The 56,201-nt window shown below is 66.8% G+C and carries 55 protein-coding genes (1 of these 55 running past the window's edge); 24 read left to right on the top strand and 31 right to left on the bottom strand.

The window, feature by feature from the left end:
- The 9 genes from GH664_RS13200 to istB form a co-directional block, all read left to right on the top strand.
- Window positions 1-324, top strand: partial view of an Lrp/AsnC family transcriptional regulator gene (locus GH664_RS13200; protein ID WP_153168541.1) — the final stretch only. 756 nt of this gene lie to the left of the window's left edge; the window shows 324 of its 1,080 coding nt (coding positions 757-1,080); its start codon lies off the left edge, out of view; its stop codon occupies window positions 322-324.
- Window positions 317-796, top strand: coding sequence for an Lrp/AsnC family transcriptional regulator (locus tag GH664_RS13195; RefSeq protein ID WP_153168540.1), 480 nt, complete (start codon window positions 317-319; stop codon window positions 794-796). Before GH664_RS13200 ends, GH664_RS13195 begins: the two co-directional genes overlap by 8 nt.
- Window positions 796-1,311: an AsnC family transcriptional regulator gene (locus tag GH664_RS13190; protein WP_153168539.1), complete on the top strand. Its 516-nt coding sequence runs from the start codon at window positions 796-798 to the stop codon at window positions 1,309-1,311. Before GH664_RS13195 ends, GH664_RS13190 begins: the two co-directional genes overlap by 1 nt.
- Before the next feature lie 82 nt (window positions 1,312-1,393).
- Window positions 1,394-1,663, top strand: coding sequence for a type II toxin-antitoxin system Phd/YefM family antitoxin (locus GH664_RS13185; protein ID WP_153168538.1), 270 nt, complete (start codon window positions 1,394-1,396; stop codon window positions 1,661-1,663).
- Window positions 1,657-2,070, top strand: coding sequence for a type II toxin-antitoxin system VapC family toxin (locus GH664_RS13180; protein WP_153168537.1), 414 nt, complete (start codon window positions 1,657-1,659; stop codon window positions 2,068-2,070). Before GH664_RS13185 ends, GH664_RS13180 begins: the two co-directional genes overlap by 7 nt.
- Complete coding sequence (locus GH664_RS13175; protein ID WP_153168536.1) at window positions 2,067-2,705, top strand: DUF938 domain-containing protein; 639 nt, start codon at window positions 2,067-2,069, stop codon at window positions 2,703-2,705. Before GH664_RS13180 ends, GH664_RS13175 begins: the two co-directional genes overlap by 4 nt.
- Window positions 2,706-3,366: 661 nt before the next feature.
- Window positions 3,367-4,926, top strand: a complete 1,560-nt coding sequence (gene istA, locus GH664_RS13170) for an IS21 family transposase (protein ID WP_153168592.1) — start codon at window positions 3,367-3,369, stop codon at window positions 4,924-4,926.
- 70 nt (window positions 4,927-4,996) lie between these two features.
- On the top strand, window positions 4,997-5,272 hold the full coding sequence (locus GH664_RS13165) for a hypothetical protein (RefSeq protein ID WP_153168535.1): 276 nt from the start codon (window positions 4,997-4,999) through the stop codon (window positions 5,270-5,272).
- 42 nt (window positions 5,273-5,314) lie between these two features.
- Window positions 5,315-6,049: an IS21-like element helper ATPase IstB gene (gene istB / locus GH664_RS13160; RefSeq protein WP_153168534.1), complete on the top strand. Its 735-nt coding sequence runs from the start codon at window positions 5,315-5,317 to the stop codon at window positions 6,047-6,049.
- Window positions 6,050-6,212: 163 nt separating this feature from the next.
- On the opposite strand, the gene GH664_RS13155 is transcribed toward istB, so the two are convergent.
- Complete coding sequence (locus GH664_RS13155; RefSeq protein ID WP_153168533.1) at window positions 6,213-7,217, bottom strand: zinc-binding alcohol dehydrogenase family protein; 1,005 nt, start codon at window positions 7,215-7,217, stop codon at window positions 6,213-6,215.
- On the opposite strand from GH664_RS13155, the gene GH664_RS13150 reads away from it, so the two are divergent.
- The 4 genes from GH664_RS13150 (at window position 7,216) to GH664_RS13135 (ending at window position 12,826) form a co-directional block, all read left to right on the top strand.
- Complete coding sequence (locus GH664_RS13150; RefSeq protein ID WP_228111500.1) at window positions 7,216-8,220, top strand: LysR family transcriptional regulator; 1,005 nt, start codon at window positions 7,216-7,218, stop codon at window positions 8,218-8,220. The genes GH664_RS13155 and GH664_RS13150 overlap by 2 nt on opposite strands.
- Before the next feature lie 550 nt (window positions 8,221-8,770).
- A complete protein-coding gene (gene nirJ, locus GH664_RS13145; RefSeq protein ID WP_153168532.1) occupies window positions 8,771-9,979 on the top strand; it encodes a heme d1 biosynthesis radical SAM protein NirJ in 1,209 nt (402 codons plus the stop codon).
- Between the two features lie 38 nt (window positions 9,980-10,017).
- Window positions 10,018-11,547, top strand: coding sequence for a nitrite reductase (locus GH664_RS13140; protein ID WP_153168590.1), 1,530 nt, complete (start codon window positions 10,018-10,020; stop codon window positions 11,545-11,547).
- A 91-nt stretch (window positions 11,548-11,638) separates the two neighbouring features.
- Window positions 11,639-12,826: an NnrS family protein gene (locus GH664_RS13135; protein ID WP_153168531.1), complete on the top strand. Its 1,188-nt coding sequence runs from the start codon at window positions 11,639-11,641 to the stop codon at window positions 12,824-12,826.
- 74 nt (window positions 12,827-12,900) lie between these two features.
- On the opposite strand, the gene GH664_RS13130 is transcribed toward GH664_RS13135, so the two are convergent.
- The 12 genes from GH664_RS13130 to GH664_RS13075 all read right to left on the bottom strand — a co-directional run bounded on the left by GH664_RS13130 (window position 12,901) and on the right by GH664_RS13075 (window position 24,131).
- Complete coding sequence (locus GH664_RS13130) at window positions 12,901-13,308, bottom strand: hypothetical protein (protein ID WP_153168530.1); 408 nt, start codon at window positions 13,306-13,308, stop codon at window positions 12,901-12,903.
- 6 nt (window positions 13,309-13,314) lie between these two features.
- Complete coding sequence (locus tag GH664_RS13125; protein ID WP_153168529.1) at window positions 13,315-15,024, bottom strand: DUF4157 domain-containing protein; 1,710 nt, start codon at window positions 15,022-15,024, stop codon at window positions 13,315-13,317.
- Between the two features lie 116 nt (window positions 15,025-15,140).
- The gene (locus tag GH664_RS13120) at window positions 15,141-15,866 is read right to left on the bottom strand and encodes a Crp/Fnr family transcriptional regulator (RefSeq protein WP_228111505.1); all 726 of its coding nucleotides are present in this window, start codon (window positions 15,864-15,866) and stop codon (window positions 15,141-15,143) included.
- A gap of 46 nt (window positions 15,867-15,912) precedes the next feature.
- A complete protein-coding gene (locus tag GH664_RS13115; RefSeq protein WP_153168527.1) occupies window positions 15,913-17,832 on the bottom strand; it encodes a nitric oxide reductase activation protein NorD in 1,920 nt (639 codons plus the stop codon).
- 4 nt (window positions 17,833-17,836) lie between these two features.
- Window positions 17,837-18,769, bottom strand: coding sequence for a 4Fe-4S binding protein (locus tag GH664_RS13110; RefSeq protein ID WP_194270405.1), 933 nt, complete (start codon window positions 18,767-18,769; stop codon window positions 17,837-17,839).
- A 79-nt stretch (window positions 18,770-18,848) separates the two neighbouring features.
- Window positions 18,849-19,256 (bottom strand): hypothetical protein, encoded by a 408-nt coding sequence (locus GH664_RS13105; protein WP_153168526.1) that lies wholly within the window; start codon window positions 19,254-19,256, stop codon window positions 18,849-18,851.
- Between the two features lie 36 nt (window positions 19,257-19,292).
- On the bottom strand, window positions 19,293-20,093 hold the full coding sequence (locus GH664_RS13100) for a CbbQ/NirQ/NorQ/GpvN family protein (protein ID WP_153168525.1): 801 nt from the start codon (window positions 20,091-20,093) through the stop codon (window positions 19,293-19,295).
- Complete coding sequence (locus tag GH664_RS13095) at window positions 20,090-20,371, bottom strand: cytochrome C oxidase subunit IV family protein (protein ID WP_153168524.1); 282 nt, start codon at window positions 20,369-20,371, stop codon at window positions 20,090-20,092. The genes GH664_RS13100 and GH664_RS13095 overlap by 4 nt, the downstream gene beginning before the upstream one ends.
- A 13-nt stretch (window positions 20,372-20,384) precedes the next feature.
- A complete protein-coding gene (locus GH664_RS13090; RefSeq protein WP_153168523.1) occupies window positions 20,385-20,981 on the bottom strand; it encodes a cytochrome c oxidase subunit 3 family protein in 597 nt (198 codons plus the stop codon).
- An 88-nt stretch (window positions 20,982-21,069) separates the two neighbouring features.
- On the bottom strand, window positions 21,070-22,116 hold the full coding sequence (locus GH664_RS13085) for a type I glyceraldehyde-3-phosphate dehydrogenase (protein WP_228111499.1): 1,047 nt from the start codon (window positions 22,114-22,116) through the stop codon (window positions 21,070-21,072).
- A 161-nt stretch (window positions 22,117-22,277) separates the two neighbouring features.
- On the bottom strand, window positions 22,278-23,657 hold the full coding sequence (locus tag GH664_RS13080) for a cbb3-type cytochrome c oxidase subunit I (protein WP_153168521.1): 1,380 nt from the start codon (window positions 23,655-23,657) through the stop codon (window positions 22,278-22,280).
- Window positions 23,658-23,705: 48 nt separating this feature from the next.
- Complete coding sequence (locus GH664_RS13075; protein WP_153168520.1) at window positions 23,706-24,131, bottom strand: cytochrome c; 426 nt, start codon at window positions 24,129-24,131, stop codon at window positions 23,706-23,708.
- Window positions 24,132-24,401: 270 nt separating this feature from the next.
- On the opposite strand from GH664_RS13075, the gene GH664_RS13070 reads away from it, so the two are divergent.
- Entirely contained in the window at window positions 24,402-24,635 is a 234-nt protein-coding gene (locus GH664_RS13070; RefSeq protein ID WP_153168519.1) for a hypothetical protein, read from the top strand.
- A 102-nt stretch (window positions 24,636-24,737) separates the two neighbouring features.
- On the opposite strand, the gene GH664_RS13065 is transcribed toward GH664_RS13070, so the two are convergent.
- From GH664_RS13065 to GH664_RS13020, 10 genes are all read right to left on the bottom strand, one after another.
- A complete protein-coding gene (locus tag GH664_RS13065) occupies window positions 24,738-26,303 on the bottom strand; it encodes a glycosyltransferase family 39 protein (protein ID WP_228111498.1) in 1,566 nt (521 codons plus the stop codon).
- Window positions 26,300-27,352 (bottom strand): glycosyltransferase family 2 protein, encoded by a 1,053-nt coding sequence (locus tag GH664_RS13060; protein ID WP_153168518.1) that lies wholly within the window; start codon window positions 27,350-27,352, stop codon window positions 26,300-26,302. Before GH664_RS13060 ends, GH664_RS13065 begins: the two co-directional genes overlap by 4 nt.
- Window positions 27,349-28,293 (bottom strand): lysylphosphatidylglycerol synthase domain-containing protein, encoded by a 945-nt coding sequence (locus GH664_RS13055; RefSeq protein ID WP_153168517.1) that lies wholly within the window; start codon window positions 28,291-28,293, stop codon window positions 27,349-27,351. The genes GH664_RS13060 and GH664_RS13055 overlap by 4 nt, the downstream gene beginning before the upstream one ends.
- Before the next feature lie 232 nt (window positions 28,294-28,525).
- Complete coding sequence (gene guaD, locus GH664_RS13050; protein WP_228111497.1) at window positions 28,526-29,854, bottom strand: guanine deaminase; 1,329 nt, start codon at window positions 29,852-29,854, stop codon at window positions 28,526-28,528.
- Window positions 29,851-30,762: a xanthine dehydrogenase accessory protein XdhC gene (xdhC, locus tag GH664_RS13045; protein WP_153168516.1), complete on the bottom strand. Its 912-nt coding sequence runs from the start codon at window positions 30,760-30,762 to the stop codon at window positions 29,851-29,853. The genes guaD and xdhC overlap by 4 nt, the downstream gene beginning before the upstream one ends.
- Window positions 30,759-34,703: a xanthine dehydrogenase molybdopterin binding subunit gene (gene xdhB / locus GH664_RS13040; protein WP_194270404.1), complete on the bottom strand. Its 3,945-nt coding sequence runs from the start codon at window positions 34,701-34,703 to the stop codon at window positions 30,759-30,761. Before xdhB ends, xdhC begins: the two co-directional genes overlap by 4 nt.
- A 131-nt stretch (window positions 34,704-34,834) precedes the next feature.
- Window positions 34,835-35,845 carry a quinone-dependent dihydroorotate dehydrogenase gene (locus GH664_RS13035; RefSeq protein WP_153168514.1) on the bottom strand — a complete coding sequence of 337 codons (1,011 nt, stop codon included), beginning with the start codon at window positions 35,843-35,845 and terminating at the stop codon, window positions 34,835-34,837.
- A gap of 61 nt (window positions 35,846-35,906) precedes the next feature.
- Window positions 35,907-36,641 (bottom strand): arginyltransferase, encoded by a 735-nt coding sequence (locus tag GH664_RS13030; protein WP_153168513.1) that lies wholly within the window; start codon window positions 36,639-36,641, stop codon window positions 35,907-35,909.
- A 30-nt stretch (window positions 36,642-36,671) separates the two neighbouring features.
- Entirely contained in the window at window positions 36,672-37,379 is a 708-nt protein-coding gene (gene aat / locus GH664_RS13025; protein ID WP_153168512.1) for a leucyl/phenylalanyl-tRNA--protein transferase, read from the bottom strand.
- Window positions 37,376-38,479, bottom strand: a complete 1,104-nt coding sequence (locus tag GH664_RS13020; protein WP_153168511.1) for an ABC transporter ATP-binding protein — start codon at window positions 38,477-38,479, stop codon at window positions 37,376-37,378. The genes aat and GH664_RS13020 overlap by 4 nt, the downstream gene beginning before the upstream one ends.
- A 148-nt stretch (window positions 38,480-38,627) precedes the next feature.
- On the opposite strand from GH664_RS13020, the gene GH664_RS13015 reads away from it, so the two are divergent.
- Window positions 38,628-40,298, top strand: a complete 1,671-nt coding sequence (locus tag GH664_RS13015) for an iron ABC transporter permease (RefSeq protein ID WP_194270403.1) — start codon at window positions 38,628-38,630, stop codon at window positions 40,296-40,298.
- 183 nt (window positions 40,299-40,481) lie between these two features.
- Window positions 40,482-42,584, top strand: coding sequence for an MASE3 domain-containing protein (locus GH664_RS13010; protein WP_228111496.1), 2,103 nt, complete (start codon window positions 40,482-40,484; stop codon window positions 42,582-42,584).
- A gap of 14 nt (window positions 42,585-42,598) precedes the next feature.
- Here the strand turns inward: GH664_RS13010 and GH664_RS13005 are convergent, their stop codons facing one another.
- A complete protein-coding gene (locus GH664_RS13005; protein ID WP_153168585.1) occupies window positions 42,599-43,621 on the bottom strand; it encodes a Fe(3+) ABC transporter substrate-binding protein in 1,023 nt (340 codons plus the stop codon).
- A 123-nt stretch (window positions 43,622-43,744) separates the two neighbouring features.
- Between GH664_RS13005 and GH664_RS13000 the strand changes: the two genes are divergently transcribed.
- Window positions 43,745-44,077, top strand: coding sequence for a DUF2325 domain-containing protein (locus tag GH664_RS13000; RefSeq protein ID WP_153168509.1), 333 nt, complete (start codon window positions 43,745-43,747; stop codon window positions 44,075-44,077).
- Window positions 44,078-44,167: 90 nt separating this feature from the next.
- On the opposite strand, the gene GH664_RS12995 is transcribed toward GH664_RS13000, so the two are convergent.
- The 6 genes from GH664_RS12995 to GH664_RS12970 form a co-directional block, all read right to left on the bottom strand.
- Entirely contained in the window at window positions 44,168-44,704 is a 537-nt protein-coding gene (locus GH664_RS12995; protein WP_153168508.1) for a C40 family peptidase, read from the bottom strand.
- Between the two features lie 132 nt (window positions 44,705-44,836).
- The gene (locus GH664_RS12990; protein ID WP_153168507.1) at window positions 44,837-45,481 is read right to left on the bottom strand and encodes a PolC-type DNA polymerase III; all 645 of its coding nucleotides are present in this window, start codon (window positions 45,479-45,481) and stop codon (window positions 44,837-44,839) included.
- Window positions 45,482-45,488: 7 nt separating this feature from the next.
- Window positions 45,489-47,390, bottom strand: coding sequence for a DUF294 nucleotidyltransferase-like domain-containing protein (locus GH664_RS12985; RefSeq protein WP_153168506.1), 1,902 nt, complete (start codon window positions 47,388-47,390; stop codon window positions 45,489-45,491).
- Between the two features lie 65 nt (window positions 47,391-47,455).
- Window positions 47,456-48,889, bottom strand: a complete 1,434-nt coding sequence (locus GH664_RS12980) for a PhoH family protein (RefSeq protein WP_153168505.1) — start codon at window positions 48,887-48,889, stop codon at window positions 47,456-47,458.
- Between the two features lie 129 nt (window positions 48,890-49,018).
- Window positions 49,019-49,474, bottom strand: a complete 456-nt coding sequence (locus GH664_RS12975; protein ID WP_153168504.1) for a peroxiredoxin — start codon at window positions 49,472-49,474, stop codon at window positions 49,019-49,021.
- 112 nt (window positions 49,475-49,586) lie between these two features.
- A complete protein-coding gene (locus GH664_RS12970) occupies window positions 49,587-49,967 on the bottom strand; it encodes an Mth938-like domain-containing protein (RefSeq protein WP_153168503.1) in 381 nt (126 codons plus the stop codon).
- 180 nt (window positions 49,968-50,147) lie between these two features.
- On the opposite strand from GH664_RS12970, the gene GH664_RS12965 reads away from it, so the two are divergent.
- From GH664_RS12965 to GH664_RS12935, 7 genes are all read left to right on the top strand, one after another.
- On the top strand, window positions 50,148-51,449 hold the full coding sequence (locus GH664_RS12965; RefSeq protein ID WP_153168502.1) for a pyridoxal phosphate-dependent aminotransferase: 1,302 nt from the start codon (window positions 50,148-50,150) through the stop codon (window positions 51,447-51,449).
- 73 nt (window positions 51,450-51,522) lie between these two features.
- Complete coding sequence (locus GH664_RS12960) at window positions 51,523-52,830, top strand: homoserine dehydrogenase (protein WP_153168501.1); 1,308 nt, start codon at window positions 51,523-51,525, stop codon at window positions 52,828-52,830.
- Window positions 52,831-52,951: 121 nt separating this feature from the next.
- Window positions 52,952-54,091, top strand: coding sequence for a polysaccharide pyruvyl transferase family protein (locus GH664_RS12955; protein ID WP_194270402.1), 1,140 nt, complete (start codon window positions 52,952-52,954; stop codon window positions 54,089-54,091).
- Window positions 54,088-54,771, top strand: coding sequence for an MOSC domain-containing protein (locus tag GH664_RS12950; RefSeq protein WP_153168499.1), 684 nt, complete (start codon window positions 54,088-54,090; stop codon window positions 54,769-54,771). The genes GH664_RS12955 and GH664_RS12950 overlap by 4 nt, the downstream gene beginning before the upstream one ends.
- Window positions 54,772-54,861: 90 nt before the next feature.
- Window positions 54,862-55,377, top strand: coding sequence for a DUF3617 domain-containing protein (locus tag GH664_RS12945; RefSeq protein ID WP_153168584.1), 516 nt, complete (start codon window positions 54,862-54,864; stop codon window positions 55,375-55,377).
- Window positions 55,378-55,494: 117 nt separating this feature from the next.
- A complete protein-coding gene (locus GH664_RS12940; RefSeq protein WP_153168498.1) occupies window positions 55,495-55,740 on the top strand; it encodes a CDGSH iron-sulfur domain-containing protein in 246 nt (81 codons plus the stop codon).
- 25 nt (window positions 55,741-55,765) lie between these two features.
- Window positions 55,766-55,978 carry a dodecin gene (locus tag GH664_RS12935; protein ID WP_153168497.1) on the top strand — a complete coding sequence of 71 codons (213 nt, stop codon included), beginning with the start codon at window positions 55,766-55,768 and terminating at the stop codon, window positions 55,976-55,978.
- 67 nt (window positions 55,979-56,045) lie between these two features.
- Here the strand turns inward: GH664_RS12935 and GH664_RS12930 are convergent.
- Window positions 56,046-56,201 (bottom strand): LUD domain-containing protein (locus tag GH664_RS12930; RefSeq protein WP_194270401.1); only part of this gene is annotated, 156 nt, incomplete at its 5' end.

Genomic DNA, 56,201 nt, shown 5'->3' with positions numbered 1-56,201 from the left:
CGTCATCACGAACTGGGCCTCGAGGCCAACGCGATGTGCGTGTGGGACGTGCCCGATGACATCGTGTCCGCGCTCGGTCGGCGGCTGGCTGCCGAGCCGGCGGTGACGCTGTGCTACCGGCGCCGACGCGCGCTGCCGGGCTGGCGCTACAACCTGTTCTGCATGATCCACGGCAGCGCGCGCGATACGGTGCTGGCTGCGCGCGACGACCTGGCGGCGCGGCTGGGGCTCGATGCCTATGCGCACGACGTCCTGTTCAGTTGCCGCCGTTTCAAGCAGACCGGCGCCTGCTACCTGCCGCCCAAGGAGGGCGCTCATGTCTGAGCGACGCGGAGTGGCGGCAAGACGCGAGCCGGACGAGGTGGACCGCAAGCTCATCAATGCGCTGCAGGGGGATTTCCCGCTGGTGGAGTCGCCCTACGCGGAAGTCGGCAAGCGGCTCGGCCTCAGCGAGACCGACGTGCTGGCGCGCCTGCAGAGCCTCCTCGACGATCGCGTGCTGACCCGCTTCGGCCCCATGTTCCAGATCGAACGCATGGGCGGCGCCTTCTGCCTGGCGGCGATCGCCGTGCCGGAGGATCGATGGGCGCGTACCGTCGAGGCGGTGAATGCCTTTCCCGAAGTGGCGCACAACTACCGCCGCGACCATGCGCTCAACATGTGGTTCGTGCTCGCGACCGAGGCGCCGCAGGGCATTACCGAGGTGGCGCAGCGCATCGAGGCGGCGACCGGGCTGCCGGTTCACCTGTTTCCCAAGGAACGTGAGTACTTCGTCGAAATGAAGCTGGAGGCCTGATGAACGCGCCCGTGACCGCCGTAACGCAGCAGGACGACCTCGACCGGCGCATCGTGCTCGCCACCCAGGCCGGTCTGCCGCTCGTGCCCCGGCCTTACGCCGCGGTGGCGGAGCAGGTCGGCGCCAGCGAGGCGGAGGTGCGCCGCCGCCTCGCGGCGATGCTCGAATCGGGCCGCATCCGCCGCATCGGCGCGGTGCCGAACCACTACGCGATCGGTTACACCGCGAACGGCATGAGCGTGTGGGACATCGCCGACGGGGTCATCGACGCGGTGGGCGAGCGCGTCGGTGCGCTCGACTTCGTCACCCATTGCTACCGCCGGCCGCGCCACCTGCCGGACTGGCCCTACAACCTGTTCGCAATGGTCCACGCGGCGAGCCGCGAGGCGGCGCTTGCCCGCGTGGCGGAGATCGCGGCCCTGATCGAAGGCGAATTTCGCGGCGCATGCCGCCGGCGCGACGTGCTGTTCTCCAGCGGCATCCTGAAAAAGACCGGTTTGCGCATCGGTAGATGAGTAATGCGTGATTCTTGCCTTTCCGTACCGTTATCGGTACGCTAGGGTTGAAATTCAGTACTGCTCCGAGGAGGCTGCAATCGTGGACAACACCCTTACCGTCGGCGAGATCAAACGGCGCGGCATGGCCGCCATCGAGGAGGGCTTGCGCCGTGGGCCCGTCCACATCGTCAAGCGCAACAAGCCGGCCGCCGTGGTGCTCACCGAGGAGGCGTATCAACGCCTCCTCGGCGGAACGGTGGCCTTGCCGCAAGGCATGACGGCGGTGCAGTGGCTGCTGTCCCAGCCACCCGCCGGTCAGCGCAGCAAGGAACAGATCGACGCCGAACTCCAGGCCGAGCGTTCGTGGTGATCGCTTTCTTCGACGCGAGTGCGCTGATCTATCTGATGGAGGGCAGGGAGCCGTTTGCGAGCACTGTGCGCAAGGAACTGGCGGCCCTTGCCGGCGCCTTTCCCAACCTGGGGGCGGCCGTCAGTCGATTGACCTGGCTGGAGTGCCGCGTGGGCCCGATGAAGTCCAACGACGGTGCTGCGCTTGCGGCTTTCGATGCCTTTTTCACGCGACCCGACCTGATCTGGCTGGAATTGACCAGGCAAGTCGTGGAACTGGCCACGGCGATCCGGGTCCGCCATGGCTTGCGGACGCCCGATGCCTTGCAGGCGGCGAGTTGCCTGCAACTGGGTGATGAGCATGTATTCCTGACCGGCGATAGCGCCTTCCGGCGGGTCATGGGATTGAACGTGGTGGTGCTGACATGACCGACCGCCGCAAGTTCGCTCCCGCCACCGCACGCAACCGCGACTTCATCCTGCCCGTCCTGCAGCGCGTGCTGCCGGCCGCCGGCACCGTGCTGGAAGTCGGCAGCGGCACTGGCGAGCACGCGGTGCATTTCGCCCGCCATCTGCCGGCGCTGCGCTGGCAACCCAGCGACGGCGACCCCGCTGCGCTTCAATCCATCGCCGCCTGGGCCGCCGAGGCGGCGCTGCCCAACCTGAACGAGCCCTTGCTGCTCGACCTTGCGACCGAGACCTGGCCGATGATCTGCGCCGATGCCGTGGTGGCGATCAACGTGCTGCACTACTCGCCGTGGCCCACGACGGCCGCGTTGTTCCGCGGCGCGGCTGCGGCGCTGCCGGCTGGTGGGGTAGTCTATTGCTATGGACCGTACCGTCGGCACGGCTCGCATACCGCGCCGAGCAACGCCGACTTCGACGACTGGCTGCGCGGCGTCGATCCGCGCTTCGCGGTGCGCGACCTCGAGGCGGTCGAAGCCGAAGCGGCGCAGCAAGGCTTCCGGCTCGAGGAGATCATCGACATGCCGGCCAACAACTTCAGCCTAGTGTTTCGCCGCAACCGAGCCCGCATAAATTTTCCTGCAGGGGATTCGGGATAGTCGCTGCGTCACCCTGGGGCCTAACCTGTGCGGAACGTTACAGGGCCTCGAGTGTCGGTCACTGCCATCGTGACGTCATGACTGCTGCAACAGCGAGTGGCGGCTATGCGCAGCCGTCTCCCGATGCCGGCAGCTGGCCAACTGCGGACAGTGGCCTATTTGCCTGGGCGGTCATTCAGAGGACCGCTTCACGCCGGAAGTGGTCGGAGTACCCAAGGAAGCGACAAGGCCGGAAGAGCCATTCGGGCCGAGGCCACCGAACAACTGCAATCGGATGAAAAAGCAGGCGTTCAGCGGAATCCGACCTCTAACAATGCGGCCTGATCTCAGGAGCGCGTAAGGGGTCGGAATCGATGGCCGTGTGGCATGCTCAGCGGAAGCCCTCGAGGACGATCTTGCCGCGCGACTTTCCGCTTTCGAGCAATGCGTGGGTGCGTATTCCGACCCATCGTGACCGCCCATTCCGAGAAGGGTGTGACCGGTGATTCCGAGGTCGTGACCGGCGATTCCGATTTGATCGTGACCGATTTGGGCCGCCGTCGGAATCACCGGTCACGTTGTCGGAATCGTCGGTCACGATCAAATCGGAACGGCCTGTGCGGCCAGCGTGGCAACCATCTTTGTCACGGCTACCCTCGCGCGCTTTGCGTGGAGCGAGGGGATGCCGGCGGAGCGGATTGCCATGCACAACATCAAGGAGCTGTTACGGCTCAAGTACGACTGCGCGCTCTCGCATGAGCGCATCGCGCGCGCGCTGTCGATCTCCAAGGGCGTCGTCGCCAAGTATGTGAAGGCGGCCGAGGCCAGCGGCGTGAGCTGGGCCGAAGTGGCGGCGGCCGACGAGGCGCGCCTGCGCGCACTGCTGGGCGGGACGCCGCGTCCGCGCGGGACGGCGGTGGGCTACCGGATGCCCGATCTCGCCGGCGTCCATCAAGGGCTCAAGCGCAAGAACGTGACTCTGGCACTGCTGTGGGAGGAGTACGTCCAGGCGACGGCCGGGCCGACCTACCAGTATTCGCGCTTCTGCGACCTCTACCGGGACTTCGCCAAGGGCCTCAAGCGCTCGATGCGCCAGGTGCACCGCGCCGGCGAGAAGCTCTTCATCGACTACGCGGGCGACACGGTGCCGATCGTCGATGCCGAGACCGGCGAGATTTCTCGGGCGCAGATCTTCGTGGCCGTGCTCGGGGCCTCGAACTACACGTTTGCCTGCGCCACGGCCACGCAGTCGCAAGCCGACTGGCTGGGGGCGCTGGGGCGGGCGCTGCGTTTCATCGGCGGCGTGCCCGAGCTGATCGTCCCCGACAACACCCGCTCCATGGTCGGCGAACCGGACCGATACGCGCCGCAATTGCAGCGCACCACTGCCGAGTTCGCCCAGCACTACGGCGTGGCGATCCTGCCCGCACGCCCCTACAAGCCGCAGGACAAGAGCAAGGTGGAGGTGGGCGTGCAGATCGTGCAGCGCTGGATCCTGGCGCGGCTGCGGCACCGGCGCTTCTTCTCGCTGGCCGAGCTCGACGTGGCCATCGCCGAGCTGCTCGAGGATCTCAACGCACGCCCCTTCCAGCGCCTGCCCGGCAATCGTCGCAGCGCCTTCGAGACGCTCGAGCAGCCGGCGCTGCGTGCGCTGCCCGCCACGCCGTTCCAGTTCGCCCAGTGGAAGAAGGCCAAGCCCAACATCGACTATCACGTCGAGTTCGACGGCCACTACTACAGCGTGCCCCACGCGCTGGTCGGGCAGGTGCTGGAGCTTCGCGTCACGCTCTCGAGCATCGAGTGCTTCGCCGGCGGACGCCGCGTGGCGGTGCATGCCCGCAGCCACCGGCGCGGCGCCTTCAGCACGCTCACCGAGCACATGCCCGCCTCGCACCAGGCCCACCGCCAGTGGTCGCCCAGCAAGCTCATCGCCTGGGGCGCCACGGTGGGGCCGCACACCGAGCGCGTGGTCGCCTTCCAGCTCGAACGCATGCCGCACCCCGAACAGGGCTACCGCGCCTGCCTGGGGCTGATGCGCCTGGCCCGCCAGTACGGCAACACACGGCTGGAGGCCGCCGCCACCCGCGCCGTCGCGCTCGGGGCGATGCGCTACAAGAACCTCGCCTCGATGCTCAAGACCGGGCTCGATCGCGCACCGCTGCCGGCGAGTGCGCCGCAACAGGCCGAACTCGCCCTGCCCGATGCGCACGCCAACCTGCGCGGTGCGCACTACTACCACTGATCCACTGCGCTGTTACGCCGTAACGGCTCGACCGCCCCTCAAGGGCCTCCATCCCCGTTCAGGAGCCTTCATGCCCACCTCCAACGCACAACGCCAAGCCGCCTACCGCGCCCGTCACCTGCAATCGGACGACGGAGAAGGCGTGCGACTCAACCTGATCATCGGCACGCACGCCAAGTGCGCCCTCGAACGCCTGGCCAGCGCCCACGGCCTCACCCAGCGCGCAATGCTCGAGCGCCTGCTCGTGCGGGCCGAGCAGGGCACGGTCGCGGCGCTGCCGGCGCCGCTGCGCACCGACTACTACGAGCGGCGGCTGCGTTTGCCTGCCGACGCCGTTACGCCGTAACGCACGATCCCCCTCTCAACCCCCCCCACCGGAGAAACCACGATGCTCACCCACCCCACGCTCGAGCAACTGCGCGCCCTGCGCCTGGAGGGCATGGCACGCGCCCTCGAAGAACAGCACGCCCACCCCGCGATCGAGGCGCTCACCTTCGACGAGCGCCTGGCCCAGCTCATCGACCGCGAGCTGCTGCTGCGCGACGGCAAGCGCATCGAGCGCCTGCTCAAGGCCGCCCGCATCAAGGTCGGCGGCGCCTGCCTGGAGGATGTCGACTACCGCGCCGGGCGCGGCCTGGAGCGCAGCCAGTTCGCCGCGCTGGGCACCTGCCACTGGATCCGCCAGGCACAGAACTGCCTGATCACCGGCCCCACCGGCAGCGGCAAGACCTGGCTCGCCTGCGCACTCGCCAACGCCGCCTGCCGCCAGGGGCTGTCGGCCTACTACGTGCGCCTGCCGCGCCTGTTCGAGGAGCTGCGCCTCGCCCACGCCGACGGCAGCTTCAGCCGACGGCTCATGCAGTTGGCCCGGCTCGACCTGATCGTGATCGACGACTGGGGCCTGGCGGCGCCTTCGGCGCAGGAGCGCAGCGATCTGCTCGAGCTCCTCGACGACCGTGTCGGCAGCCGCTCGACGGTGATCACCAGCCAGCTGCCGATCGAGCACTGGCACGCCTACCTCGGCGACCCGACCTTCGCCGACGCGATCCTCGACCGCATCGTGCATGCCGCGCACAAGCTCGCCCTGAAGGGCGAATCGATGCGAAAGAAGGCAACGGCATGAGGCCGCACGTGCTCCACGGCTTACCCACAGCCGGCCGCCCGCCAGCGTATGAGGCGCGCTGGCGGCCGCCTGTGGATAAGCCTATGCCATGCCCTGAAATGACCGTGATCGTGACCGACGCGGTTAAACTCTGAACACCACGCTGGCGCGCACAGAACACCGGTCACGTTCGTCGGAATGAGCGGTCACGATCGTCGGAATGCGCAGCGTGGGCGCGTTTAAGGTTGGCCGCATTGATGACGCCGTAGTGCTCTCCGAGGGTGCTTCGTAACAGGCCCTTGTCGACCATCGCCGCCACCTCGTTGAGGATGTAGCCCTGCTGCTCCATGTCCTCCGTTTCAAACATCGAGCGCGTGAACATCAGTTCCCAGTGCAGCGACACGCTCTTGCGCTTGAGTAATCGAACGTCGATCGGCTCTGGGTCGTCAATCAGGCCGAACTTGCCCTGCGGCGCGATTGCATCGACGATGGCCGGAAAGTGCTGGTCGGTGTGGGTCAGGCTCACCACATAGCCAACCTCGCCAACGCCCACCCGAGTCAGTTCTTCCAGCAACACCTTGCGATGGTCGATCACCAGATGCGAACCTAGTTCGGTAAGCCAGTCTTGAGTCTCCGGCCGCGAGGCGGTGCCCACGACGGTCACCGCCGTGAGCTGGCGCGCGAGCTGGGTCATGATCGAACCCACCCCGCCACCGGCGCCGATGATAAGCAGGATTTGCCCGCCGGCCGTGTCGCCGCGCCCTAGGCGCAACCGGTCGAAGAGCATCTCCCAAGCGGTAATGCTGGTCAGCGGCAGCGCCGCCGCAGCGGCGAAATCGAGCGATTCCGGCATCTTCCCGACAATTCGCTCGTCGACGAGTTGCAACTCGGCGTTGCTGCCTGCCCGCGCTATGGAGCCGGCGTACCACACTCGATCACCCGGCCGGAAGCGGGTCACCTTGGGCCCCACCTCGCGCACCACGCCGGTCGCATCCCACCCCAGCACCTGCCATTCGCCAGCGGCGGGCTGGGCGCGCATCCGCATTTTGGCGTCCACGGGATTGACCGACACCGCCCGGACTTCCACCAGCAGGTCTCGGCCCGCTGCGGTGGGCTCGGGAAGCTCAACGTCGAGCAGCGATTCCGAATGCTCGATCGGGTACGAATGTTGGTAGGCGACGGCTTTCATGACTCGCTCCCTGCAAATGAAGATGTGGAGAGAGCATCACATCTGCTGCACAATTGATAAACAGCTTCTCAACGATCACTGTTTCAATCATCATTTGAAAATGAAGGCGCTTCGTGACCTTGATATCTTTGTTCGTGCTGCAGAACAATCCAGCCTGACGGCCGCTGCCCACCAACTCGATCTCACCCCCGCTGCAGCCAGCGCAGCGGTCAAGCGACTCGAACGTGAGCTAGGCTGTGCGCTGATGTTGCGCTCGACGCGTAGCCTGCGCCTTACCGCGGAGGGCGAACTCCTGCTTAACCGTGGCCGCCAAGCGCTCGAACTTCTCGACGAGGCACATGAGGCGATCGCCTCCGGTCGCAGCACGATTCGCGGTCCGCTGCAGCTCTCGCTACCGTCGGACCTTGGGCGCAATTGTGTCCTCGCTTGGCTCGACGCTTTCACGCAGCGGCACCCAAAAGTTCAGCTCCGCATTCAGCTCTCGGATCGGGTCTCGGACCTCTACCGCCACCCAATCGACCTCGCGCTGCGATACGGCGCGCCGCCGGACTCCAGTCTCGTGGCGCTCCCGATCGCTCCGACTAACCGCCGCATGCTGTGTGCCGCGCCAGCCTACCTCCAGCGCCATGGCGAACCCGCTAACCCGGCCGAACTCGCTGCCCACAACTGCCTGTGCTTCGCGCTCGGCGACCAGATGCACGACCGCTGGCGATTTTGGCGCAATGGGCAGGAGAGCTCGATCGCGGTCAGCGGTGACCGCAGCGCCGACGACGGCGACGCCGTGCGGCGTTGGGCGGTCGCCGGCCACGGCATCGCCTATAAGTCGGAGCTCGACATTCGTCCCGATCTCGATGCCGGTCGCCTGGTCGAGCTGTGTACCGACTGGGTGGGCGAACTCGCGCCGCTCAACCTGATGTGCGCCGACCGCCGCCAGCTATCCGCTTCGGTTCAAGCCTTGCGCGCGTTCTTGCAGGATTGCATCCAAGGCTCATCCAGCGCTTGATGGGCTCCGGCAGGGCGAGCGCAACCGCTGTCGCTCGCGGACGGCGCGAAAAGCGACCTTCGAGACGGGGGCGAGCCCAGTCTGCCAGAGGCGAAGAGAGCTGCCATCGGAGGCCGAAAATCCCGGGTCAGTTCTGCGTGAAAATCAACATTCAGCCTCAGAAGTTTCTTCAATGGAACCGGCCGGCTTTCCTCGACACTGGTGTCGTCCATTTATTGGCGGCGGGTAGAGCTTGGAAGCGTGATTTTGTTAAGTGATCACGGACCGACTGTTCGACGGCGCTGAGGTCCGTGCGACTGTTTCGCTCAAAAACCTGTCCGTGGGCTACCAAGATCGCGACAGTCTCATAGGGGTCGACAGGGTGAGTTGGAGCAGTGGGTATGCAGTCATCCCCTCTGGATAGAGAGGCGGCGAGCAGGTGGATCGATCGGCTGTCGGGGCTTCTTTGCGCGCGGACGGCTGGCCGCAGCCCGAACACGGGTCCCTTGACCGGCGTCATTTCCTTATCGGTGGCGCTCGGCTGTAATCGCCGCATACAGGAGAGCCCGCCATGTTCCGCATCTCGCATTTCATCCGCGAACTCGACCATCCCACGCCGGTCGGGCCGCATCGCAACCCGCCCGGCCCCGTCGTGATCTGGAATCTGATCCGGCGCTGCAACCTGACCTGCGAGCACTGCTACTCGATCTCCGCCGACAAGGATTTTCCGGGGGAGCTCGATACCGCCGAAGTCTTCAAGGTGATGGACGACCTGAAGGCAGCGCGCGTGCCGGTGCTGATCCTGTCGGGCGGCGAGCCGCTGCTGCGCCCGGACATCTTCGACATCGCGCGGCGGGCGAAGACGATGGGCTTCTATGTCGCGCTGTCGTCCAACGGCACGCTGATCGACTCCTCGAACATCGACGCGATCGATGACATCGGCTTCGACTACGTCGGCGTCAGCCTCGACGGCATCGGTGCCACGCATGACCATTTCCGCCGCAAGGAGGGCGCGTTCGAAGCCTCGATGGCGGGCATCCGCCTGTGCCTGGAGCGCGGCCTCAAGGTCGGCGTGCGCTACACCATGACCGAAGGCAATGCCCACGACCTGCCGGCCCTGCTCAAATTGGTCGAGGACGAGGGCATCGACAAGTTCTATTTCTCGCACCTGAACTACGCCGGGCGCGGCAACAAGCACCGCGCCGGCGATGCGCGCCATCGCACCACCCGCGAGGCGATGGAGCTGCTGTTCGAAACCTGCCTCGACCTGCACCGCCGCGGCATCGACAAGGACTTCGTCACCGGCAACAACGATGCCGACGGTGTGTTCCTGCTGCACTGGGTGCGTGAGCGCTTTCCCGAGCGCGCGGCGCACATCGAGGCCAAGCTACGGCAGTGGGGCGGCAACGCCAGCGGAGTGAACGTGGCGAACATCGACAACCTCGGCGTCGTGCATCCGGACACCATGTGGTGGCATGTGCCGCTGGGCAACGTGCGGCAGCGGCCTTTCGGCGAGATCTGGAACGACCTCTCCGACCCGCTGCTCGCCGGCCTGAAGCAGCATCCGCGCAAGCTCGAGGGGCGTTGTGGTGCGTGCCGCTACATCGACATCTGCAACGGCAGCTCGCGCGTGCGCGCGGGCCAGGTCACCGGCAACCCGTGGGCGGAAGATCCCGCGTGCTATCTCAGCGACGAGGAAATCGGCGTGACAGCGGCCGATTACGGTAACGAGCGCGTCGTCACCACGCCGTGGATCCGGCTGCAGGAGGAGAGCGCGTGAAGCCCTTCATCCGTGTGATCGTCCTTTGGGTGCTGGCGATGATGGCGTTCTTCGCCGTGCAGGTCTTCGCTGCCGAGGGTGTCGTGGATGCGCGGGCGCTCTTCCGCGAGCATTGCGCGAGCTGCCATTCACCCGATCGCCTCGGCGGCATGGGGCCGGCGCTGCTGCCCGACAACCTCGCACGCCTGCGCAAGGCCGAGGCGGTGCAGGTGATTGGTGCCGGCCGCGCGGCGACGCAGATGCCCGCCTTCGCCGACAAATTGTCGAAGGACGAGATCGCCGCGCTGGCGGATTTCATCTATACGCCGGTGCTGCCCGCGCCCGCATGGAGCGAGGCGGACATCCGCGCTTCGAGCGTCCAGCATGTCGATCCGAAGATGCTGGCCGACAAGCCGGTGTTCGATGCCGATCCGCTGAACCTGTTTCTGGTCGTCGAAGCGGGCGATCACCACGTCAGCGTGCTGGACGGCGACAAGCTCGAACCCATCCATCGCTTCCAGTCGCGCTTTGCGCTGCACGGCGGCCCCAAGTTCACGTCAGACGGCCGCTATGTGTTCTTCGCCTCGCGTGACGGCTGGGTGAGCAAGTTCGACCTGTGGAACCTGAAGACGATCGCCGAAGTGCGCGCCGGCATCAATACGCGCAACGTGGCGGTGTCGAGCGACGGCCGCTTCGTCATCGCGGCCAACTATCTGCCGCAGAACCTGGTGCTGTTCGATGCGGACCTGAACCTGGTGAAGGTCATCGAGGCGGCCACGCTCGACGGCAAGCAGCAATCGCGCGTGTCGGCCGTGTATGACGCGGCGCCGCGCAAGAGCTTCGTCGCCGCGCTCAAGGACGTGCCGGAGATCTGGGAGATCAGCTACGACGAGAAGGCGTCTCCGATCTTCGACGGCTATGTGCACGACTACCGCATGAAGGAAGGCGTCGCCAGGCCGGGGTTCCTGAACCCGCGGCGCACGCCGCTGGAGGACGTGCTCGACGATTTCTACTTCGACCGGGATTATCGCCAGGTGATGGGCGCCAGCCGAGAGGGCAAGGGCCAGGTCATCAACCTCGACGTGCGGCGCAAGGTTGGCGAACTCGCGCTCGACGGCATGCCGCACCTGGGCTCGGGCATCACCTTCACCTGGAATGGGCGTCCGGTGATGGCCAGCACCAACCTGAAGGCAGCGGAAGTCACGGTGATCGACCTCAAGACCTGGCAGGTGGTCAAGCGCATCCCCACGCGTGGCCCAGGCTTCTTCCTGCGCAGCCACGAGAACAGCCGTTACGCCTTCGTCGATTCGATGATGAGCCCGTCGGCCAAGAACATCCTGCAGGTGATCGACAAGCAGACGCTGGAAGTGGTCAAGGAAATCCATGGCGAACCGGGCCGCACGCTCGCCCATGTCGAATTCACCCGCGATGGCCGCTATGCGCTGGCCAGCCTGTGGGAGAACGATGGCGCAGTCATCGTGTACGACGCCCAGACCCTGAAGGAGGTCAAGCGCCTGCCGATGAGCAAGCCGGTCGGCAAGTACAACGTGTGGAACAAGATCACCCGCGACGAAGGCACCAGCCACTGAATCCCCCCGACGCAGGGGCCGAGGCGGCGCGGCCCCTGCGCATATCACGCGCACACGACGCGCGATTCATCCGCCCCCTTAGAGCTCCAACATGGCACTGATACGACTCGACGAACCCACCTCCCACCGGATTCCGCCGGACACCTTTTCGCTGTTCGCCCTCGGCTTCCGACCTTTCTACCTTCTCGCAGCATTCTTTTCCGTGGTGGCGATCCCGATCTGGGCGCTGGTTTATTCAGGCGTGCTGCACACGCAGATCCCCGGCGTCTGGTGGCATGCGCACGAGATGATCTTCGGTTTTGCCGCGGCGGTCATCGTGGGCTTCCTGTTCACCGCCGGCAAGGCCTGGACCGGCCTCGATACCCCCACCGGCAAGCCGCTGGCGGCAATTGCCGCAGTGTGGATTGCCGGCCGGCTGGCAATGGCATTCGGCAGCAGCCTCGTCGCCGCCCTCGTCGACGTGGTGTTCCTGCCGGTATGCGCGGCGATCTTCTTTGCCGTGCTGCTGCGTTCCAAGAGCAAGCGCAACTATTTCATCGGCGGTCTGCTGAGCGTGCTGTCGCTGGCAAACCTGGCCTTCCACCTTGCGCAGCTCGGCATCGTGGCGTTGGACCCGCTCAAGGTGCTGCATCTTGCGCTCAGCCTGATCGTGCTGCTCGAGACCATCATCGCCGGCCGGGTGGTGCCGATGTTCACCGCCAACGCGTTGCGTGGCGTCAAGCAGTGGCGCAACAAGGGTTTCGACTACACCGCCATCGGCTTCACCGCTGCGGCGCTGGTCTTGTGGGTGGCCGACGCCGGCCCGTGGGGGGCGGCCGTCGCAGTGGTTGCCGCCCTGATGCAGTTCGCGCGCACCTGGGGCTGGAATCCGCTGGCGACCCGCGTCAATCCGCTGCTGTGGGTGCTGCATGTGTCGCACCTGTGGATCCCGGTGGGCCTGCTGTTGCTGGCCAGCACGCAATTGGGCATGGTGCCGCGCTCCGCCGGCATCCATGCGTTGGCCATCGGTTCGACCGGCGGCCTCATCATCGGCATGATCACCCGTACCGCGCTGGGCCATACCGGCCGCATGCTGACGGCCGGCCCGGTGGAAACGACGGCCTACGTGCTGGTGCAGATCGCCGCGGTCGCGCGCGTGCTGACCGTGGCGGCGATCCCCGCGGCGGCTACCGGAGGCGTGCATCTGGCGGCGACGCTGTGGGCGATCGCGTTCGCGCTGTACGCCTGGCGCTATTTCCCCTTCCTCACGCGAGCAAGGGTGGATGGCAAGCCCGGCTGATCCTGCGGACGCATTCGGCGCAGGGCGCCATGTTCCGACAGCCATCCGGGCAATCTCGCGTGCTGCAGTGCTGCTCAATCGGCCAGGCTGGGCACCGAAGGTGACTGCAGCATCGCTTGTGGCGCGAGGTGCGCCGCCAGCGGTGCGTCACTGATGTTCGCGGCGGGCCGCAGCACGAGGCGGCCTTCGACCTCCACCCGCCTGCCGTCGAACGCCGCGATTTCCGCCGCCGGACGCGGACCGTCACCGAGGGCCACCCGCGCCGGGACATCGTCGACCGCGAGCGAATCGTACGCGGCGGCGCTTCCCTCCAGTGCGATGACGACTTCCCCTAGCTTCGCTTCCTCGCGCGGCTGGCCGGGGCGGGGCATCTTCTTCAGCGTGGGCACCGCGACATAGGTGCCGCACAACTGCACGACGCATCCGTCGGCATCGCGCAGGTGGTCGGCGTGGGTGCAACGGCGGGGTACGTTCGGGTCCATGCGGTTTCAGATGTCGGTGCGCACCGCGATCGAGGTGGCATGGCTGCCGTGCGTCTTGCTCGCGAGGTGTTCCTGATGGAAGGTCTGGCTCTTGTCGGTGGTGCCGTACATCGAGAAATTCCACGCGCGGTCGATGAAATTCCATGAACTCACGCCCTTGCTCGCGGCATAGGCGGCGGTCACCGCGAAGTTCTCGAGCGTGATGTTGTCGCTGCCGTCCTTCATGATCACGCCGGCCCAGTGGTAGTTCCAGGTGCTCTCCCCCGGATAGCTCTTGAAGCCGGGCATGTCGCCCTCGGTGGCCATCGAATACGACTCGCCGATCTCGGGATTGGCGTAGAAGTTGATGCCGGCTTCCTTGTCGAACTTGTCCATGCCGGCATTGCCGAGCGCGAGATACATCGTCTTCGCTTCGGCGATCGTGGCCGGTTTGCGGAAAACCTTGGTCTGGGTCTGCGAGCCGGCGATGGCGCCGCCGATCGCGCCGATGATGCCGCCGACCACCGCACCCGGTCCGGCGCCGACGCCGCCGATGAAGCTGCCCAGCAGGGCGCCCAGGCCGGCACCCACCGCCGCACCGCCAAGCGCACCGGCAGCGGTGTTGCTCTTCATGTCGTAATGCACGCCCTCGACGACGAAGGCGGCGTTGTCGGCGCGCGCGATGAAGCCGGGCAGCAGGTCCATGTAGACCTGGTTGGCCATCGCGTTCGGCCCCCCCTTGATCCAGTCGGACACGGTCGCATCGTCGATGCCCTTGCCCAGCTTGACGACGCCGTTGTCGCGATACACCACGCTGCGGTCGTCGCCACCGGTGGAGCCGGTCACCGCCGCCGACGAGCGGCCGCAATCGGTCCACAGCGCCATCGGGCCGTTGGCGGTGCCCTCGGTGTCCGTGCCGCCGGGCGCATTGGCCTTCTCCGCTCCGGCATGGGCACCGCCCGGCTTGGTCAGGAAGCGAGGCTCGACCTTGCTCAGTGCGTTGCCGTCGACGCTGACCGAACCGCCACCCGTGCCCAGTTCGATGGACGAACCCTGCTTGCCGACTTTCTGCAGCTTCGCATTGGCGCCGCTGATCAGCCCCGGTGCCGCATACAGGCTCTGCGCACCGAACAGCGCGCTCTGCCGGCCTTCCCCGACCTGGGCGTTGCCGGCCGGCAGCGCTTCGACCGTGTAGCGCTGCACGTCGCTGCCGGGCGCACGCGGCTCGCCCCTCGGCAACAGATCCTTGGCCGAGCGGCCGGCGACGACCCGGTCGGCGATCGCGCTTGCCTGCCGTTCGAGCGGGGCGTCGGCAGCGTCGAAGGCATCGGCAGGGCCCAGTCCGTGGCGGTGCTGCATCACGTGCGCGGCTTCGTGCGCAGTGAGCCACAGGCTGGGGGCGGAACGGAAGGCGATCGATGAACCGGTGGCGTAAGCCTCGGCGCCCAGGGTGTCGCAGGCGTCGGCGGGCGCATTGCCCTGATGGGCACGCACCGAGGACAGATCGTGCCGGTTGCCGAACGCTTCCTCCAGGCGTGCGAGGTGGGGCAGGCGCTCGCCGCCGCCCGGGACGCCGGACGTCGCGACATCGTCGACTGCCTGCCGCGGCGGGGTCGCGCTCAGGAAGCGCGGCATGCCGCCAGCGGCGTGCGGCCGCGCGGCGGCAGCGTCAGTCCCGTGCGCAGCACGGGGCGATGGTGCCCTTCGTCGCTGCAGGAATGCCGTTGCGCCAGCCATGAGCGCCTCCGCAAGGCGGTAAGCGGGAAGGGGGCTTCCGCTGTGCCCGCGTCCCCGTCTGGAACCAGGCTTTCACTATAGATGGCCGCAGCCGATCGCGCCCGGATCGTGCTGTCCTAGCCCAGGCTGGTGCGCAGGCGGCCGATGTCGGGGATGTGGATCGTGCGTCCTTCCACCTCGATCAGGCCGGCACTGCTGAGCTCGTGCAGGATGCGCGAGAAGTGCTCCTGGGTGAGGTTGAGGCGGGAGGCGATGGTGCCCTTGCTGGTCGGCAGGCGGATGGATACGCGGCCTTCGGGCGGGGCGTCCTGGCGGATTTCTTCCTCGCGCAGCAGGTAGCCGACGACGCGGTCTCGCCCCGAGCGCAGCGAGTAGCTTTCGACGTCGGCCATCAGGTGGTGCAGGCGCTGCGACAGGCCGGCGATGATCTTGCGGCAGAACAGCGGGTCGCCTGCCAGTTCGTCGAAGAAGGTCTGTTTGCCGATGTGCAGCAACTGCGTTTCGGTGAGTGCCTGTGCCATCACGACGTAGGGCTTGTCCATGAACATCACCGCCTCGCCGAAGGTCTGGCCGGGGCGCAGGATCTCGACCACCTTCTCGTTGCCGTCGGCCGAGGTGAAGGCCAGCTTGATCTGGCCGGACAGGATCAGGTGGAAGCCGGTGCAACTGTCGCCGCGGTGGAACAGGATCTCGCCCTTCGGCACCTTCACCTCGCGCACGCCCCTCGCGATGCGTGCCACTTCGTTGCTCGACAGGCCGTTGAACAGCGGCGCCTGCGTCAGCAGTTTGCTGAGGCGTTCGATATCCGGCGTCCTGGCCACTGGAGCGGCCGAGATCTCCATCGCGTCAAGGCTTTCCCTGCAGGGAAGGTCGCTGTGGCTCATCGCGTCATCTCGTCAGTTGGGCATAGAACATGGGGAGCCTGGCAGGCAGTTCGTCCGGTTTGCGGATCACCGCGAAGCCGGACGGACCGAACAGATGCGGCAGGTAGCTGGCGCCCTCGCGGTCTATGGTCACGCAGAAGGGAACGATGTCGCGGCGGCGCGCCTCGACGATGGCGACGCGGGTGTCCTCGATGCCGTAGCGACCGTCGTAGAGGTCGAGATCGTTCGGCTTGCCGTCCGACAGGATGAGAAGAATGCGTCGCGCGGCCGCCTGCGCGTCCAGCAGGCTGGTGGCGTGGCGGATCGCCGCGCCCAGCCGTGTGTAGTAGCCCGGCTTGATCGCCATGACGCGGCCGCGCACGCGGTCGTCGAAGCGCTGGTCGAAATCCTTCAGGCGGTGGAAGCGCACGTTTCCGCGCCTGACAGACGAGAAGCCGCACAGCGCGAAGCGGTCGCCGGTGGCACTGAGTGCCTCGCCGAACAGCAGCAGCGAGTCGCGGATCACGTCGATCACCCGTGCCTCGGAGGAAATCCAGGCATCCGTGGAGAGCGACAGGTCGGCCAGCGCCAGGCAGGCGAGGTCCCGCTCGCGATTTTCGAGCGACAGGTAGAGCTGGTCGGACGGGTGATGGCCGGTGGCGCGGTCGGTGGCGGCGCGCACCACGGCGTCGAGGTCCAGTTCGCTGCCATCGGTCTGCGCCTTGAGCCAGCGACGGCCGGGCTGCAGGGCGGCGAACTGCCGGTGCAGGTGACGGGCGGTGCGACGCAGACGCTCCGGCAGCGGCGCCGGTGCGGCGCGTGGATCTTCTGGCGAGGGCTGCAACTCGTTCAGCCGCACGTAGTCCTCGCGCAGCAGCCCCTTGCGGTAGTCCCATTCGGGCAGCGGGATGCCGGCGCCGAGCACGGCGTCGTCCTCGGCGGCAGAGGGCAGATCGAGGTCGAAGCGGATCTTGGAGGCGATCCGTTCCTCGTCCCGCGACAGCGCCAGGCGGTCGAGGTTGGCTGCGGCATCTGCAGCGTTGTCGTCCGGATCGTCGTCCGTGCTGCGCTTGACCTTGATGAACTCGGCGACCGACAGCAGGCTCTCCGCACGGAAGATCATCAGCAGGCCGTGCTTGTCCTTGGGGGTGTCGACCCGTTCCACGCGGTGCGCCTCGCGCGCGGTGTCGCGGTCGCCGGGTTTGCTGTTGCCGCCTTCGGCCGCGCCTGCTCCGGAAGAGCTCGCAGCGTCGCTGCCCTGTGCGCCGGCGAAGGCACTCAGCCACAGCAACACCGGCATCGCCGGCGGCGTGCCGGCGGGCACCGGCGGGAGCTGTGCAACGCTGCCGGGCTCGTGCAGCGCCTGGCGCAGGCTGCGCTCACGGGCGGCTTCCGGCGCCGGCAGCCGCTCGGGTGAGGGGCGCTGGGCGATCGTGGCTTCGACCAGGCGGCGGTAACGCGGCGTCAGCCCGGGCCAGCGGTGCAGCGCACGCATTGCTGCCTGCTGGTTGAGGCGACACTCGATGTCCGCGGGGTCGGTGGGAACCTGCGAAAGCATGCCTGCGTTGGCCGATGCCTCTGTGTCTTCGTCCTCACCCGATGCATGACTGGCTGCCAGCGCGGCAAGCCAGAGGTAGAGGTCGCGATTGAGTGCGGGCTCGGGAAAAGCGTCGATTTCGGGCGGAAGGCGCAGCGTGGCGATGTCCATGCGGCCGCGTGCGATGCGCTCGTCGCTGCCGGCGATGCGCTGTAGCAGCTTGCGGCGTGCGCCGTGGGTGTCGGCCGTTGCGGCGGCGATACGCAGGCCGGGATCGCCACCGAGGGCGCGGAAGAACACGCTGGTGGCGCGCTCGACATCCTTCAGTCGCACTGCTGCCTTGGGATGGTGACCACCCGCGGCGCGGGTGATCAGGCGGTGCCAGAGTTTACCGACGACTTCTTCCATGGCTTCAGCGCTCCCGTCCGGCGCGGAAGCCGGCCTCGTTCTGGCGCGCCGCCTCGCCTGCAACCCAACTCAGCAGCGGACCGTCCGGATTGTCGCGCTGGGTCTCGCCGCAGGCGTCGATGCATTGTGCGCACTGGGTGCAGGTGAACATGTGGCGCTTGATGTTGCGGGGTGTGAGGCGCATCGGACAGACGGCATCGCATGCCGACTGCTTGTCGGGCAGGCAGGTCGCGCAATCGGGCGCACGGCTGCGGCGGAAGCCGACGACCATGGCCGACTTGTTGCCCATCCAGGCAAGGCTCTGGAACAGGCCGACGGCACAGACGTAACGGCAGAACAGATGCCGCGCGAAGAGGAATTCGAGCGACAGCACGGTGGTTGCCGCAGTGAGGAAGATCGCCTGGTTGCGGCTCAGCGCACCGTTGACGAGGTTGGCATAGACTTCGAAGGGCGGCAGCAGGTAGGTCAGGAATACGACCGCCCAAAGGAAGGCGAAGCCCACGGCGGCCGGCACCACCACGAGCCACCAGCGCGTGTCGGAGCGTCGCGGGCTGCCATCCGGCTGCCACGGCGGAAGGGCGGATTTCTCCCACACGCTGGGCTTGCCGAAGGCACGCACCATCAGCCGGTTGATGGTCTCCACGACCGAAAAGTGCGGGCACAGCCAGCCGCAGTAGAGCCGGCCCCACTTCCACGCGACCCACAGGAACACCGCAGCACCCGCCAGCAGCGGCAGGAACAGTCGCAGCATGACGTTGACGCCCGCCTGCAGCGCACCGATGCGTCCGGCGAGGAAGTCGTCCAGCCCCAGCCGCCACTCCATGCCGAGCAGCCAGGCATGGTTGGCCTCCAGGTCGTAGCGGAAGATGTCGAACACCGGTGCCACCACGAACAGCACGAAGAAACCGATCTGGAACAGCAGGCGGCGCGTCTGCATCGACTTGGGCGCCGGGGCGTCGGCACGTGCGATGGGAATCACGCGCCGCTCGGCGGGGCGGTTCAGTACGCCGCTCACCTCACCGATCCTCCCGTGGCCCGAACACCGGGTAGCGCCACGTGCGCCCGTTCATCGCGCGCGACAGGCCGAGCATGCCCAGCAGGATCAGGGTGGAGTGCACGAAGGTGAAGTACATCACGCCGATCACCCACGACCATGGATTGTCGAACCCTCCGAGCACGAAGATGGCAACGCTGAGGCTGACGAGCAGGCTGCCGCCCCAGATGCAGGTCCATCCTGTCTGGCGCAGATGGTTGCGCACCAGCGGATCGGGGTGGTCGCGGTGCATCGCCCACAGCACGAGCAACGCGAGAAAGGCCAGGCCCGGCAACAACATCAGGTTGATCAGGAACAGGGCTTCAGCCGCCACCGCCAGTGGCGGGCCGGCGACAGCGGTCTTGTGCGGGTCTGCGGGCGGATTGCTCATCGCGGCGTGGCTGGCTGGATTGCGCCGGGGAGGCGGTCATCGGCCGAAGGTGGCCGTCGCGACTTCCATCAAGCCTTCGGCGACTTCGGGGTCGTCGGTCAGGCTTTCGACGATGGCGACACGGCAGGCCGCCACCGGGTCCATGCCGTCCTTGATCAGCAGTGCGGCGTAGATCAGCAGACGGGTGCTGGCGGCTTCCTCGAGGTCGCGGTCCTTCAGTGCGCGCAGGGCGCCGGCAATGCCGACCAGACGCCGCGCGACGTCGGGTGCGCAGCCGGTCTCGCCGCACAGGATGGTCTCCTCGCGGGCAGCGGCCGGGAAGTCGAAGCGCAGACTGACGAAGCGCTGCCGGGTCGACGGCTTCATGCCCTTGAGCAGGTTCTGGTAGCCGGGGTTGTAGGACACCACCAGCATGAAGCTGGGCGGTGCCTCGAGCAGCTCACCGGTGCGGTCGATCGGCAGGATGCGGCGGTCGTCCGCGAGCGGGTGCAGCACGACGGTGGTGTCCTTGCGCGCCTCGACCACTTCGTCCAGGTAGCAGATGCCGCCCTCGCGCACCGCACGGGTGAGCGGGCCGTCGCACCACACGGTGCGCCCCTCTCCGATAAGGTGGCGGCCGACGAGGTCGGCCGCGGTCAGGTCGTCGTGACACGCCACGGTGTAGAGCGGCAGGCCGAGGCGCGCCGCCATGTGCGCGACGAAGCGGGTCTTGCCGCAACCGGTCGGCCCCTTGATGAGCAAGGGCAGGCGGTTGCGCCACGCATGCTCGAAGACGTCCACCTCGTCGCCGGCGGGCTGGTAGAAGGGGGTCCCGAGGTTGGGGGTGTCGAGCTTCATCGTGAAATTCCTTTCCAGTACGCGATCGCGATCACTGCCCACACCAGGATCATCCAGCCGAGCGTCAGCGCCCGCCACAGCACCGGTGCATGGCGCAGCGCCATGAAGTCGAGGATGATGACGCTGCCTTTCCAGAAGGACAGCACCGCCAGAATCAGGATGGTGAGCCGGCCGGCAACGTCGGCAGCTCCCAGGCCCCAGGTCAGCAGGGTGGCGGCGATCAGCAGCAGCCACAGGATGGTGGCCCGCCGCGGCGTGCCATGGACTTCGACGCTCATCGATGCGGCCCTCTCAATTGATGACATAGACCAGCGGAAACAGGATCAGCCAGACAAGATCCACCATGTGCCAGTAGGCTGCCCCGGTCTCCATGCCATTCATGTCACCCGCGTGGTAGCGACCCTTGCGCGCGCCGTTCCATAGCGCGAGCAGGATGACCAGGCCGAGGATGACGTGCATGAAGTGGAAGAAGGTGAGCGACAGGTAGAACATGTGGAACGGGCTGCTCGACAGGCTGACGCCATGCGCGAAGGCGGCCGAATATTCCGTCAGTTTCACCCCGATGAAGCCGAGGCCGCAGCAGATCGCGGCCAGCAGCCAGCGTGCGCTTTGCGCGGAGGCGGCGCGCTCCGCCGCCTGCACCGCGCGCACCACGAAATAACTCGCGGTGAGCAGCAGCATGGTGTTGATCACGCCTGCGCCGCGGTTCAGCGCCTGCTGCTCGACGTTGAACAGCTCCAGGTTTTTTGCGCGGGTGAAGGCGTAAGCGGCGAAGAAGACGCCGAAAGCCAGCAACTCGGCGAGGATGAAGAACCAGATGGCCAGGTCGCCGGCAAGCCGCGGCCCGGGTGCGGCGGCAAGGGTGGCGGTATTGCGTGTGTTTTCCATGGGCCGCAGTGTAGGTGCTTGCGAACCATTTTCACTTGATCGCGGTTAACTGAGGCCGGCGCGGCCTTCGGCTCGCGCCCGGGTGAGTTCAGCGCGTGGCCTGCAGCCAGAAGCGGGCGACGTCGAGCATGCGGTTGGCGAATCCCCACTCGTTGTCGAACCAGATGACGAGGTTCACCAGGCGCGGGCCGATCATGCACGTCTGGCCGCCATCGACGATAGCCGAATGGGCGTCGTGGTTGAAGTCGATGGAGGCATGGGGTTCGTCCGACCAGGCGATCAGGCCGGCATACGGCCCCGAAGCGGCCTCCCGCAGCAACTCGTTGACGCGGGCCGCGCCGACGTCGCTGGCGAGCGACAGGACCATGTCGATGGCCGACACGTTGTGCGTGGGCACACGGATGGCTTTTGCCTGCACGCGGCCGGCCAGCGCCGGAAGCAGACGTTCGACGCCGCGGGCGAGGCCGGTGGAGACGGGGATGATGGATTGCATCGCCGAGCGCGTGCGGCGCAGATCGGTATGGTGGTAGCCGTCGATCAGCGGCTGGTCGTTCATCACCGAGTGCAGGGTAGTGAGCATCGCGTGTTCGATACCGAGCTCGGTGTGGAGCAGCGCGAGAACGGGCACCACGGCATTGGTGGTGCACGATGCGTTCGATACGAGACGCTCCCGCCCGGTGAGCGACAGTTGGTTGATGCCATGGACGATGGTTGCGTCCACGTCGGCTGCACTGTTCGCCGGATGCGACAGCAGCAAGCGCGGGCAGCCCGCGTCGATGAAGCGCATCAGGCTGGCACGTTCGCTGTATTGCCCCGAGCACTCGACGACCAGATCGATGTCGTGGCTGCCCCAGTCCACGGCTTCCGGCTCGCGTGCGTGGGACACCGCGATGGCCTGCTCGTCGATCAGCAGGTGGTCGTCGCCAGCCTCGACGCGGCCCGGGAAGCGACCATGGGTGGAATCGAAGCGTGTCAGGTAGGCAATGCTCGCCAAATCCGCCGGTTCGTTGATCGCGACGATGTGAAAGTCGCGCTGCAGCCCGGCCTCGTGCAGCGCCCGCAAGAAGCAGCGCCCTATACGGCCATAACCATTGATGGCGATGCGGACTGGGGCGGTGGGGCGAAACGAGGACACGGCGGAAGAATCGGAGACCTGCGACACGATGGCGGCGGACGAAGATATGGGAGGCCTTGATTCTAACGGCTGTACGGGCATCGGCAAAAAAAGGGGGCGGCCAGTGGCCGCCCCAACCCCTTCCTCCGGTCGCCCGGGGTACTACGCAGAACCCATGGATATCAGGCGTTGGCGCCTTTGGTTTCGCCCTTGACGAAGAAGCTCACCAGATACAGAACCAGGCCGGTGAAGAACACCACGCCAGCCCATTCGCGCATCCAGAAGAACAGCGAGATCTGATCCTGGGTCGCCATGAAGGACATCGGCGTGTCGGACACGCGCTGCAGCCAGACTTGCAGGATGCCTGCAGCGGTCAGGAACAAGGTGATGAACACCATCGCGATCGTCATCAGCCAGAAGCTCCACATCTCCAGCACTTGCGAACGCTCGGAGTTGGCGGCACGGCCGCGCAGGATGGGCATCGCATAGCTGATGAAGGTCAGCACCACCATCACGTAGGCGCCGTAGAAGGCCATGTGGCCGTGCGCCGCGGTGATCTGGCTGCCGTGCGTGTAGTAGTTCACCGGAGCCAGGGTGTGCAGGAAGCCCCACACGCCTGCGCCGAGGAAGGCCATCACGCCGGTACCGAGGGCCCACAGCACCGCAGCCTTGTTCGGATGCTCGCGACGGCGGCGGTTCACCATGTTGAAGGCGAAGACGGTCATGGCGAAGAAGGGCAGCGGCTCCAGCGCGGAGAAGATGGAACCCCACCACTGCCAGTACTGCGGCGTGCCGATCCAGTAGTAGTGGTGGCCGGTACCGATGAGGCCGGTGACCAGGGCCAGCGTGATGATCACGTACAGCCACTTCTCGATGACTTCACGGTCCACCCCCGTCACCTTGATCAGCACGTAGGCCAGCAGCGCACCGAGGATCAGTTCCCACACGCCTTCCACCCACAGGTGCACCACCCACCACCAGTAGAACTTGTCCTTGACCAGGTTGTGCGGGTTGTAGAAGGAGAACAGGAAGAAGATCGCCAGGCCCCACAGACCGACGATCAGCACCATGCTGATGGAGGTCTTGCGGCCCTTCAGCAGGGTCATCGAGATGTTGAACAGGAAGCCCAGCGCGACGATGACGATGCCGACCTTGGTGATCAAAGGCTGCTCGAGGAACTCCCGTCCCATGGTCTCGAGGATGTCGTTGCCGGTGAGCTTCGCCAGCGTGGCATACGGCAAGGCCAGGTAGCCGACGATGGTGAGCGCGCCCGCGATCAGGAAGATCCAGAACAGCGCCAGCGCCAGCTTGGGGCTATACAGCTCGGTTTCAGTCTCCTCAGGAATCAGGTAGTAGGCCGATCCCATGAAGCCGAACAGCAGCCATACGATGAGCAGGTTGGTATGCACCATCCGCGCAATGTTGAAGGGCAGGGCGGGGAACAGGAAATCCCCGATCACGTACTGCAGACCCATGATCAGCCCGAACAGGATCTGCCCAACGAAAAGTCCGATCGCCGCTATGAAGTAGGGCTTGGCGACCGCTTGTGATTTGTATTGCATGACGTGTTCCTCTTGTCGTCTCACATTTTTGCTAGGTCGACCTTCGACTCAGCCCTCGATGTTGGGCGGCCAGTTGGCGGTGTTGATTTCCGACGAGTACTTCAGGAATTCGACCAGGTTGTCGAGCTCCTCGTTGGTGAGATTGAACTGCGGCATCTGGCGGCGGCCAGGCGCACCCGTCGGTTGCGACTGGATCCAGGCCTTGATGAACTCAGGGCCGCGGCGCTTGTAGACGTTGCCGAGCTCGGGCGCAAAGTAGGCGCCTTCACCCAGCAGGGTATGGCAGCCGATGCAGTTGCGCGTTTCCCAGACCTTCTTGCCCGCGATGACCTGGGGCGTCAGATTGGCTGAGTTGTCCAGCTTCGGAAGTGTCTTGTTGGTGTCGAAGGTCAGCGCGAGCAGTAGCAGGAAGAAGAACACTGTCCCGCCATAGAAGATGTTCCGCGCCATGGATTTGGTAAATATGCCGCTCATGGAGAGATCCTCATCGTTGGTCTGGTTTTGTCCGCAAAGGTGATGGAAGGGGTGCGCGTCCTCTGCAGCGGGTCCTGGACGCAGGGCGATACTAGGTTTCGCCCCTCTGCATGCACCATGATTTGAATCAAGATTCACTGGAGCCAGCAAATACGCGGGTCGCCATGTTGACCGTGATGTTTTTCACGTCATGCAAATGGGTTCTGATGAGAAACTGCGCGAGTACTGACTCTCAAGGGGTCTGACCCCCGACGGAACATGGGACAACGCTTGAAACCTGAAGACGCCTTCCACTTTGGCCGCGAATACCGTGGGGATATCTACGCGCTGTGGGACGATGCGCCCGAATTGCGGCGGCTGGGAATCGAGCTGGGAAGCTTCAATGCGGACTGGGCCTGCTTTGAGGATTGCCGCCTGTCCTTGCTCGCAATGGAGGAACTCACCGCCCTCGGAGGGAAGTACCTGGCCGACCTGAGCCCTGTCGTTCCAGCCCGCTATAACTGAGGCAGCCAATGCGGCAGCAATGCCGCAACGGTGACTGGACGAGGCCCCGCCAGCGACGAGCTGGCGGGGCCTCGTCCGTTCCGGACGGCCGCGGTCGATCCCTCAGGAGGCTTGCGGCGTGGATTCGGCGAGCCGCCTCACCAGCACGACGCCGCCCTTGCGAAAGAGGGTTTCGTAACCTGCCTCCGGAAGCCGATCGATGCGTGTGATGGCGAGTTCTCCCGGCTCAGGCGGGCGTTGCGGCGTGACTGCGCCGCGATAGACGCTGATGCTCGGGGCGTCGAAGCGCCAAGCGACAACGGTGCCACCCAGCGCGCGCGCGGCGAGCGCGGCTTCCTTCACCGGACCCTGCAGCAGCGTGCCCGCCCAGGGCGACACCGTCGAGGTCAGGACGCCCACGCAGATCACTGCGCCGATCGACAGCCGCGACCAGATCGAGGCTTTGGACCTGGTGGCGACAGCAAGCCACAGCAGCAGGGCTCCGACCGTCACGACGTAGTAGATGGGTGTGGTGATCGACCCCGCCTCGGCAAGCTGGGCGCGGTAATACGCATTCCCGGCCGTGCCCTGTGACAGATGCTGGGCAACGAGCGGAAGCGCGGCGAAGGTGGCGAGCAGCAAGGTGGGCGGCACCAGGTGCAGCCAGCGCTGGCGCAGGCTGTCGCGATGCGCCGCCACCAGCAGGAACAGCGGCGTGGAGCCGTACAGCACGTAGTGCGGCAGCTTGGTGCCCGACAGCGAGAAGAACACCACCACGAAGCCCGCCCACAGCCACAGGAAGCGTCGCACAGCAGTCGAGGCATCGGTACGCACATGGCGCAGCGCGGAGAAGAGCGGTGTGGTCCAGGGCAGCAGCAGCAGCGGAACTGCCACCACATAGTAGAAGAGGCTGCCGGAGTGGCCTTCAAGCGAGCCGGTGAAGCGCTTCACGTTGTGCTTGAGGATGAAGCCATCGATGAAGGCCTGGCCGTGGATGCTCAAGGCCGCGGCGTACCACGGCACGACCAGCACGGCGAGGATGAGCCACCCCAGCGGGTCGAACACCGACCGCAGCCAGCGGCGCCATTCCATGCGGCTCGCACAGTACAGGAAGGTGACGGTGCCGGGCACGATGAGGGCGATCGGGCCCTTGGTCAGCACGCCGAGGCCGATCCACACGTAGCTGCGCAGCAGGGGCGTGCGACGGTCGGTCTCGAGGTGCCGCCAGGCGTCGAACAGGGCGAGGGCGAGCAGCATGTTGAGCAGCGCGTCGGCCGTCGCCGCGCGGCCGATGGCGAGCGGGCCGATGGCCGTCGCCGCCACGGTCAGCGCCGCGAGGGCAGCGTCGGGACCAAAGCGCTCACGCGCGAAGTACCAGGTCGCGTAACTCCAGATCGTCGCCGCCAGCGCCGAAGGCAGGCGGAATACCCATTCGGTGGCGCCAAAAGCCATGAAGGGCAGCGCCTGCAGCCAGTAGATCAGGATGGGCTTGTCGAAGCGGTGCTCGCCGTTGAGATAGGTCGATAGGAAGTCGCCGCGCTCGAACATCTCGCGCGTGGCTTCCGAGAACGCACCCTCGTCGACGTCGAACAGCGGCGTCGCCCCCAGCATCAGGAAGAAGCTGGCCAGCGGCAGCAGCAGGAGCAGCAGGGTGAGCGCCGGGTGGCGCTGCGTCTGGCTGCCCATCATGCGCCGGGCCGGTGCCAGCCTGAGTCTTCCGGCAACGCGTCCCGTTCGCGCGCCACATAGGCCCGCGAGCTGCCGGACTCGTAGTAGACGCGCGCCAGCAGCTCTGCCAGCACGCCGGAGGTCACCATCTGCACGCCCGCAATCAGCGTAAAGAAGCCGGCGAACAGCAGCGGACGGGTGCCGATCGATTCGCCGAGGAAGATCTTCACGCCGGCGAGGTAGGCCAGGATCAGCGTGCCGATCGCGCCCAGGCCGATGCCGATGCCGCCGAAGAAATGGCCGGGGCGGGTGCGGAAGCGCATGAAGAAGTACACGAAGATCAGGTCCAGCACGACGCGGAAGGTGCGCGAGATGCCGTATTTCGATTCGCCGAACACGCGTGCGTGGTGGGTGACGACCTCCTGCGCGATGCGTCGTGGCGTGGTCACGGTCGCCAGCCACGCCGGGATGAAGCGGTGCATCTCGCCGTACAGGCGCACGTTCTTGATCGCGCTGGCGCGGAAAACCTTCAGGCTGCAGCCGTAGTCCTTCAGGTGCACGCCGGTCAGGCGAGCGATCAGGCGGTTGGCGATGCGCGACGGGATCTTGCGCAGCAGCAGGCCGTCCTGGCGATCCTTGCGCCAGCCGGCGACCAGGTCCAGGTCTTCGGTCAGCAGACGATAGGCCATGCGCGGGATATCGATCGGATCGTTCTGCAGGTCGCCGTCCATCGTCACGATCACGCTGCCGCGCGCGGCGTCCAGGCCGGCCTGCATCGCAGCCGTCTGCTTGAAGTTGCGCATCAGCTCGACGACGCGCACATGCGGGCCGAAGACCTTTGCGCAGCGCTCCAGCTCCGCGGGCGTCGCGTCCGAGCTGCCGTCATCGACCAGCACCACCTCCCAGGGCCACGGGTAGGGCCCCAGCGCAAGGTGGATGCGGTCGAGCAGCGGTTCGACGTTTTCGGCCTCGTTGTACATCGGCACGACGACCGACAGCGTGTGTTCCGGCAGTCCTTCGGGAATCTGAGGTTCTGCGGGAGGAAGCGGGGATCGGGTTTGCAGGTTCATGAATGCGGTGCAGTGCTCGAGGATTCGTTGGAGGGCGGGGGGGACCCGCTTGCAGTTGTGGCTCTGGGCGCCGCGATCAGCAGCGCCGCCAGCGCGCCAGCCGCCAGCGCGCAGCCGATGACGAAGAGGTGGAGGGCGAGGGCGGCGCGCAGGCCCACCTCGAAGTCGATGCCTGCGGGCAGCAAGGCGGCTGCGGCGCCGGCCTCGTAGGTGCCGAATCCGGCCACGCCCTGGATCGGCAGGATGGCGGCAAGCTCGGCGCCAAGTGCGCCGGCCGCGCCGGTACCCAGTGATGCGCCGAGGACGGCAGCCAGCAGCAGCGACTGCGACGCAAGTTTCACCGACCAGTTCGCGACCGTCCATAGCCAGCCGAAGCGCGCGTGGCGCGTGGATGCGGCGAAGGCGTCACGCAACTTGCCCAGCCTGGCTGCGAATGCACCGCGCTCGGCCCAGTCGTGCCGTGCCCGCGCCCAACGCGGCAGCGCCAGCGCAAACACGATCAGGCCAAGGGCACCCGCGGCGCGCAGCGCAAGTGGCACGCCTGGCCAGACGGCGGCGGCGACGATGCCGACCACCAGCGCGTCCTGCAGGCGGAACCAGAACAGCGAGGCCACGGCGCGCGCCACCGGTGTGCCGAACGTCTGGCGCAGCAGCAGCGGGAAGGCTGCTTCGCCACCGCGAAACGGCACCACGTTAACCATTGCGTTATGGATCAGCACGATGCGCAGGCAAGCGACAAAGCGCCCGCGCGCGTCGCTGCGGAATTCGTCGAACACGCGCAGCGCGCGCAGGAGGTAGCTTGCGGCAAAGCCCAGGCCGGCGAGCGCCAGCACCGAAACCGGCAGGTGCACGAAGCTGTCCGCCAGCGCCCGCCAGTGGCCGTTGCTGGCGAGCCATGCGAGCAGCGCGATGCTCAGGGCGACGGCGAGCAGACGCTTCATTACCGTACGGCACCAGCCAACGAGTGTCGCGCGCTCGCATCGCTCCTCGCCCGCAGAAGCGGGGGGTGCGCTGGGCGCGCGGGCATGCGCGCGGTGCCGCAGGGGGAGAAGGGGCTTGACGCCATCAAAGCGAAAGGGCGAGGAAAAAGTTGCTCATTTTACCCGATCGACCATTCCTGCGCCGGATTTGGGCGAGTCGCCCGGGGCGCGGGCGGCGCGGGGTTTGCCGCGGTCAGCGTCGCCACACCGCTTCCCCGAGGATGTAAGTGGCGTGGATGGCGCGGTCGTCGCCCAGCGTCATGAACACGAACAGGCGCTCGGCCAGCGTCGCACACTGCGCCATGCGGCGGGCGATCAGCGGCGTGGCGGCGGGGTCGAGCACGACGAAATCCGCCTCGCGGCCGGGGGCGAGGCTGCCGATGCACGCGTCCAGGTACAGGCTGCGGGCACCACCCAGGGTGGCAAGATAGAAGGCCTCTTCGGCGCCGAGCTTCTGGCCCTGCAACTGCAGAACCTTGTATGCCTCGCCCAGGGTCTGCAGCATCGACAGGCTCGTTCCCGCACCGACATCGGTGCCCATGCCGACGCGCACGCCGTGCGCGCGAGCGCGCGCGAGGTCGAACAGGCCGGAGCCGAGGAAGAGGTTGGAGGTGGGGCAGAAGCTGATCGCTGCGCCGGCCTCGGCCATGCGGGCGCGATCCTCGTCGTCGATCCAGATGCAGTGTGCCAGCACGCTGCGCGGCCCGAGCTGGCCGAAGCGTGCGAACACGTCCAGGTAGCTGCGCACGCCGGGATGCATGCGTGCGATCCAGGCCACTTCCTCGCGGTTTTCTGCGAGGTGGGACTGCAGGAAGAGGCCGGGGTATTCCGCGAACAGCCTGCCGGCCGCCTCCATCTGCGCTGCCGACGAAGTAGCGGGGAAGCGCGGGGTGACGGCGTAGCCGAGGCGGTCGCGGCCGTGCCAGCGTTCGATCAGGGCACGCGTCTCGGTCTCGCCGGTGCCGCCGAGGTCGCAGAGGTTGTCGGGGCAATGGCGGTCCATCAGTACCTTGCCGGTGATCATGCGCATGCGCCGGCGCCGCGCGGCGGCGAAGAGGGCATCGGCCGATCCGGGATGCACCGTCGCGAAAGCCAGCGCGGTCGTCGTGCCGTTGCGCAGCAGCTCGTCGCAGAAGACGTCCGCCTCGGCCTCCGCATACTCCTGATTGGCAAAGCGCGCTTCGGCAGGGAAGGTGTATTTCTGCAGCCAGCTCAGCAACTGCTCGCCGGGGCTGGCGATGACGTCGAGCTGGGCGTAATGGACATGGGTGTCGATGAAGCCGGGCAGGATCAGCTTGCCGCGATGATCATCCACCGCCACCCCGGCTGGCAGTTGCGGCAGCAGTTCGGCAGATGGTCCGACGGCGTCGACGAGGCCGTTGCGTATCAGCAGCAGGCCATCGGGAAAATGCGCCTGAGCTCCGGCGCCGGCGACAGCCGGATCGTCGGTGAAGTACAGGATCTCGCCGCGTACGGCGCGCAGGGGCGGCCTATCCGGCGGCGCGGAGTTTGCCTTGGTCAAGGCTGACCCTCCGGGAATCGGGTTTGCGCTCGCAGGCGCAGCAATTGCGCCGCAATGGCCACCGCGATCACCTCCGGCTCCTTGCCGCGGATGCCATCGACGCCGATCGGGCAGACAAGCCGCGACAGCGCCGCCTCGCTGTGGCCACGCAGACGCAGTTGATGTTCGAAGCGCCGTCGCTTGGTGCGCGAGCCGATCAGCCCCAGGAAGCGGAAGTCGCCGCGGCGAAGCCAGGCATGGACGATCTCAAGGTCCAGCGCATGGCTGTGCGTCATGACCACCGCAGCGCATTCGGGCGGCAGCGTACCGACCTCCGCTTCCGGTGCGTCGCTGACGATGCAGCGTGCCACTGCCTCCGCTTCGGGTGCGAAAGCGGCGTCGCGGCTGTCGATCCAGGTCAGCGACACGGGGAGGCGGACCAGCAGCGTGGCGAGCGCGCTTCCAACGTGGCCGGCACCGAAGAGCGCCACCGGCAGGCGCTCGGTCACCGCAAAAGCACACGCGGGAAGATGCGCAGCGAGCAGGGCGCGCCAGTCTGCATCGTTAGCCTGTGCAGCACGGGCCTCGGCGACCCAGTCTGCCCGCGACGGCAGCACGACATCGAAAGCGAGCATCATCTCGCCGCCACAGCACTGGCCCAGGCGCGCGCCCAGCGGCATGCGCTCGAGCTGCCGGGAAGGTGCCGCGCAGTCCCTTGCGCCTTGCAGCAGGGCGCGAGCGCGTTCGATCGCACACAGCTCCAGCCGGCCTCCGCCTATGCTGCCCGCGATCGTTCCTGCGTCAACCAGCATGGATGCCCCTGTCTCGCGCGGTGTGGAACCACGTGTTGCCACGACCGTGACCCACACCGCAGGCCGGCCTTCCGCGACGGTGGTGGCGAGCGTGTCGAGCAGGGCGATGCCGTTCATGCGTTCGCGGACGATATTGTTGCGGCCCGCGCGGATGGGGCCGCCCCGGGCGCGGCGCCACCGCGTGCGTCGCGCGCGCGCAGCTCGGTGATGCTGCGCAGGATCTCCTCTGCGGTGGCGGGCGCATCGAGTTGCGGCGCAAGCCGGTGATCGGCCACTGCGGCGATCGCGTCCTTGATCGCGTGCCAGACCGACAGCGCCAGCATCAGCGGCGGTTCGCCCGTTGCCTTGGACCGGAATACCGTGTCGGCGGCGTTCTCGCCATGCGGCCACATCCGCACGCGGAAGTCCGCTGGCAGATCCGATATCGCCGGAATCTTGTAGGTCGAGGGAGCGTGCGTCAGCAGGCGGCCGGCGTCGTCCCAGCGCAGCTCTTCCATCGTCAGCCAGCCCAGGCCCTGCATGAAGCCGCCCTCGATCTGACCCAGGTCGAGCGCCGGGTTGAGCGAGCGCCCGGCATCGTGCAGCAGATCGGCACGCAGCACCCGCACCTCGCCGGTGAGCGAGTCGACCGCCACCTCGGCGCAGGCGGCGCCGTAGGCGAAATAATAGAAAGGATGGCCGGTGAAGCTGGTAGGGTCGAAGTGGATGTCCGGCGTGCGGTAGAAACCGGTTGCCGACAGCGACACGCGCGCCTTCCAGGCAGCCCGGACCAGCTCGGCGAAGGGCACGGTACGCTCGCCGATGACGACATGGTTGCGGCGGAACCGCACCTCGTGCTGCGGGATGCGGTACTGCTGCGCGGCAAAGCGGGCCAGGCGTTCCTTGATCTTTCGTGCCGCCTGCTGCGCCGCCTTGCCGTTGAGGTCAGTTCCGCTGGAGGCTGCGGTGGCCGAGGCGTTGGGCACCTTGGACGTATCGGCGGCGCTGACGCGGATGCGGTCCAGATCGGTCTGCAGCTCGTCGGCGACCACCTGCGCCACCTTGGTGTAGAGACCCTGGCCCATTTCGGTGCCGCCGTGGTTGAGCAGCACGGTGCCGTCCTTGTAGACCTGGAGCAGGGCGCCGGCCTGGTTCAGGTGGGTGGTGGTGAAGGAGATGCCGAACTTCACCGGTGTGAGCGCCAGCCCGCGCTTGATGACCGCGCTGGCGGCATTCCACGCCTCGATTTCGGCGCGGCGCGCGCGGTAATCGCTATCGGCTTCCAGCGTGTCCAGCAACTGCGGGAGGATGTTGTCGGCGATGCGCTGGCCGTAGGGCGTGACATCGCGCTCGCCGACGCCATAGAGGTTGCGCTTGCGCACGTCCAGCGGATCCACGTGCAATGCGCGGGCGATGGTGTCCATCACTTCCTCGATGCCGAACATGCCCTGCGGCCCGCCGAAACCGCGAAACGCGGTGTTGGAGACGGTGTGGGTACGCAGCCGCAATGAGTCGACCGCGACGTCGGGCAGGTAATACGCGTTGTCGGCGTGGAACAGCGCGCGATCGGCGATGGCGCCGCTGAGGTCGGTGGAGTGTCCGGCGCGCATCGCGTGGCGGATGCGCAGGCCGAGGATGTGCCCCTCGGTGTCGAAGCCCGCTTCGTAGTCGATGCGAAAGTCGTGCCGTTTGCCGGTCATGATCATGTCGGTGTCGCGGTCCAGCCGCAGCTTCACCGGCCGGCCCGCATGCCGTGCTGCGATCGCCGCCAGCGTGGCGATCTGGCCGGGCTGGCTCTCCTTGCCACCGAAGCCGCCGCCCATGCGCCGGCACGTCACGACCACATCCTTGGCGTCGACGCCCAGCGCCTTCGCCACCTGCAACTGGACCTCGCCCGGATGCTGGGTGGCCGAGTGCACATGCATGGTGCCGTCGTCGCCGGGAATCGCCAGGGCGATCTGGCCTTCGAGGTAAAAGTGGTCCTGGCCGCCGCAGCGCACCGAACCACTCAGCCGGCACGGTGCGCGGGCGATGGCGGCGTCCGGCTCGCCGCGGTGCATGCGCACGTCGGCCTGCACGCGGCTGCCGGCGGCCAGCGCGTCGTCGATGGTCAACAAGGCCGGCAGGGGGGCGCACTCGGCGCGGGCGAGGCGCGCGGCGCGGCGGGCGGCGTCGACCGAGGTCGCTACCACGAGACAGAAGGGTTGGCCGTGGAAGCGGATCTCGCCTTCGGCGAGGATGGGATCGTCGTCGACCACGGCGCCGAAATCGTTGGCGCCGGGAATGTCTGCTGCTGTCAGCACCGCGACCACGCCAGGAACGGCGCGCGCCGCGTCGATGTCGATTGCCGCCAGGCGCGCGTGGGCGTGCGGTGCGAGTGCCAGCGCCGCGTGCAGCGTGCCGCGCGGCTCGGGCAGGTCGTCGGTGTATTGCGCGGCGCCCGTCACGTGCAGCAGGGCGGATTCATGCGGCAGCGGCAGGCCGCTGGCACCGTGCGCGCCGCCCTCCTGCACTTCCGCGGCTGTGCTGGCGGTTTGCTCTGCGGTGGATGGCCGGGTCAAGGACGGTGCTGAGTCCTCGAGGCCGCACACCGAGCGGTGCAGGCGTGCCAGAAGGTTCTGCGCCACGGCCAGGCGGTATCCGGCGCTGGCACGCAAGTCGCTGATCGGACTGAAATCTTGCGCGATCGCCGCCTGCGTTGCGGCAAGCGCGGCAAGGTCGAACGGACGGCCAAGCAGCACGCTCTCCGCCTGCATGGCGCGCTGCGGCGTGGCCGCCATGCCGCCAAAGGCCAGGCGCGCAGCGCGTACCACGCCATCGGCGATCGTCAGGGCAAAGCCGGCGCAAACGGTGGAGATGTCCTGATCGTGGCGCCGAGAGACTTTCCAGGTGCGGAAATGCAGGCCATCCGGTGCTTGCCCTGCAATGCGGGTGGCGGACACCGCGCCTGCCTGGCGCAGTGGAATGTGCACTGCCTGCACGATCTCGCCGGGGGCGAGGCGCGGGAGGCTACGGTCGGCCGGGTAGAAGTCCTCCAGCGCCAATTCACGGGTGGTGCCGGCATGCCTGAGCAGTAGCCTGGCACCGAGCGCGATCAGTGCCGGCATAGAATCACCGATCGGGCTGCCGTTGGCGATGTTGCCGCACAGCGTGCCGGCGTTGCGGATCGGGCGCGAACCGAAGCGGCGGTGAAGCTCTGCGGCTTCCGGGTAATCGCGGGTCAGCGCCCGGAAAGCGTCATCGAGTGACACGGCGGCGCCGATCTCGAGCGTGCCCTCGTCGATGACGATTCCGGCGAATTCAGTCACGTGCATCAGGTCGAGCACGCGCGGCAGGGCGCGGAACTGCTTGGTGATCCACAGGCCGACATCGGTGCCACCCGCCAGCAGGGTGGCCTCCTGCGTGGCGGCGATGAGCGTGTCGAACTCGGCAAGGCTTCGTGGTGCTGCGTATGCGCCCGATGCGTGCGTCACCTGCAGGCTGCCTTGCGCGGCGATGGCCGTGAGCCGCGCGATCAGCGCCGCTTCGCCGGCCTCGGCTTGCGGATGCCAGGCGGGCGGCGGCGGCAAGCCGGTTGCCGGTGGTGCGTCGAGCCCGTACATGCGCCGGGCCGCGGCGACGATCGGGCGGTAGCCGGTGCAGCGGCACAGGTTGCCGGACAACGCATCGGCGATCGCGCGCTCGTCGGCCGCGGGTTCGGTCTGCAGCAGGGCGGCGAGCGACATGACGAAACCGGGCGTGCAGAAACCGCACTGCGAACCATGGCAGTCGACCATCGCACGCTGCGCCGGGTGGAGCTGTGTTGCTGCCGCCAGCGATTCGATCGTGAACACCGCCTTGCCGTGCAGCGTCGGCAGCAACTGCAGGCAGGCGTTGAGCGATCGCCAGCGCAGTCGGCCAGCGCGCATATCGGCGACGAGGACGGTGCACGCGCCGCAGTCGCCCTCCGCGCAGCCTTCCTTGGTGCCGGTCAGGCTGGCCTCCTCACGCAGCCAGTTCAGCAGCGTGGTGGTGGGGGCGAGGCCGGCGACGACCACGTCGCGGCCGTTGAGGATGAAGTGGATGCGGTCGGTCGTCACGCGCGTCAGCCTCCGATGGCATTCGCCTCGGGCGCGAGCGTGGCTCAATCCATCGGCACGACGCCCCGCCTTTCATGCAGCATAGCGCGTCGGAGCGGCCGCCGCAGCGCGGTGACGTGCCGGGTGACGGGTCAGCCGTGCGTCGTGGCCCGCACACATTCACGCACCAGACCGGGGCCGCGATAGACCAGGCCGCTGTAGAGCTGCACCAGCGCCGCACCCGCCTCGAGCTTGGCGCGCGCGCCGCGACCGTCGAGCACGCCGCCGGCTGCGATGATCGGCAGCTCGCCCGCAAGCGCCGAGGCGAGCTGGCGCACGACCGCGGTCGAGGCCTCGAACACCGGCGCGCCCGACAGGCCGCCGGTCTGTTCGCCGAATCGCACGCCCTGCACCTTGTCGCGCGCGATCGTGGTGTTGGTCGCGATCACCCCGTCGATGCGGTGGCGGCGCAGCGCGTCGGCGATGTTGATGACCTGCGCTGGCTCCAGGTCGGGCGCGATCTTGAGCGTGAGCGGCACGTAGCGGCCATGCACATCGGCCAGCCGCGTCTGTGCCGCCTTCAGCTTGCCGAGCAGTTCGTCCAGTTCGGACTCGCCCTGCAACTGGCGCAGGTTCTTGGTGTTGGGGGAGGAGATGTTGACCGTGACGTAGCTCGCCAGCGGGTAGACCTTGTCCAGGCAGGCGAGGTAATCGTCGGCGGCGCGTTCGATCGGCGTGTCGAAGTTCTTGCCGATGTTGATGCCCAGGATGCCCTTGAAGCGGGCTGCCTTGACATTGGCGACCAGCACATCCACGCCGTGGTTGTTGAAGCCCATGCGGTTGATGATGCCGCGCACTTCCGGCAGGCGGAACATGCGGGGGCGCGGGTTGCCCGGCTGCGGGCGCGGGGTGATGGTGCCGATTTCCAGGAAGCCGAAGCCGAGCCGCGCGAGGCCGTCGATGGCTTCGCCGTTCTTGTCCAGGCCGGCGGCAAGGCCGATCCGGTTGGGGAAGCGCAGGCCCATCACGTCGACCGGTTCACCAGGCGCAGGCTGCGCTGCGGGCAGCACGCGGCCGGCCACGTTCAGCATGCCGATGGTGAAGTTGTGGGCGGTTTCCGGATCGAGCGAAAACAGGAAGGGGCGGACGATGTCGTAGAGCATGGGCCGATTGTAGCGATTCGGCCGCTTTTTGTGCGATGCACTATGAAGTCTTTCCCGGCGGCTACGCCGCCCCGGGCGCTGTCTCCAGCGTGACCCACTCGCCGTTGCGATAGCGCTCGAGCGGACGGAAGCGGATCTTGTAGGCCATCTTGGGGCTCTCCTCAATCCAGTAGCCCAGATAGAGATGGGGGAGCCCCAGGCGGCGGCAGGTCTCGATCTGCCACAGGATGCCGTAGGTGCCGTAGGCCGCGCGCGGCACGTCGGGGTCGTAGAAGGTGTAGACGCTGGACAGCCCGTCGTCGAGGCGGTCGATCACGCTCACCATGCGCAGCGTGTCGCCTTCGCGAAACTCCACCAGCCGGGTTTCGACGTGGCTTTGCAGCAGGAAATGCGTGTACTGCTCGCGATTGTCGAGATCCATGCCGCCACCCGGATGGCGCGCGGCCTGGTAGCGCTGATACAGCGCATAGTGTTCTTCGGAGAAGATGAGCGGGTGCTCGAACGCCAGCAGGCCCTCATGCTGTGCCCAGGCGCGGCGCTGGCTGCGCGCCGGGGTGAAGCGCCCGACGGGAATGCGCACCGGCACGCAGGCATTGCAGTCGTCGCAATGGGGGCGGTAGGTGAAGACACCGCTGCGGCGAAAACCACGGCGCACCAATTCGCTATAGAGGGTGGTGTCGATCAGGTGACCAGGCGTCGCGACCTGCGATCGCGCACTGCGGTCGGGCAGGTAGGAGCAGGCGTACGGAGCCGTCGCGTAGAACTGGATCAGCGCGTAAGGATAGTCCTTCTGCATCGTGCAATCCCTGCGATAAGCGGTCCCGCGTCAGTCCCACGACAATTCCGCCAGCGCGTCGCTCGACCACCTGCGCGGCGATTCGCCTCCCCGCGTCCAGCGGGCGAGGCCCGCGACGAATTGCGCGCGCGAAATCTCCCGCGCGCCCAGCGACTGCAGGTGAGCCGTCGTCATCTGGCAATCGATGACTGCATAGTCGCGCAGCGCCAGCAACTGCGCTAGATGTGCGAGCGCCACCTTGGAGGCATCCGTCACGCGCGCGAACATCGATTCGCCAAAGAAAGCCCGTCCCAGCGCCATGCCGTAGAGCCCGCCCACCAGCTCGCCACCCTGCCAGCATTCGACACTGTGGGCATAGCCCAGTTCATGCATCTCGCCATAGGCCGCCTGCATGTCGGCGGTGATCCAGGTGCCGGTCCCCATGCCGCGCGGGGCGGCGCAGCCGGCGAGCACCTCGGCAAAGGCGGTGTCGAGTCGCACGTCGAACTCGCCGCGGCGCAGGCGCTTGCGCAATGAGCGGCTGATACGGATGTCGCCCGGCACCAGCACCAGGCGCGGGTCCGGGCTCCACCACAGGATGGGCTCGCCCTCGCTGAACCAGGGAAATATGCCATGGCGGTAGGCTTCGAGCAGCCAGCGGGGGCTCAGTTCGCCACCGGCAGCGAGCAGCCCGTTGGGTTGGTCGAGCGCCTGGTCTACGGGCGGAAATGCCGGGCGCCCCACCAGCCAGGGGATCATGCCGCAAACCTGACCGCGACTTCGCGCGCGGGCGGCGCCTCGTTGCGGAAGGTCACGACGTGGTCGACGTCGAGGCGGATGCCGATGCGCTCGCCGATGCAGTGGTTGTGGTGGCTGGGCACCAGCGACAGCACTTTTGCACCACTGGCAAGGCGCAGCGTGTAGAGGATGTCGGCGCCACGGAAGGCCTTGTGCGCCACCTGTGCCTTCAGCGGGCTGCCATCGTCATGGACGATGTCGTCGGGGCGCAGCAGCACGTCGACGCGGCAGATCTTGCCGCACTGGCCGCAGCCCGCACTGCACTCGAGCGGCGTGGTGCTGTTGAGCATGCCCAGCTCGACCTCGACCTGGTGCTCGCTCAACACCACGCCGGGCAGGAACACGCCCTGGCCGATGAAGTCGGCCACGAAGCGGTTGGTCGGGCGGTGATAGAGGTTGTAGGGCGTGTCCCATTGCTGGATGCAGCCCTGGTTCATGATGCCGATCTCGTCGGCCACGGCGAAGGCCTCGTGCTGGTCGTGCGTGACCAGGATGGCGGTGGTGTCGGTCGCCTTGATGATCTCGCGCACTTCATGCGACAGGCGCTCGCGCAGCTCCACGTCGAGATTGGAGAAGGGCTCGTCCAGCAGCAGCAGGCTGGGGCGCGGCGCCAGCGCGCGTGCCAGCGCGACGCGTTGCTGCTGCCCGCCCGACATTTCGTGCGGGTACTTGCGGCCATGTTCGGCCAGGCCGACGAGGGCGAGCAACTCTCCGACACGCGCCTGCCGTGCCGATGCACGCTCGCCGCGCAGGCCGAAGGCGATGTTTTCGGCCACCGTCAGGTGGGGGAACAGCGCGTAGTCCTGGAACACCATGCCGATGCGCCGCCGCTCGGGCGGCAGATCGATGCCGCCGCCACTGACGATGGCGCCGTCGAGCCGGATCCTGCCGGCGGCAAGCGGCTCGAAGCCGGCGATGCAGCGCAGGACCGTCGTCTTGCCGCAGCCCGACGGGCCCAGCAGGCAGCCGATCTGCCCTTTTTCAAGCTGCAGCGAGAGTTGGCGCACGACCTGATGGCTGCCGAAGGCCAGGTCGATGTCGATGAGTTCAAGATGGGACATTGCGTGCAACGGGCGAGGTGTGGAGCCGGCGCCGGAGGTGATGTTTGCTGATTATTGCATCGGGGCAGGCCAAATGCGATCAATTATAATTTGGCTCCACAAGGCGGCGCGGTTGCGTCGCGCAAGAACCAACGACAACGGAATCAGGATGAAATCCATGGGTGGGCCGGGTCTGCTTCGGCGCCTCGGCCAGGGGGGCGTCGCGCTCACGGCGACGGCGACGATCATCGCGCTGCTGATCGCGGCGCCAGTGCTTTCGGTCTTCTCCAACATTTTCGTCGGCGGCACCGGTGCGACCTGGGCGCATCTCGTCGACACCGTCCTCGGCGAATTCGTGCTCAACACCATCGTGCTGTGCATCGGCGTCGGGCTGGGCGTGGGCTCGATCGGCGTGACCTGCGCGTGGCTGACGACGATGCTCGATTTTCCCGGGCGCCGCTTCTTCGAATGGGCGCTGGTGCTGCCGATGGCGGTGCCGGCCTACGTGATGGCGTATGTCTACACGGACTTCCTGCAGTTCGTCGGCCCGGTGCAGACGGCCCTGCGCGAGACCTTCGGCTGGCATGCCGGCCAGTACTGGTTTCCGGACGTGCGCACGGTGGGCGGCGCGGTGGCGATGTTCATGTTCGTCCTTTATCCCTATTGCTACATGCTTGCGCGCGCGGCCTTCCTGGAGCGCGCGGGCGGCATGCTGGAGGCGGGGCGCTCGCTGGGGCTCGGCCCCTGGCGCTGCTTCTTTCGCGTGTCGCTGCCCTTGGCCCGCCCCGCCGTGGTGGCCGGTGTCGCGCTTGCCCTGATGGAAACGCTGGCCGATTTCGGCACGGTGTCGTATTTCGGCGTGCAGACCTTCACCACCGGCATCTACCGCGCCTGGTTTTCCCTCGGCGACCGCATCGCGGCCGCGCAGTTGTCGGCCGTTCTGCTGGGTTGCGTGGTGGTCGTGCTGGCGCTGGAACGTGCCACACGCGGGCGGGCGCGCTTTCACAACACGTCGCGCCAGCAGGTGGCGCGGAGCCGCCTGCGGCTTCCTCTCGGCTGGGGGCTGCTGGCCGCCTTCGCCTGCGCGATGCCGCTGCTGCTCGGCTTCCTGTTGCCTGCCGGCCTGTTGATGAAGATGGCGTTGACCGAGGGCGACGCGCAGTTCGGCGAGCGCTTCCTGCACCTGGCGCGCAACAGCTTCCTGCTGGCGGCGCTGGCCGCGGTGCTGGCGGTGGCGCTGGCGCTGGTGCTGGCCTATGCGGCGCGGCTGGCCCGATCGCGCCTGCCCCACATGCTCAACCGCGTCGTGGCGCTCGGCTATGCGGTGCCCGGCTCGGTGATCGCGGTCGGCGTGCTGATTCCGCTGACCCGCATCGATGCACAGCTGGCGCAGTGGTGGCAGGCGGCGTTCGGGGTCAACCCGGGGCTGCTCATCACCGGCGGCATTGCCGCGCTGGTGTATGCCTATCTCGCACGCTTCCTGACGGTGGCGCTACAGGCGGTGGAAGGCAGCCTGGCCAAGATCACGCCCAGCATGGACGACGCCTCGCGCAGCCTGGGGCTGGGGCGGTGGCAGACGTTGCGGCGGGTCCATGTGCCGCTGTTGCGCGGCACGCTGCTGACCGCAGCGCTGCTCGTGTTCGTGGATGTAATGAAGGAACTGCCCGCGACGCTGGTCATCCGGCCGTTCAATTTCGACACCTTGGCGACGCAGGCGCATACGCTTGCGGCGGATGAGCGGCTCGCCGAGGCTTCGACAGCTGCGCTCACCATCGTCGCGGTGGGTCTGCTGCCCATGTTCGCCATCTCGCGCCAGATTGCTCGCGGTCGCCGGCGCTGAGCGCACGGATCGGCGGTGCGTGGCCCTGTCTGGGCAGCGCGTCGGGGCGCAGGGTGCTGGACGACGATAACCTTGCTGGAATCAGGCTGGTCGGATGCGAACCCGCCGCGAACGGGAGTCTTCTCGATGCTTTGGGCGATGATTGGCGATCGCGGGTGCAGGCGTACGGTGTGGTGCCGGACCGTGATCTGGGTTCTCACCATGACCGTGGGGTGGGTTCTTGGCCTGCTCCTGCAGCCGCTCAGTCTGTTCTCCAGCCCGCATCAGTATCTTCCCGTACACGCCGCACTCGAGTTCATCGGCATTTCGGTTTCCGCCATGGTGTTTGCGCTGGGCTGGAATCTGCGCGACACCGAGCGGGGCAGCCGCCTGGTGTGGCTCGGGGCTGTGTTCCTGGCCGTGGCGATCATCGACTTCCTCCACGTCCTGGTGTTCGAAGGCATGCCCGGCATACTGGGTCCGGGCGATAGCGACAGGGCGATCCATCTCTGGCTTGCGGGCCGGTTCGTCGTCGCGTTCGGCCTGCTTGTCGCCGCCTTTCTGCACCCGGCGCGCTGGTCTGGGCAAGCGGCGGCAGCCGTCAATGGCTGCATGCTGGTGTTCGCAGTCGTTTGCGGCTGGACGCTTCTCGTGCCCGCTGACACTCCGCGCATGATGGTGCCCGGCACCGGGCTCACCGCGCTGAAAGTGGCTATCGAGTACGGCCTGACCGCCCTTTACCTTGCCGTCGCGGTGCTGCTCTACCTGCGCGGCTGGCGCGACCGCGACGAGACCCTGGCCTGGCTGGCTGCGGCCGCCTGGGTGCTGGGCCTGGCGGAACTCTTCCTGACGCTTTACAGGGAAGTGTCCGACACCTTCAACGTGCTTGGCCACGTCTACGAGGTAGCTGCCTTCGTGATGATCTACCGCGCGCTCTTCGTTGCCGGCGTACGCGGGCCGCACGCAGCGCTGGCCAGCGAGCGCGCGCTGTTGCGCGCCCTGATCGATTCGGCGCCGGACCTGATCGCGTTCAAGGATGTTCGCGGCGCCTACCTCGGGTGCAACAGCGCCTTTGCGCGCTGCCACGGGCGGCCGGAGAAGGAGATCCTCGGCCGCACCGACGCCGAGCTGGCCCGGCTCGGACCCTGGCCGCCTGCCGGAGCAAGCGCGCGTTCTCAGCCGCTGTCGGCAGCCGAGCGTGGCGAGGAATGGGTTGTGTGCCGTGAAGGCGGTCGTCGCCTGCTCGACACGATGAACATTCCTTTCCGCGCCGATGGCGGAAGCCTGCTGGGCGAGATCGGCATCAGCCGTGACATCACCGACCGCCGCTGGATCGAGGAACAACTTGCCGCGAGCGAGCGGCGGCTCGCGCTGGCGCTGGAGTCGGCATCCCTCGGGCTGTGGGACTGGCACGTGCCGAGCGGCTGGGTCAGCTTCGACGTGCAGTGGGCAGGCATGTTGGGGCTGACGCCGGACGAGATCGAACCCACGCTGGAAAGCTGGGAGTCACGCATCAACCCGGCCGACTGGCCCATCATCCGCGCCTCACTCGAGCCACACCTTCGCGGCGAGACGCCGCGCTACGTCTGCGAACATCGGCTGCGACACAAGGACGGTCACTGGGTCTGGGTGCTTGCGTCCGGCACGGTCATCGAGCGCGACGAGGAGGGCGCTCCGTTGCGCGTCGTCGGCATCCACCAGGACATCTCCGCACGCAAATCGCTGGAGGAGCGCCTCGTGCAGCAGGCGACGAGCGACCCCCTGACCGGCCTCGCCAACCGCCGCTATTTCGACGCCGCGCTTGGCAACGAGCTTGCCCGCGTGCGGCGCAAGGTGGGGCAGGCGGCGGTCGCGCTGCTCGACCTCGACCATTTCAAGCGCATCAACGACCGCTGGGGGCACGCGGCGGGTGACGAAGTGCTGAAGCATTTCACCCGGCTCGTGGGGGAACGGCTGCGCGACAGCGACATGTTCGCGCGCCTCGGCGGCGAGGAGTTCGCCATCCTCCTGCCGGGCGTCGATCTCATCGGCGCTTTTCGCACCGCCGAACGCTTGCGCCGCGTGGTGGCGGACAGCCCGGCGCGTGGCGACTTCGGTGAGATCCCGATCAGCGTGAGCATCGGCGTTGCGGTGCTGCGCGGGGGCGACACGGGCTCGGCCGAGGCGCTCGCGCGCGCCGACCAGGCCCTCTACCGCGCCAAGGACGGGGGCCGCAATCGTACGATGATGGAACAGGACACGGCGGAGCAGCCGTCCTCCGCCGCGCTGGCGCAAACGACGGCGCAGCGGGAAGACGGCAAGCGCTGATCACATCGCCGGGCTCAGCGGAATCCGGCGCGATCGAAGATGCGCTGCGCTTCAGCCACCGTCCTGGCGAGGTCGCCAATCGGCAAGGTATCCGCCTTGAAGGGGCCGAGGCGCGTCAGGGCCGGGTTGTCGACCTTGACGCCCGACACCACGGGCCATTCGTTGTTGCCGTCGGCGAAATAAGTCTGGGCTTTGTCGGACGCGAGGTATTCCAGGAACTTGACCGCAGCCTCCTTGTGGGGCGCATTCTTCAGCATTCCCGCACCGGAGATGTTGATGTGCGTTCCCCAGCTCTGCTGGTTAGGCCATACCGCCTTGATGCGGGCGCCAATCGCCTGCTCGTCGCGTTTGTCCGAATTCAGCAGGCGGGCGAGGTAGTAGCTGTTGACAATCGCGACACCACATTCGCCTGCGGCGACGGCCTTGATCTGGTCGGTGTCGCCACCCTTGGGCGCGCGCGCGAAGTTGGAGACCAGGCCCCGGGCCCATTCTTCCGTCCTGGCCGCGCCATCGTGCTGGATCAGCGCGGCACCGAGCGACAGGTTGTACGGGTGGCTGCCCGAGCGCACGCAGACCTTGCCTTTCAGCGCCGGATCGGCCAACTGCTCGTACGTCTGGACCTGCTCGGCCTTGACCATGTCGGGGTTGTAGACGATCAGGCGCGCGCGGGTGGAGTAGGAAAACCAGTCCTGCGTGCGCAGGTGAGCCGGGATGCGCTCTTCGAGCACCTTCGATTTCACCGGGGCAAAGATGCCGAGCTCGTCCGCCTTCGCCAGGCGCGACGCATCAACCGTGATGAAGACATCCGCCGGGCTGTTCGCGCCCTCGTTGCGGATGCGTTCGAGCAGTTCGTCCTCCTTGGCCTCGATGCGATTGATCTTGATGCCGGTCTGCTTGGTGAAATCCGCGTACAGCGCCTCGTCGGTCTGGTAGTGGCGGGCGGAATACAGGTTGAGTTCAGTGTCGGCAGCCTGTGCGTGGATCGCGCCTGCAGCAAACGTGGCAAGGAGCGTCGGGAAGAGCATCTGCTTGAGCATCATGCGACAGCCTCGGTGAGTGTGAAAAAGTGATGCGATATTAACGAGACGAATTCGCAATTGCAAATGATTCGTATCTGATTAAAATGCGAACACGAATCATTCGCAAAGGAAGCTGAGTCAATGAACGCACTCATCGTCGGTGCCGATCGCCTGGGGAACATCCCCGATGTACTCGGGAATTTCGGCATCCGGATTGCAGCCCATGTAAGCGGGCGCGACAGCAGCCACCAGCGACGCGGCGCGTCCCTGCCGTCGGGAATCCAGATCGTGATCCTGTTTACCGACTTCCTCGGACACAACGTGATGCAGCGCTTTCGTGATGCGGCAACGCGGGAGAACGTCACCGTGGTGTGCTGCCGGCGTTCGGTGTGCGCGTTGCAGCAGGCGCTCGGTCGTCGTCTGCCGGAGCAATGCGGGGCGTGCGAGGTCGTCTGCGGATCCGGGTGCGCGTGACGCCGCGATAGGGTGAACGGTACGCCCGTCATGGGCGCAGCCCGCGGGCCGGGTCCGGCCCGGAAATCGGGGAGGAGAGGTTGAGGTCGATCAGCGCGCCAGCATCAAGCCGGCAGGGGGCGAATCGTTGTCGTCGACAAGACGGCGCGCACCATTGAAGCGGGCCGCCCAATAGCTGTTGCCCAGGTTTTCGATGCGCACCTTGCCGCCGCTGGACGGTGCGTGCACGAACTGACCGTCACCGAGGTAGATGCCGACGTGGGAGAAGGCACGGCGCATGGTGTTGAAGAACACGAGATCGCCCGGCTTGAGTTCCTGGCGGCTGATGTTCTCGCCCACTCGCGACATTTCGGCCGCGGTTCGTGGCAGGTCGAGACCGATGGCGTTGCGGAACACGTTCAAGACGAGACCGCTGCAGTCCAGCCCGGTTTCGGGCGAGGTGCCGCCGAAGCGGTAGCGGATGCCCAGGTAGCTCATCGCCTGGTCGACCAGTTCTCCTGCAGCTTGCGTGTAGCGCTCGAACGCAGGCGCTTCCCGCGTTGCCACGGGAACCTGGTCGGCAGCAATGACCGCATTGGTTGCGGACAGGCTGAGCAGCAGGGTTAGAAGAACGGGCCGAAAATGCATTCGGCGGAATATACGCAGGTCGCCCCGACTTGTAAACGTTCCAAATTCACGAATCGGCCGCCATCGGCGAAGGCGGGTGTCGGCGGCCTGGCGACGCTCGCGCCGGCCTGACCCGCCACCCCTGGCAAAGCTTCAGGCCTTGCGCCGATACTGGCGGTAGGCACGCTCGAGCTCGAGTAGCGCGCGCGCTGACGTCGCACCTTGCGCAAGGGCGCGTGCCTGCGCGGCGAGGAACAGTTGCGCGATCACCCAGCCGTCTCCCAGGGCATGGTGGCGCTGGAAGGTCTCGATGCCGAAGGACTCCATCCATTCGGCCAGCCGCACCGGGTTGCCGTGGCGCTCCGGGAAAAGTGCCGGCATGAGGAAATACAGGTCGATCACGTTCGCGTCCAGGCCGAGGCCCAGCCTTTGCTCAATCAGCGGCTCCAGCATGCCCAGGTTGAACGCGGCGTTGTAGACCACCAGTGGATCCTTGCGTGCGAATGCCAGCAGCCCGGACAGGGCTCGCGACGGGGAAGTGTCGAGCGTCGCATAGAAGCTGTCGACCGGCGTGATGAGGCCGCCGTCGATGGCGATGGCTCCCACCGCAAGCAACCGGTCACGATCCAGATCCAGGCCGGTGGCCTCGGTGTTCACGACGACATAGCGCGCCTCGAAGTGCGCGCGTGACAGGTCCACATCGGGGAGCGCCTGCCAGTGCGCCAGGGCTTCGGCAATGCCGGGTTCCAGCGCATCGCCTTCGCCGCGGCCGCCGATGAATCGCGAGATCCAGTTCATGGTCGCGTCAGAGCTGATAGTCGAGCTTGAGGCGCAACTGCAGCTTGCGCGCCTGGCGGAAGGCTTCCTTGAGGATGCGGCGGTCGAGTTCGTTCAGCGCGTCGGGGTCGATGCGGTTGTCGCCGTCCGCGTCGTGCTCGGTCTCGAGATGCTGCGAGCGCAGACGCAAGAGCTGGATGAAATGGAAGCCGTCTATGATCGCCGAGACTTCCTCGACCGAGACGCCCATCTTGCCACTGGCCTGGCGCAGCCGCTGCACGGTGCTGCTGGAATCGACGCCGGTGCGCAGGGCGATGATGCGCGCCGCATCGACAAAGAGGCGCGCGCCGCACTTCTTCAGGTCGATCATGCCGTCGTCCTCGACGACGAAGTCACGGATCCGCCCCAGCGGCGGTGCGACCTGCAGCGCGTTGGCGGCCATCATGCGCAGGAAGTTGCTGCTGGTGCGCGACAGCTTGTTGAGCCAGGCTCTCAGTTGATCGCCCAGGCGTTCATTGCCGTAGAGCACGCGGAAGTCGAAGAAGATCGAGGCGTTGAGCAGCGCCTGCGGGTCGGGCTCGCGAATCCAGTCGCCGAAACGCTCCTTCCATTCGTCCACGGTCAGGCAGAGGTCGGGGTTGCTCGCCATGATGTTGCCCTTGCACAGCGGAAAGCCGCACGCGGCGAGGCTCTGGTTGACCTCCCGCGCGAAGGCGATCAAGCGCCTGCGCACGGCCTCGGTGTCCTGCAGTTCGGGGCAGCGCCAGATGATCCCGTTGTCCTGATCGGTGGAGAGAGTCTGTTCATGCCGTCCCTCGGAGCCGAAGGCGAACCAGCCGAAATCGACGCCGACGAGATCGTGCCGGTCGAGGGCAAGTTCGATGATGCGGCGGGTCAGTGCATCGTTCAGGGCAGAGATGAACTGCGTCAACTGCTCGGCACCGATGCCCTGCGCGATCAGGTTCAGTGCAAGCTGGCGGATGTCACGGCTGGCGTGCTGCAGCGCACTGACATCGGTTGCGTTCTCGATGCCGGCGCGGATCTGGCGCAGGCTGATGCGTTGCAGCGAGAACAGGTCTCGCTCCGAGATCACGCCCTTGAGGCGACCGTTCGGGTCGACCACCAGCAGGTGGCGCACGCCGTGCGTGGCCATCTCCAGCGCGGCGTCGTAGGCCGATGCGCTGGCCGGCAACTGGTGCGGGTTGGCGGTCATGATCTCGTCGATCGGCCGCTCGAGATCGAAGCCTGCCAGCACGATGCGCGGCAACACGTCGCTCTGCGTCAGGATGCCGAGCGGGCGCCTTTCGGCATCGGTGACCACCATGCAGCCGATGCGAAGCTCGTTCATCTTTTCCAGCGCGGCGCGGGTGCGCGTCTCGGGCGTGACGCAGACCGGCTCGTGCTTGATCAACTGGCCCAGCGGCGTCGTCATCGTCTGCTGCTCGGCGGCCCGCTGCGAGAAGGTCGTCTGCAATTGCTGGCGCGACTGGTTGAGCAGGCTGGCGATGTACTGAGTGCAGAAGAGGTGGAAGACCGGGCTGATCTGCATCAGGTGCAGGAACTCGTCGGCCGTGATCTGGAAGCAGAACGAATCCTCCACCGCGACGTACGCATTGGTCGATGGCCGCTGCGCCGAGATGGCGCCGATCGGGAAGCACTCGCCTGGCCCCATCGACAGGCTGGCGTATTCGGTGACGACCGCCGCGCCGGTCTGTCGCGCCTGCACCTTGCCGCGCTGGATGATGTAGAAGTGGCGCGAAGGACCCATCTCCGGCGTCAGGATCTCGCTGCCACGGGGATGGAAGCCGAGCACCGCGTGCTGTGCCAGGTAGGCGAGCGCCGTCGGCTCCATGCGGTCAAAGGGCGAGAAATGGCGGAGAAAGTCGGTACTGGCTCCGACCAGCAGTTGCTGCGCGGCGGCGGTGCTCATGAGGGCATGAAGGGTAGGCAATGTGCCGATTATAGGCGCGAGCCGCCCCGCGGTGCGCCGCTCGCTCAGAGCACCTCGGCGGCGTGGTCCGCCAGGCGCGAACGCTCGCCCCGCTGCAGCGTGATGTGGCCCGAATGCTCCCAGCCCTTGAAGCGGTCGACCGCAAAGGTCAGGCCCGAGGAGCCCTCGGTGAGGTAGGGGGTGTCGATCTGGGCGATGTTGCCCATGCACACCACCTTGGTGCCCGGCCCGGCGCGGGTGATCAAGGTCTTCATCTGCTTGGGCGTCAGGTTCTGCGCCTCGTCGATGATCAGGTACTTGTTGAGGAAGGTGCGCCCGCGCATGAAATTCAGGCTCTTGATCTTGATGCGGCTGCGAATCAGGTCGCGGGTGGCTGCGCGGCCCCAGTCGCCGCCCTCGCCGGCGGTGCCGTTGAGCACGTCGAGGTTGTCCTCCAGCGCGCCCATCCATGGCGCCATCTTCTCTTCCTCGGTGCCCGGCAGGAAGCCGATGTCCTCGCCCACCGGCACCGTCACGCGGGTCATGATGATCTCCGCGTAGCGCTTGGATTCCAGCACCTGGGTGAGGCCCGCCGCCAGCGTCAGCAGCGTCTTGCCGGTGCCGGCCTGGCCGAGCAGGCTGACGAAGTCGATCTCGGGGTTCATCAGCAGGTTGAGCGCGAAGTTCTGCTCACGGTTGCGCGCGGTGATGCCCCAGACGTTGTTCTTCTGGTGGCTGTAGTCCACCAGCGTCTCCAGCACCACACTGGGACCATCCTTCTCCTTCACCCAGGCCTGCAGCGGGTTGTCGCCGTCCTGGAAGACGAATTCGTTGACCGTCAGCTCGGGCGCCAGCGGCCCGGAAAGCCGATAGTAGGTGCGGCCGTCCTCCTTCCACGACTGCATGTTGCGTGCGTGGGCCTCCCAGAAATCGGGCGCCAGTTCGCGCGTGCCGGTGTAGAGGAGGTCGGTGTCCTCGAGGACCTTGTCGTTGAAGTAGTCCTGCGCGGCGAGGCCCAGTGCGCGGGCCTTGATGCGCATGTTGATGTCCTTGGACACCAGGATCACCGGTCGCTCGGGGTGCTTGCCGGCGAGGTAGGTCACCACCGCGAGGATCTGGTTGTCGCCGCGGCCGCTGGGGAAGGCCTGCGGCAGACGGACGTCGATGGCCTCGGTCTGCAGGAACAGCTTGCCCGTGCCCTGCCCGCGCGACGGGCCGTCGAGATCGATGCCATTCTCGATGCCGTCGGCTGCGGCGCTGACGATCTCGTCCAGCATGCGGCTGGCCTGGCGCGCGTTGCGCGCCACTTCGCTCATGCCCTTCTTGTTATGGTCGAGCTCCTCCAGCGTCATCATCGGCACGTAGAGATCGTGCTCCTCGAAGCGATACAGGCTGGTGGGGTCGTGCATCAGCACGTTGGTGTCGAGCACGAAGAGCTTGCGTGCGGTTTCGCCCTTGCTGCGGCGGGAGCGGCTGGCGGGTTTGCGTTCGGCGGGCATGATGGGCCTATGCGGACGAGGCGGCTGAGTCTTGGGAAGCTGCGCGCGGTGTGGCTGCGGCTGGGTCTGCAGCGAGCGCGGCGCGCAGGAGGCGGCGGGCTGGCGGCATGGCCGATGCCTGTCCTGCGCCTACAGTGATTGAACGAAGGCGAGCACTTCCTCGGCGTGGCCGGGTACCTTCACGCCACGCCATTCGCGCGCGATGCGGCCTTCCGCGTCGATGACGAAGGTGCTGCGCTCCACGCCGCGCACCTGCTTGCCATACATGTTCTTCATCTTCATGACACCGTAGGCCTCGCAGGCGATCTCGTCAGGATCGGAGATCAGCTCGAAGGGCAGCTCGAGCTTCGCCTTGAAGTTCTCGTGGCTCTTGATGCTGTCGCGGCTGATGCCGAAGACATCGCATCCGGCGGCGGCGAAGGCGGCGTGGTGGGCACCGAAATCCTTCGTCTCGTTGGTGCAGCCGGGCGTGTTGTCCTTGGGGTAGAAGTACAGGACGACCTTCCTGCCGCGCAGGGTGCCCAACGAAACGGTCTGGCCGGCGGTGGCGGAAAGGCTGAAGTCTGGGGCAAGCGGGCTGCTCATGTCGTCTCCTGGGGCGGACGGGATTTTTGCCTCAGGGTAGCGGAGCCGTGTTTCGCTGACAATCGCGTTACGGTGATCTTTCGGGCCGATTGCAGCAATCGCCGCGGGCGGCTCAGGCCAGGGCGTCGAACAGGAGGGCCGCGGCAACGGCCCGGCCTTCACCGACGAGGATGTTATAGGTCCGGCAGGCGGCGGCGAGGTCCATGACTTCGAAGCCGATGCGGGCCTCGATCAGCGGCCGCAGCAGGGCGGGCGACGGAAAGCGCTGCCGGCTGCCGGTGCCGATGAGGACGATTTCCATCCCCAGGTCGCGTGCGGCGGCAAAGTCGTCCGCGGTCAGCCCGGCGTAGCCGCCGGGCGCCCAGCCGCTGACGATGCCGGTGGCGGTGAGCAGCAGGTTACCGTCGTGTCGGACCTTGTTGATCATGACGTGGTCGGCGCCGTAGCCGGTCACGATGTTGGTGCTGCCGTTGTTGTCGAGGTGGAGCTTCATGGTGTGGGAGGCGTCCTTGTTGCGGGGCGCGCGTGACGTCCGCGGCGCCCGGAGCGTACCGGCCGTTGCCGGGAACACGGGCAAATTGCCGCAGTGCGGCAGCGCGGCTAAGATAGCAATTTTTCCCTTTGGCGGTGCACTCTTGCGCATCGCCAGCCCATCGACCTCAGGACGGCAGACATGAAAGCGGTGAAGAATCTGGAACTCGCGACGGTACCCAAGGAATCGGCAGCAAAGGCCGAGGCCGCGGCCGCCGCTCGTCCGGTCCGCAAGTCCGCCAAGCTGGCCGAGGTCTGCTACGACATTCGCGGCCCGGTGCTCACGCGCGCCAAGCAGATGGAGGACGAGGGCCACAAGATCATCAAGCTCAACATCGGCAACCTCGCCTCCTTCGGCTTCGATGCGCCCGAGGAAATCCAGATGGACATGATCCGCAACCTGCCGAATTCGGCCGGGTATTCGGAGTCCAAGGGCATTTTCTCCGCGCGCAAGGCGGTGATGCACTACACCCAGCAAAAGGGCATCAAGGGCGTCACCATCGAGGACATCTACATCGGCAACGGCGTGTCCGAGCTGATCGTGATGGCGATGAACGCGCTGCTCGATGCTGGCGACGAGGTGCTGGTGCCTGCACCTGACTATCCGCTGTGGACGGCGGCGGTGAGTCTGTCCGGCGGCCGGCCGGTGCACTACGTGTGCGATGAGAGCAAGGGCTGGATGCCCGACCTCGACGACATGCGTGCCAAGATCACGTGCAATACCCGCGCCCTCGTCATCATCAACCCCAACAACCCGACCGGGGCGCTGTATCCCGACGACGTGTTGAAGGAAATTGTCGAGATCGCGCGTGAGCACGACCTCATCATTTACGCCGATGAGGTCTACGACAAGGTCCTCTACGAGGGGGCGAAGCACACGTCGATGGGTGCATTGTCAGGTGACGTGCTGACCATCCTCTTCAATGGCCTGTCGAAGAACTACCGCTCCTGCGGCTATCGTGCCGGCTGGATGGTGGTGTGCGGTGACAAGCGCCGTGCCACCGATTACATCGAAGGTCTCAACATGCTGGCGTCGATGCGGCTTTGCGCCAACGTGCCGGGGCAATATGCGATCCAGACCGCGCTCGGCGGCTACCAGAGCATCGACGACCTGGTGGCCGAAGGCGGGCGCCTGCGCCGCCAGCGCGACGTGGCGCACCAGCTCATCACCGCCATCCCGGGAGTGAGCTGCGTGAAGCCGCAGGCGGCGCTTTACATGTTCCCGCGGCTGGACCCGAAGATCTACCCGATCGAGGACGACCAGGCCTTCATCGCCGAACTGCTGGAGGCCGAGCGTGTGCTGCTGGTGCAGGGCTCGGGCTTCAACTGGCCGGAGCCCGACCACTTCCGCCTCGTCTTCCTGCCGCACGAAGACGACCTGCGCGACGCCATCGGCCGCCTCGCGCGCTTCCTGGAAGGCTACCGCAAGCGCCACGGCACCTGAATCACGCGGCGGCCGGGACCCTGTCCGGGCCGCCTCACAACCGACACTTCACTCCTGACAGCACACTGAACCTATGAAACCCATCAACGTTGGCCTGCTCGGCATCGGCACCGTCGGCGGCGGTACCTTCACCGTCCTCAAGCGCAATGCGGAGGAAATCTCCCGTCGTGCCGGGCGTCCGATCACCATCACGGTCGTGGCGGACAAGAACCTCGACCTTGCCCGCAGCGTGACCGGCGGCAGCGTGCGGCTGACGGACGACGCCTTCTCGGTGGTGGCCGACCCCGAAGTGGACATCGTCGTCGAACTGATCGGCGGCTACGGCGTCGCGAAGGAGCTGGTGCTGAAGGCGATCGAGAACGGCAAGCACGTCGTCACCGCCAACAAGGCGCTGCTGGCCGTGCATGGCAACGAGATCTTCGGCGCCGCGCAGAAGAAGGGCGTGATGGTGGCCTTCGAGGCGGCGGTGGCGGGCGGCATTCCGATCATCAAGGCCCTGCGCGAAGGTCTTACCGCCAACCGCATCGAGTGGCTGGCCGGCATCATCAACGGCACCACCAACTTCATCCTGTCGGAGATGCGCGACAGGGGCCTGTCCTTCGCCGAGGTGCTGAAGGAAGCACAGGCGCTGGGCTACGCCGAGGCCGATCCCACCTTCGACATCGAGGGCATCGACGCCGCGCACAAGGCGACGATCATGAGTGCGATCGCCTTCGGCATCCCGATGCAGTTCGACAAGGCCTACATCGAAGGTATCACCAGGCTGGACGCCATCGACATCGTCTATGCCGAGCAACTCGGCTACCGCATCAAGCTGCTGGGCATCGCGCGCCGCCGCGAGCAGGGGGTGGAGCTGCGCGTGCATCCGACGCTGATCCCGGCCAAGCGCCTGATCGCCAACGTCGAGGGCGCGATGAACGCAGTGCTGGTGCAGGGCGACGCCGTCGGCGCCACGCTGTATTACGGCAAGGGCGCAGGCGCCGAGCCGACCGCTTCGGCGGTCATCGCCGATCTGGTGGACGTGACCCGCCTGCACACCTCCGACCCCGAGCATCGCGTGCCGCATCTGGCATTCCAGCCCGACCAGGTGCGGGATGTGCCGGTGCTGCCGATCGAGGAGGTCATCACCTCCTACTACCTGCGCATGCGCGTGGATGACAAGCCGGGCGTGCTCGCCGACATCACCCGCATCCTCGCCGAAAGCGGCATCTCGATCGAGGCGCTGTCGCAGAAGGAAGCGGCAGAGGGCGAATCGCAGACCGACATCATCATGCTCACGCACCAGACCGTGGAGCGCAGCGCCAACGCGGCCATCGCCAGGATCGAGGCCTTGCCGGTCGTTTCCGGCAAGGTGACGAAGCTGCGCATGGAGTCTCTCTGATCGGGTGCCGACCCGGCGTGTTTCAGGTTTGCCCGGAATGATTCGCCGCCGGTGCACGAGAGCCGCCCCCGTGGGGGCGGCTTTTTTCTGGTGCGCCCGGCAGGGTGCTGATGTCAGCCGTATGTCTTCCCCGTCGCCTCGCCGCTTGATCCTGTTCGGCGCCTTCGACCGCCACAACTTCGGCGACCTGCTGCTGGGCCACTGCGCGGCGGCCGCTTGCAGCGGTCGCGAGCCGATCTTCGCCGGGTTGGCGACGCGCGATCTGCGCGCATGGGGCGGCCATGCGGTGCGCCCGCTGGCCGAGATCATCGCCGCGCACGGCGCGGAACCGGCTGAGCTCGTTCACGTCGGCGGCGAGATCCTCACCACGACGGCCTGGGAGGCCGCGGTCATGCTCCAGACGCCGCAGGCGGCGCAGCGCGTGATCGCGCGACTGGATCGTGACCCGGTGACGCGGCGGGCCTGGGCAGCAGGCTGCCTCGGCACACCACGGCAGTTGCCCTATGTGTTCGGTCTGCCCGATCTGCCTGCCGGGTGGTCAAGCCGCTTCGTTGCCGCGGGAGGCGTGGCCATCGCCGGTCTTCCCGCCGCGGCTGTCGATGAACTGCGCGCCGCGCTCGGCAGGGCGGAGGCGGTGTCGGTGCGGGATCGCAGGACGCAGGCAGCACTTGCCGGAATCGGCGTGCAGGCCTCGCTGGTGCAGGATCCGGCAGCGCAGACCCCGACCCTGTTCGGCGACCCCATTGCGGCAAGGCTGGCCGGGGAGGGCTTTGCCCGCCTGCGCCGGCGACAGCCACGCTGGCTCGCCCTGCAGCTCGCTGCTGCGTGGGGTGACGATGCCACGCTCGCCCTCGTGGCGCAGGCGGCCGTCGCCGAGGCACGCGCCCGCGACGCTGGCATCGTGCTGTTCTGCGCCGGGCGTGCTCCGTGGCATGACGATCCGGCGGTGCTGGAGCGCCTGCTCTCGCACATCCGGCGCCTTGCTCCCGAGCTCGCAGCAGCGCGGTTTGCGTCCGACGAGCTGTTCGACCTCTGCGCCTTGCTGGCGGGCAGTTGCTTCTACCTCGGCACGAGCCTGCATGGCTGGATCGTCGCCACGAGTTTCGGGGTGCCCGCCCGCTGCCTGGTGGACAAGGCCGGCGACAAGGCGGCAGCCTATATCGACACCTGGCCCGGCCCGGCCGGCAGCGGATGGATGGCCCGCGCCGCGATGCCGGGCTCGCCTCTCGAGCAGGCATTACAGCAAGGAGCCGCAGGATGACCCCGTTCGTTGCCACCATCGATCAGATCTTCGTCGGCGATCTGCGACCGCTCGAGCCAGAGGGGCAGATTTCGGGCATCTTCAAGCGTCCGGTGCGGGGCGCGGTGCAGCTTACGGCCGACGGGCTCGCTGGCGATCATCAGGGCGATCGACGCCATCATGGCGGCGCGCAGAAGGCACTGCACCACTTCCCTGCCGAACACTACGCCGACTTCCTCCGGCGCTGGCCCCAGCTCGGGGACCTGCTGCGCGCCGGCACCCTCGGCGAGAACCTGAGCACGCATGGCATGACGGAACAGCAGGTGTGCATCGGCGACATCTTCCGCTGTGGTAGCGCGCGCATCCAGGTGAGCCAGCCACGCCAGCCGTGCTGGAAGATCAGCCACCGGCTGGGCATCGATGAGGCTTCACTTTTTGTTGCGCAACAGGGTTTGACCGGCTGGTACTACAGGGTGTTGGATGCGGGAACCGTTCAGCCGGGAGATGTGCTCGAACTGCTCGAGCGGCCCTCGCCCGCAGTGAGCCTTGCCCGCTACTGGCAGGTCATCAACGCGCATCGTCCGGATCCGGCGTTGCTGCGCGAGCTTGCCGCAGTGCCCGGGCTCGCACCGGACAAGGCGGCAAGGTTGAACGAGCGGGCGAGCTGGCTGCAGGCCAACGGCGACAGTCGCGCCCGATGACGCACCGGCCGCGTGAGGCCGGATGCAACCGATACGTTGAAGAGGAATTCGTCGATGAACAAACTGGGAAAGATCGCGCTGCGTGTGCTCATGCCGGGGCTGCTGACCCTGGCTGCCGCATCCGTCGCGCAGGCAGCCGACATCCGTCCGGGCCTGTGGGAGTTTCGATCCACGCGCATGAATCTCGCCGGACTACCGGACTTGTCGCCGCAGATGGCGCAACTGCAACAGCACCTGAAGAGCCTTCCTGCGGAGACGCGCCGCATGCTCGAGCAGCAGATGGCCTCGCGCGGCGTGACGCTCGGCAGCGACGGCACCGTGCGTAGCTGCATCACGCCCGAGCAGGCGAAGCAGGACAACCTCTATGCGGGCAAGACCGAGGGCAATTGCACGCTGACGGAGGTGGTCAAGGGCCGGGGCACGGTGCGTGGCAGGCTCAACTGCACCCAACCCAGAGGAAGCGGGGATTTCGAAGCGAGGATCGTCTCGCCGGAACAGTTCTCCACGCGGGTGAATGTTCGCTCCGACCGCGGCGACATGCAGATGGAGACCGAGGCGCGCTGGATTGGCGAGCACTGCCCCGCGCCGCAGGCAGCGGCGCGTTGAGGCTGTGCCATGGTTGATCCCGATTGACAGATCTTCGATCGCCGGCGCACTGTTCGCGGGCTCCGTGGGTACGGGGCGCCATGAATGCCGCATGCAACATCGAGGAGGAGATGCGCCATGTCCGACAACAGCCCGCACATCGCCCAGAAAGCGCCCTACGCCGTCGAAGTGGAAGCCGGCAAGCAGTACTTCTGGTGCGCCTGTGGCCACAGCAAGAACCAGCCCTTCTGTGACGGCTCGCACAAGGGAACCGGTTTTACCCCGGTGGGGTTCACGCCGGAAACGAACGGGACCGTCTTCCTGTGTGGTTGCAAGCACACCGCCAACCCGCCATATTGCGACGGCTCGCACAAGAAGCTCTGAGCCGCGCCACTGTCAGGAGGAGAGCATGTCAGATCGCGTATACAAGAAGATTGAAATCGTCGGCTCGTCGAAGATCGGCATCGATGATGCCATCCGCAACGCGGTCGCGACCGCGGCGGAGTCCATACGCCACATCGACTGGTTCGAGGTTGTGGATACCCGAGGTCATGTCGTCGATGGCAAGGTCGCGCATTTCCAGGTGACGCTGAAGATTGGTTTCCGCCTCGAAGTTGAGTGAGCGCGCAGGCGGGCGCGGCGCAGGGAGCAGGGCGGTCATCGAGGTGGCCGCCCTTCTACTTTCAGCTTTATCGAGCGCTTTGGTCGGTGGCTTCGCCGACGATGACGACGTGCAGGTAGCGGGGGCCATGGGCGCCGAGGACCAGGCTGCCCTCGATGTCGGTGGTGCCGCTGGCGCCGGTGATGATGTTGACGTTGCGCGGCGGGCGCTGGCCGGCGGTGGC

The sequence above is a fragment of the Thauera sp. 2A1 genome (assembly GCF_009469595.2).
GTDB lineage: Bacteria > Pseudomonadota > Gammaproteobacteria > Burkholderiales > Rhodocyclaceae > Thauera.
Note: the sequence above shows the minus strand (reverse complement) of the source record. Positions and strands in the feature narration are given on the sequence as shown.

Bases quoted from the DNA above. Each gene is read 5' to 3' on its own strand.
- GH664_RS13195 (WP_153168540.1), top strand. From the start codon at position 317: ATGTCTGAGCGACGCGGAGTGGCGGCAAGACGCGAGCCGGACGAGGTG.
- GH664_RS13190 (WP_153168539.1), top strand. From the start codon at position 796: ATGAACGCGCCCGTGACCGCCGTAACGCAGCAGGACGACCTCGACCGG.
- GH664_RS13175 (WP_153168536.1), top strand. From the start codon at position 2,067: ATGACCGACCGCCGCAAGTTCGCTCCCGCCACCGCACGCAACCGCGAC.
- istA (WP_153168592.1), top strand. From the start codon at position 3,367: ATGCCGGCGGAGCGGATTGCCATGCACAACATCAAGGAGCTGTTACGG.
- GH664_RS13165 (WP_153168535.1), top strand. From the start codon at position 4,997: ATGCCCACCTCCAACGCACAACGCCAAGCCGCCTACCGCGCCCGTCAC.
- istB (WP_153168534.1), top strand. From the start codon at position 5,315: ATGCTCACCCACCCCACGCTCGAGCAACTGCGCGCCCTGCGCCTGGAG.
- GH664_RS13150 (WP_228111500.1), top strand. From the start codon at position 7,216: ATGACTCGCTCCCTGCAAATGAAGATGTGGAGAGAGCATCACATCTGC.
- GH664_RS13155 (WP_153168533.1), bottom strand. From the start codon at position 7,217: ATGAAAGCCGTCGCCTACCAACATTCGTACCCGATCGAGCATTCGGAA.
- nirJ (WP_153168532.1), top strand. From the start codon at position 8,771: ATGTTCCGCATCTCGCATTTCATCCGCGAACTCGACCATCCCACGCCG.
- GH664_RS13140 (WP_153168590.1), top strand. From the start codon at position 10,018: ATGATGGCGTTCTTCGCCGTGCAGGTCTTCGCTGCCGAGGGTGTCGTG.
- GH664_RS13135 (WP_153168531.1), top strand. From the start codon at position 11,639: ATGGCACTGATACGACTCGACGAACCCACCTCCCACCGGATTCCGCCG.
- GH664_RS13130 (WP_153168530.1), bottom strand. From the start codon at position 13,308: ATGGACCCGAACGTACCCCGCCGTTGCACCCACGCCGACCACCTGCGC.
- GH664_RS13125 (WP_153168529.1), bottom strand. From the start codon at position 15,024: ATGGCTGGCGCAACGGCATTCCTGCAGCGACGAAGGGCACCATCGCCC.
- GH664_RS13120 (WP_228111505.1), bottom strand. From the start codon at position 15,866: ATGGAGATCTCGGCCGCTCCAGTGGCCAGGACGCCGGATATCGAACGC.
- GH664_RS13115 (WP_153168527.1), bottom strand. From the start codon at position 17,832: ATGGAAGAAGTCGTCGGTAAACTCTGGCACCGCCTGATCACCCGCGCC.
- GH664_RS13110 (WP_194270405.1), bottom strand. From the start codon at position 18,769: ATGCAGACGCGCCGCCTGCTGTTCCAGATCGGTTTCTTCGTGCTGTTC.
- GH664_RS13105 (WP_153168526.1), bottom strand. From the start codon at position 19,256: ATGAGCAATCCGCCCGCAGACCCGCACAAGACCGCTGTCGCCGGCCCG.
- GH664_RS13100 (WP_153168525.1), bottom strand. From the start codon at position 20,093: ATGAAGCTCGACACCCCCAACCTCGGGACCCCCTTCTACCAGCCCGCC.
- GH664_RS13095 (WP_153168524.1), bottom strand. From the start codon at position 20,371: ATGAGCGTCGAAGTCCATGGCACGCCGCGGCGGGCCACCATCCTGTGG.
- GH664_RS13090 (WP_153168523.1), bottom strand. From the start codon at position 20,981: ATGGAAAACACACGCAATACCGCCACCCTTGCCGCCGCACCCGGGCCG.
- GH664_RS13080 (WP_153168521.1), bottom strand. From the start codon at position 23,657: ATGCAATACAAATCACAAGCGGTCGCCAAGCCCTACTTCATAGCGGCG.
- GH664_RS13075 (WP_153168520.1), bottom strand. From the start codon at position 24,131: ATGAGCGGCATATTTACCAAATCCATGGCGCGGAACATCTTCTATGGC.
- GH664_RS13065 (WP_228111498.1), bottom strand. From the start codon at position 26,303: ATGATGGGCAGCCAGACGCAGCGCCACCCGGCGCTCACCCTGCTGCTC.
- GH664_RS13060 (WP_153168518.1), bottom strand. From the start codon at position 27,352: ATGAACCTGCAAACCCGATCCCCGCTTCCTCCCGCAGAACCTCAGATT.
- GH664_RS13055 (WP_153168517.1), bottom strand. From the start codon at position 28,293: ATGAAGCGTCTGCTCGCCGTCGCCCTGAGCATCGCGCTGCTCGCATGG.
- xdhC (WP_153168516.1), bottom strand. From the start codon at position 30,762: ATGAACGGCATCGCCCTGCTCGACACGCTCGCCACCACCGTCGCGGAA.
- GH664_RS13035 (WP_153168514.1), bottom strand. From the start codon at position 35,845: ATGCTCTACGACATCGTCCGCCCCTTCCTGTTTTCGCTCGATCCGGAA.
- GH664_RS13030 (WP_153168513.1), bottom strand. From the start codon at position 36,641: ATGCAGAAGGACTATCCTTACGCGCTGATCCAGTTCTACGCGACGGCT.
- aat (WP_153168512.1), bottom strand. From the start codon at position 37,379: ATGATCCCCTGGCTGGTGGGGCGCCCGGCATTTCCGCCCGTAGACCAG.
- GH664_RS13020 (WP_153168511.1), bottom strand. From the start codon at position 38,479: ATGTCCCATCTTGAACTCATCGACATCGACCTGGCCTTCGGCAGCCAT.
- GH664_RS13015 (WP_194270403.1), top strand. From the start codon at position 38,628: ATGAAATCCATGGGTGGGCCGGGTCTGCTTCGGCGCCTCGGCCAGGGG.
- GH664_RS13005 (WP_153168585.1), bottom strand. From the start codon at position 43,621: ATGCTCAAGCAGATGCTCTTCCCGACGCTCCTTGCCACGTTTGCTGCA.
- GH664_RS13000 (WP_153168509.1), top strand. From the start codon at position 43,745: ATGAACGCACTCATCGTCGGTGCCGATCGCCTGGGGAACATCCCCGAT.
- GH664_RS12995 (WP_153168508.1), bottom strand. From the start codon at position 44,704: ATGCATTTTCGGCCCGTTCTTCTAACCCTGCTGCTCAGCCTGTCCGCA.
- GH664_RS12990 (WP_153168507.1), bottom strand. From the start codon at position 45,481: ATGAACTGGATCTCGCGATTCATCGGCGGCCGCGGCGAAGGCGATGCG.
- GH664_RS12985 (WP_153168506.1), bottom strand. From the start codon at position 47,390: ATGAGCACCGCCGCCGCGCAGCAACTGCTGGTCGGAGCCAGTACCGAC.
- GH664_RS12980 (WP_153168505.1), bottom strand. From the start codon at position 48,889: ATGCCCGCCGAACGCAAACCCGCCAGCCGCTCCCGCCGCAGCAAGGGC.
- GH664_RS12975 (WP_153168504.1), bottom strand. From the start codon at position 49,474: ATGAGCAGCCCGCTTGCCCCAGACTTCAGCCTTTCCGCCACCGCCGGC.
- GH664_RS12970 (WP_153168503.1), bottom strand. From the start codon at position 49,967: ATGAAGCTCCACCTCGACAACAACGGCAGCACCAACATCGTGACCGGC.
- GH664_RS12965 (WP_153168502.1), top strand. From the start codon at position 50,148: ATGAAAGCGGTGAAGAATCTGGAACTCGCGACGGTACCCAAGGAATCG.
- GH664_RS12960 (WP_153168501.1), top strand. From the start codon at position 51,523: ATGAAACCCATCAACGTTGGCCTGCTCGGCATCGGCACCGTCGGCGGC.
- GH664_RS12955 (WP_194270402.1), top strand. From the start codon at position 52,952: ATGTCTTCCCCGTCGCCTCGCCGCTTGATCCTGTTCGGCGCCTTCGAC.
- GH664_RS12950 (WP_153168499.1), top strand. From the start codon at position 54,088: ATGACCCCGTTCGTTGCCACCATCGATCAGATCTTCGTCGGCGATCTG.
- GH664_RS12945 (WP_153168584.1), top strand. From the start codon at position 54,862: ATGCCGGGGCTGCTGACCCTGGCTGCCGCATCCGTCGCGCAGGCAGCC.
- GH664_RS12940 (WP_153168498.1), top strand. From the start codon at position 55,495: ATGTCCGACAACAGCCCGCACATCGCCCAGAAAGCGCCCTACGCCGTC.
- GH664_RS12935 (WP_153168497.1), top strand. From the start codon at position 55,766: ATGTCAGATCGCGTATACAAGAAGATTGAAATCGTCGGCTCGTCGAAG.